This is a genomic window from Curtobacterium sp. UNCCL17 (assembly GCF_000686685.1).
Lineage (GTDB): Bacteria > Actinomycetota > Actinomycetes > Actinomycetales > Microbacteriaceae > Curtobacterium > Curtobacterium flaccumfaciens.
This window is the reverse complement of sequence record NZ_KK366000.1, coordinates 1-57671: the sequence shown is the minus strand read 5'-3', so window position 1 is coordinate 57671 and position 57671 is coordinate 1. Positions and strand designations below refer to the sequence as shown.

General features: G+C 69.8%; 48 protein-coding genes and 1 pseudogene (1 of these 49 running past the window's edge). 27 read left to right on the top strand and 22 right to left on the bottom strand.

Going from position 1 to position 57671, the window contains the following annotated elements:
- Positions 1-2839, top strand: partial view of a DEAD/DEAH box helicase gene (locus BR70_RS0105090; RefSeq protein ID WP_155896787.1) — the 3' portion only. It extends 602 nt beyond the left edge of the window; 2839 of the gene's 3441 nt are visible here — the last part of the coding sequence; the start codon falls outside the window, past its left edge; the stop codon is at positions 2837-2839.
- Positions 2840-2950: 111 nt separating this feature from the next.
- The gene (locus tag BR70_RS19670) at positions 2951-3742 is read left to right on the top strand and encodes an HNH endonuclease family protein (protein ID WP_035808196.1); all 792 of its coding nucleotides are present in this window, start codon (positions 2951-2953) and stop codon (positions 3740-3742) included.
- Positions 3743-3769: 27 nt separating this feature from the next.
- On the opposite strand, the gene BR70_RS0105080 is transcribed toward BR70_RS19670, so the two are convergent.
- Positions 3770-4504, bottom strand: coding sequence for a hypothetical protein (locus BR70_RS0105080; protein WP_027465179.1), 735 nt, complete (start codon positions 4502-4504; stop codon positions 3770-3772).
- A 141-nt stretch (positions 4505-4645) separates the two neighbouring features.
- On the opposite strand from BR70_RS0105080, the gene BR70_RS0105075 reads away from it, so the two are divergent.
- The 3 genes from BR70_RS0105075 (at position 4646) to BR70_RS19665 (ending at position 6795) form a co-directional block, all read left to right on the top strand.
- The gene (locus tag BR70_RS0105075; RefSeq protein WP_027465178.1) at positions 4646-5311 is read left to right on the top strand and encodes a GOLPH3/VPS74 family protein; all 666 of its coding nucleotides are present in this window, start codon (positions 4646-4648) and stop codon (positions 5309-5311) included.
- A 159-nt stretch (positions 5312-5470) separates the two neighbouring features.
- Positions 5471-6274, top strand: a complete 804-nt coding sequence (locus BR70_RS0105070) for an SDR family oxidoreductase (protein ID WP_027465177.1) — start codon at positions 5471-5473, stop codon at positions 6272-6274.
- A gap of 104 nt (positions 6275-6378) precedes the next feature.
- A complete protein-coding gene (locus tag BR70_RS19665; RefSeq protein ID WP_181431606.1) occupies positions 6379-6795 on the top strand; it encodes an SseB family protein in 417 nt (138 codons plus the stop codon).
- 108 nt (positions 6796-6903) lie between these two features.
- Here BR70_RS19665 and BR70_RS23125 read toward each other — a convergent pair whose 3' ends face one another.
- Together BR70_RS23125 and BR70_RS0105055 are read right to left on the bottom strand one after the other, a co-directional pair.
- Positions 6904-7092 (bottom strand): hypothetical protein, encoded by a 189-nt coding sequence (locus tag BR70_RS23125; RefSeq protein ID WP_155896784.1) that lies wholly within the window; start codon positions 7090-7092, stop codon positions 6904-6906.
- Between the two features lie 289 nt (positions 7093-7381).
- Complete coding sequence (locus BR70_RS0105055; protein WP_027465174.1) at positions 7382-10876, bottom strand: TM0106 family RecB-like putative nuclease; 3495 nt, start codon at positions 10874-10876, stop codon at positions 7382-7384.
- A 327-nt stretch (positions 10877-11203) separates the two neighbouring features.
- Here BR70_RS0105055 and BR70_RS0105050 point away from each other — a divergent pair, with 327 nt between their 5' ends.
- Positions 11204-13267: a nuclease-related domain-containing DEAD/DEAH box helicase gene (locus BR70_RS0105050; RefSeq protein WP_027465173.1), complete on the top strand. Its 2064-nt coding sequence runs from the start codon at positions 11204-11206 to the stop codon at positions 13265-13267.
- A gap of 18 nt (positions 13268-13285) precedes the next feature.
- On the opposite strand, the gene BR70_RS0105045 is transcribed toward BR70_RS0105050, so the two are convergent.
- Positions 13286-13513 (bottom strand): DUF1653 domain-containing protein, encoded by a 228-nt coding sequence (locus BR70_RS0105045; protein ID WP_027465172.1) that lies wholly within the window; start codon positions 13511-13513, stop codon positions 13286-13288.
- A 91-nt stretch (positions 13514-13604) separates the two neighbouring features.
- Between BR70_RS0105045 and BR70_RS0105040 the strand changes: the two genes are divergently transcribed.
- The 7 genes from BR70_RS0105040 (at position 13605) to vsr (ending at position 19515) form a co-directional block, all read left to right on the top strand.
- Positions 13605-14357 (top strand): hypothetical protein, encoded by a 753-nt coding sequence (locus BR70_RS0105040; protein ID WP_027465171.1) that lies wholly within the window; start codon positions 13605-13607, stop codon positions 14355-14357.
- A gap of 91 nt (positions 14358-14448) precedes the next feature.
- Positions 14449-14955 carry a thioredoxin family protein gene (locus BR70_RS19660; RefSeq protein WP_081827261.1) on the top strand — a complete coding sequence of 169 codons (507 nt, stop codon included), beginning with the start codon at positions 14449-14451 and terminating at the stop codon, positions 14953-14955.
- Complete coding sequence (locus BR70_RS0105030) at positions 14952-15431, top strand: DUF4395 domain-containing protein (RefSeq protein ID WP_027465170.1); 480 nt, start codon at positions 14952-14954, stop codon at positions 15429-15431. The genes BR70_RS19660 and BR70_RS0105030 overlap by 4 nt, the downstream gene beginning before the upstream one ends.
- A 178-nt stretch (positions 15432-15609) precedes the next feature.
- A complete protein-coding gene (locus BR70_RS19655; RefSeq protein ID WP_051596664.1) occupies positions 15610-16497 on the top strand; it encodes a MurR/RpiR family transcriptional regulator in 888 nt (295 codons plus the stop codon).
- 8 nt (positions 16498-16505) lie between these two features.
- Complete coding sequence (gene murQ / locus BR70_RS0105020; protein WP_027465169.1) at positions 16506-17429, top strand: N-acetylmuramic acid 6-phosphate etherase; 924 nt, start codon at positions 16506-16508, stop codon at positions 17427-17429.
- Positions 17430-17474: 45 nt separating this feature from the next.
- The gene (locus BR70_RS0105015; RefSeq protein WP_027465168.1) at positions 17475-18986 is read left to right on the top strand and encodes a PTS transporter subunit EIIC; all 1512 of its coding nucleotides are present in this window, start codon (positions 17475-17477) and stop codon (positions 18984-18986) included.
- 94 nt (positions 18987-19080) lie between these two features.
- On the top strand, positions 19081-19515 hold the full coding sequence (gene vsr / locus BR70_RS19650) for a DNA mismatch endonuclease Vsr (protein WP_231495649.1): 435 nt from the start codon (positions 19081-19083) through the stop codon (positions 19513-19515).
- A gap of 5 nt (positions 19516-19520) precedes the next feature.
- Here the strand turns inward: vsr and BR70_RS22775 are convergent, their stop codons facing one another.
- Positions 19521-19985: a very short patch repair endonuclease gene (locus tag BR70_RS22775; protein WP_269319951.1), complete on the bottom strand. Its 465-nt coding sequence runs from the start codon at positions 19983-19985 to the stop codon at positions 19521-19523.
- Between the two features lie 95 nt (positions 19986-20080).
- Between BR70_RS22775 and BR70_RS22770 the strand changes: the two genes are divergently transcribed.
- Both BR70_RS22770 and BR70_RS22765 read left to right on the top strand, forming a co-directional pair.
- Positions 20081-21337 (top strand): DNA cytosine methyltransferase, encoded by a 1257-nt coding sequence (locus tag BR70_RS22770; protein WP_081827258.1) that lies wholly within the window; start codon positions 20081-20083, stop codon positions 21335-21337.
- Between the two features lie 15 nt (positions 21338-21352).
- Positions 21353-22279 (top strand): NaeI family type II restriction endonuclease, encoded by a 927-nt coding sequence (locus BR70_RS22765; protein WP_081827257.1) that lies wholly within the window; start codon positions 21353-21355, stop codon positions 22277-22279.
- A 170-nt stretch (positions 22280-22449) separates the two neighbouring features.
- On the opposite strand, the gene BR70_RS19645 is transcribed toward BR70_RS22765, so the two are convergent.
- Positions 22450-23646 (bottom strand): McrC family protein, encoded by a 1197-nt coding sequence (locus BR70_RS19645; RefSeq protein WP_051596662.1) that lies wholly within the window; start codon positions 23644-23646, stop codon positions 22450-22452.
- The gene (locus BR70_RS22145; RefSeq protein WP_051596661.1) at positions 23627-25678 is read right to left on the bottom strand and encodes an McrB family protein; all 2052 of its coding nucleotides are present in this window, start codon (positions 25676-25678) and stop codon (positions 23627-23629) included. Before BR70_RS22145 ends, BR70_RS19645 begins: the two co-directional genes overlap by 20 nt.
- A 213-nt stretch (positions 25679-25891) precedes the next feature.
- On the opposite strand from BR70_RS22145, the gene BR70_RS19635 reads away from it, so the two are divergent.
- Both BR70_RS19635 and BR70_RS22760 read left to right on the top strand, forming a co-directional pair.
- Positions 25892-27091: a hypothetical protein gene (locus BR70_RS19635; RefSeq protein WP_035808191.1), complete on the top strand. Its 1200-nt coding sequence runs from the start codon at positions 25892-25894 to the stop codon at positions 27089-27091.
- The gene (locus BR70_RS22760; RefSeq protein WP_081827255.1) at positions 27088-27735 is read left to right on the top strand and encodes a nuclease-related domain-containing protein; all 648 of its coding nucleotides are present in this window, start codon (positions 27088-27090) and stop codon (positions 27733-27735) included. The genes BR70_RS19635 and BR70_RS22760 overlap by 4 nt, the downstream gene beginning before the upstream one ends.
- Before the next feature lie 6 nt (positions 27736-27741).
- Here the strand turns inward: BR70_RS22760 and BR70_RS0104985 are convergent, their stop codons facing one another.
- Complete coding sequence (locus BR70_RS0104985; RefSeq protein ID WP_155896781.1) at positions 27742-28146, bottom strand: hypothetical protein; 405 nt, start codon at positions 28144-28146, stop codon at positions 27742-27744.
- A gap of 237 nt (positions 28147-28383) precedes the next feature.
- On the opposite strand from BR70_RS0104985, the gene BR70_RS0104980 reads away from it, so the two are divergent.
- The gene (locus tag BR70_RS0104980) at positions 28384-28905 is read left to right on the top strand and encodes a hypothetical protein (RefSeq protein ID WP_027465166.1); all 522 of its coding nucleotides are present in this window, start codon (positions 28384-28386) and stop codon (positions 28903-28905) included.
- 81 nt (positions 28906-28986) lie between these two features.
- Here BR70_RS0104980 and BR70_RS0104975 read toward each other — a convergent pair whose 3' ends face one another.
- Positions 28987-29919, bottom strand: coding sequence for an NADP-dependent oxidoreductase (locus BR70_RS0104975; protein WP_027465165.1), 933 nt, complete (start codon positions 29917-29919; stop codon positions 28987-28989).
- A gap of 226 nt (positions 29920-30145) precedes the next feature.
- Between BR70_RS0104975 and BR70_RS22140 the strand changes: the two genes are divergently transcribed.
- The 6 genes from BR70_RS22140 to BR70_RS0104945 all read left to right on the top strand — a co-directional run bounded on the left by BR70_RS22140 (position 30146) and on the right by BR70_RS0104945 (position 36001).
- Entirely contained in the window at positions 30146-31642 is a 1497-nt protein-coding gene (locus BR70_RS22140) for a M23 family metallopeptidase (RefSeq protein WP_197019620.1), read from the top strand.
- 128 nt (positions 31643-31770) lie between these two features.
- Positions 31771-32343, top strand: coding sequence for a hypothetical protein (locus tag BR70_RS0104965; protein ID WP_027465164.1), 573 nt, complete (start codon positions 31771-31773; stop codon positions 32341-32343).
- Between the two features lie 163 nt (positions 32344-32506).
- Positions 32507-33346 (top strand): ABC transporter ATP-binding protein, encoded by an 840-nt coding sequence (locus tag BR70_RS0104960; RefSeq protein WP_027465163.1) that lies wholly within the window; start codon positions 32507-32509, stop codon positions 33344-33346.
- Positions 33343-34140, top strand: a complete 798-nt coding sequence (locus BR70_RS0104955) for an ABC transporter permease (RefSeq protein ID WP_027465162.1) — start codon at positions 33343-33345, stop codon at positions 34138-34140. Before BR70_RS0104960 ends, BR70_RS0104955 begins: the two co-directional genes overlap by 4 nt.
- A gap of 29 nt (positions 34141-34169) precedes the next feature.
- Entirely contained in the window at positions 34170-35372 is a 1203-nt protein-coding gene (locus tag BR70_RS19625; RefSeq protein WP_051596659.1) for a sensor histidine kinase, read from the top strand.
- Positions 35369-36001 (top strand): response regulator transcription factor, encoded by a 633-nt coding sequence (locus tag BR70_RS0104945; protein WP_027465161.1) that lies wholly within the window; start codon positions 35369-35371, stop codon positions 35999-36001. Before BR70_RS19625 ends, BR70_RS0104945 begins: the two co-directional genes overlap by 4 nt.
- 61 nt (positions 36002-36062) lie before the next feature.
- Here BR70_RS0104945 and BR70_RS0104940 read toward each other — a convergent pair whose 3' ends face one another.
- Genes BR70_RS0104940 through BR70_RS0104925 form a run of 4 tightly spaced genes read right to left on the bottom strand, consistent with a single transcriptional unit; the run spans position 36063 to position 39302 of the window.
- The gene (locus BR70_RS0104940) at positions 36063-37391 is read right to left on the bottom strand and encodes a hypothetical protein (protein WP_027465160.1); all 1329 of its coding nucleotides are present in this window, start codon (positions 37389-37391) and stop codon (positions 36063-36065) included.
- Complete coding sequence (locus BR70_RS23120) at positions 37388-37708, bottom strand: hypothetical protein (RefSeq protein ID WP_027465159.1); 321 nt, start codon at positions 37706-37708, stop codon at positions 37388-37390. Before BR70_RS23120 ends, BR70_RS0104940 begins: the two co-directional genes overlap by 4 nt.
- The gene (locus BR70_RS22135; protein WP_051596658.1) at positions 37705-38988 is read right to left on the bottom strand and encodes a hypothetical protein; all 1284 of its coding nucleotides are present in this window, start codon (positions 38986-38988) and stop codon (positions 37705-37707) included. Before BR70_RS22135 ends, BR70_RS23120 begins: the two co-directional genes overlap by 4 nt.
- Positions 38985-39302 carry a DUF6507 family protein gene (locus BR70_RS0104925; RefSeq protein ID WP_027465158.1) on the bottom strand — a complete coding sequence of 106 codons (318 nt, stop codon included), beginning with the start codon at positions 39300-39302 and terminating at the stop codon, positions 38985-38987. The genes BR70_RS22135 and BR70_RS0104925 overlap by 4 nt, the downstream gene beginning before the upstream one ends.
- 181 nt (positions 39303-39483) lie before the next feature.
- Here BR70_RS0104925 and BR70_RS19615 point away from each other — a divergent pair.
- Both BR70_RS19615 and BR70_RS0104915 read left to right on the top strand, forming a co-directional pair.
- Positions 39484-39816, top strand: a pseudogene (locus BR70_RS19615) (response regulator transcription factor); the annotation flags it as partial.
- Positions 39817-39838: 22 nt separating this feature from the next.
- Positions 39839-41443 carry a DHA2 family efflux MFS transporter permease subunit gene (locus BR70_RS0104915; RefSeq protein WP_051596656.1) on the top strand — a complete coding sequence of 535 codons (1605 nt, stop codon included), beginning with the start codon at positions 39839-39841 and terminating at the stop codon, positions 41441-41443.
- A gap of 199 nt (positions 41444-41642) precedes the next feature.
- Here the strand turns inward: BR70_RS0104915 and BR70_RS19610 are convergent, their stop codons facing one another.
- The 6 genes from BR70_RS19610 to BR70_RS0104885 are packed head-to-tail and all read right to left on the bottom strand — an operon-like array spanning position 41643 to position 49370.
- On the bottom strand, positions 41643-43766 hold the full coding sequence (locus tag BR70_RS19610) for a glycoside hydrolase family 36 protein (protein WP_051596655.1): 2124 nt from the start codon (positions 43764-43766) through the stop codon (positions 41643-41645).
- Positions 43763-44656, bottom strand: coding sequence for an ABC transporter ATP-binding protein (locus tag BR70_RS0104905; RefSeq protein WP_027465156.1), 894 nt, complete (start codon positions 44654-44656; stop codon positions 43763-43765). Before BR70_RS0104905 ends, BR70_RS19610 begins: the two co-directional genes overlap by 4 nt.
- Complete coding sequence (locus BR70_RS19605; protein ID WP_051596654.1) at positions 44653-45609, bottom strand: ABC transporter ATP-binding protein; 957 nt, start codon at positions 45607-45609, stop codon at positions 44653-44655. The genes BR70_RS0104905 and BR70_RS19605 overlap by 4 nt, the downstream gene beginning before the upstream one ends.
- Positions 45606-46646 carry an ABC transporter permease gene (locus BR70_RS19600; RefSeq protein ID WP_051596653.1) on the bottom strand — a complete coding sequence of 347 codons (1041 nt, stop codon included), beginning with the start codon at positions 46644-46646 and terminating at the stop codon, positions 45606-45608. Before BR70_RS19600 ends, BR70_RS19605 begins: the two co-directional genes overlap by 4 nt.
- Positions 46647-46660: 14 nt before the next feature.
- Entirely contained in the window at positions 46661-47650 is a 990-nt protein-coding gene (locus BR70_RS0104890) for an ABC transporter permease (protein WP_027465155.1), read from the bottom strand.
- 34 nt (positions 47651-47684) lie between these two features.
- On the bottom strand, positions 47685-49370 hold the full coding sequence (locus tag BR70_RS0104885; RefSeq protein ID WP_051596652.1) for an ABC transporter substrate-binding protein: 1686 nt from the start codon (positions 49368-49370) through the stop codon (positions 47685-47687).
- Positions 49371-49486: 116 nt separating this feature from the next.
- Here BR70_RS0104885 and BR70_RS0104880 point away from each other — a divergent pair, with 116 nt between their 5' ends.
- Entirely contained in the window at positions 49487-52021 is a 2535-nt protein-coding gene (locus tag BR70_RS0104880; RefSeq protein WP_027465153.1) for a beta-mannosidase, read from the top strand.
- Between the two features lie 73 nt (positions 52022-52094).
- Here the strand turns inward: BR70_RS0104880 and BR70_RS0104875 are convergent, their stop codons facing one another.
- The 3 genes from BR70_RS0104875 to BR70_RS0104865 form a co-directional block, all read right to left on the bottom strand.
- Positions 52095-54266 (bottom strand): alpha-galactosidase, encoded by a 2172-nt coding sequence (locus BR70_RS0104875; protein ID WP_231495647.1) that lies wholly within the window; start codon positions 54264-54266, stop codon positions 52095-52097.
- Positions 54263-56278: a beta-galactosidase gene (locus tag BR70_RS0104870; protein WP_027465151.1), complete on the bottom strand. Its 2016-nt coding sequence runs from the start codon at positions 56276-56278 to the stop codon at positions 54263-54265. Before BR70_RS0104870 ends, BR70_RS0104875 begins: the two co-directional genes overlap by 4 nt.
- Before the next feature lie 105 nt (positions 56279-56383).
- Positions 56384-57514, bottom strand: coding sequence for an ROK family transcriptional regulator (locus BR70_RS0104865; RefSeq protein ID WP_051596651.1), 1131 nt, complete (start codon positions 57512-57514; stop codon positions 56384-56386).
- Positions 57515-57671 lie beyond the last annotated feature (157 nt).

Genomic DNA, 57671 nt, shown 5'->3' with positions numbered 1-57671 from the left:
GCAGAACCGGCTCGGGGTCGGTGCCGAGCAGCACGGCTGGTTCCTGCAGCTCGCCGCCCTGCACCGCGCCGGGCAGCTGGCGGGGCTGCCGGGTGAGAGCGACTGGCTGCACCTCGACGACTTCCGGAGCCCCCTGCTCTGGCCGCTCCTGCAGCAGGCCGCGGCGCTCGACATCGCGTTCGTCACCGGCAAGCGCGAGGGCGGTGCGGTGCTCGGCACGCAGGCCCAGGTGCTGCTCGACGTCGCCCGGCACGACGACGCCGTGGTGATCGGCGCGAGTGCCGTGCTCGACGGCCGGCCCGTGGTACCCGGAGCAGCGCGGATGATCGGCGACCACGGCGTCTACGTGTTCCGCGAGAGCCCCGAGTTCACGGTCGCCGTCGCCCCGACCCCGGCGCCGGTGCCCGACGACCAGCGCCGCATGCTCGTCGAGGGCACCCGGATCACCGTGCCGACCGCCGAGGTCGACGAGTTCCTGGCCGAGTGGTCACCCCGGCTGCGCGGTGCCCTCGGACTCGTCAGCTCCGACGGCTCGGTGGAGCTGCCGGAGCGCACCCCGCCCGAGCTCGTGCTCACCGCGACGTTCGAGCCGGCCCGGGCGCCGCGCACCGACGACCGCGTGCACCTGCACTGGCGCTGGCACGTCGACGGGCGGAAGGACCCGGTGTCCCTGCACGGCCCGCTGCCCGACCTGTCCGGGCTCCGTGCCGCCGACGATCCGGCCGGCACCGACGTTCCTGCCAGTACCGATGACGCCTCCGTGGCGGACCCGGCCGCGGCGGTGCAGCCGACCACGTCGACGACGGCGGACGACGACGCGACGCAGGCCGGGCCTCCCGTCCGCCCTGCCGGACCCGGTGGCGGGCTGGACTGGTTCCAGGACGGCACCGTCGACGGGGCCGACGTCGCGGTGTTCGCGAACGAGTTCCTGCCCGAGCTGCCGTCGCTCGGCGTCCGCACGGTCGTGCAGGGCGAGCGCCTCGACTACGAGCGGTTGAGCGGGCGGCCGCACATCCGTGTCACGACGATGCCGTCGGACAAGCACGACTGGTTCGACCTCGGCATCATCGTCAGCGTCAACGGCAAGCAGATCCCCTTCACGCCGCTGCTCACCGCGCTGGCGGGTCGGCAGCGACGGCTCAAGCTCGTCGACAACTCGTACCTGTCGCTGGCCGACCCCGCGTTCGATCGGCTCAAGGAACTCATCGACGAGGCCCGCGACCTGGACGAGTGGGAGCCCGACCAGCCGATCGCCGTCACGCCCCTGTACGCCGGGCTGTGGTCGGAGTTCGACCTGCTGGCCGACGAGACCTCGCACGACGAGCGGTGGCAGGCGATCGCCTCGGGGCTGCTCGGGGCGACTCCCCCGGGTGACGTCCCCGTGCCGGACACCGTGCACGCCGACCTGCGGCCGTACCAGCACGCCGGGTACGCGTGGCTGTCGTTCCTGGTGACGCACGGCATCGGCGGGGTGCTCGCCGACGACATGGGGCTCGGCAAGACGCTGCAGGTGCTCGCGATGGTCGCTGCCCGTCGTGCCGCGGAGCCCGACGCGCCCCCGTTCCTGGTCGTCGCACCGACCTCGGTCGTCGGCAACTGGGCCTCCGAGGCCGCCAAGTTCGTGCCGTCGCTGCGGGTCGCGACGGTGACCTCGACGTCGCTGAAGGACCCGGGGCTCGTCGCCCGGACCGCCGCTGCGTCGGACATCGTCGTCACCTCGTACGCGCTGCTGCGGCTCGACGCCCGCGCCTGGACCGACCTGCCGTGGTCGGCGCTGGTGCTCGACGAGGCCCAGTTCGTGAAGAACCCGCAGTCCCAGACCCACCGTGTGGCCTCGGAGCTGCAGGCACCGGTGAAGTTCGCGATCACCGGCACGCCGCTCGAGAACGGCCTGACCGACCTGTGGGCACTGTTCCACATCGTCGCGCCCGGGCTGCTGTCCACCTGGACCCGGTTCGGCGACGACTACGTGAAGCCCCTCGCCTCGCCCGAGCTCCGCGGTGAGGCCCGGCAGGAACTCACCGGGCGGCTGCGCCGACGGATCCGGCCGCTCATGCTCCGCCGCACCAAGGAAGCCGTCGCGGCCGACCTGCCACCGAAGCAGGAACAGGTCGTCCGGGTCACGCTCGACCCCGCGCACCGGGAGCTGTACGAGCGCACCCTGAACCGGGAGCGCCTGAAGGTCCTCGACCTGATCGACGACCTGTCGAAGAACCGGATGATCGTGTTCCGGTCGCTGACGCTGCTGCGGATGCTCGCGCTGTCGCCGGCGCTGGTGTCGTCCGGGTCGGCGTCAGCGGACTCGGACGTCACGTCGGGATCGACCCCGATCCCCTCGGCCAAGCTCGACCTGCTGCTCGACGAACTCGAACAGCTCGCGGCAGAGGGCCGTCGCGCCCTGGTGTTCAGCCAGTTCACCTCGTTCCTGCGGATGGTGTCCGACGCCCTCGACGCCCGGGGCATCGGCTACGAGTACCTCGACGGCTCCACCCGCAAGCGCCCGGAGGTCATCGAGCGCTTCCGGCAGGGCACCGCCCCGGCGTTCCTCATCTCGTTGAAGGCCGGCGGGTTCGGGCTCACCCTGACCGAGGCGGACACCGTGTTCGTGCTCGACCCGTGGTGGAACCCCGCCGCCGAGTCCCAGGCCGTCGACCGCACGCACCGCATCGGGCAGACCCGGTCGGTCAGCGTCCAACGGTTCATCGCCGAGGACACCATCGAGGAGAAGGTCCTCGCCCTCGCCGCCCGCAAGGCCGAGCTGTTCGCCACGATGATCGACGACGACGCCCTGTTCGCCGACGACCTGACGGCCGACGACATCCGCTCCCTGCTGACCTGAGCCGCTGCGCACACCGCCGCACCACCGTTCCACCCCGCACCACCGTTCCGCCCGCACCACCGTTCCGCCCCGCACCACCGTTCCGCCCCGCACCACCTGGAGTCCCACCGCATGACGTCCCGCCGACGCCGCAGCCGCATCACCCTGACCTCCGTCCTCGTCGTCCTGGCCCTCGCCGTCGGCGGGTACGCGCTCGACGCGTCCGGCGTCCTCGGGCCGGACGCCGACGCGGCGGGCACGACCGGGGCGGGCGGTCCCACGGCCGGGGAGACGACCACCATCGGACCGCAGCAGGCGTCGTCGGGGGCGACCCCCGCCTCCAGTCCGACCGTCAGCCGCGGAACCGACGCCGACGCGGTCCGCGCACGCACCCAGCTCGCCGACCTGCCCGTCAAGGGCAAGGCAGCCGGCACCGGCTACGACCGCACCGGTGACTTCGGCAGCGCCTGGCTCGACGTCGACCACAACGGGTGCGACACCCGGAACGACGTCCTCGCCCGCGACCTCGCCGGCATCACCCGCGAGGGCCGCTGCAAGGTCCTCACGGGCACCCTCGTCTCGCCGTACACCGGTGCGACGGTGGACTTCGTGCGCGGCAACACGACGTCGACGCTCGTGCAGATCGACCACGTCGTCGCGCTCGAGAACGCTTGGCGCACCGGGGCCCAGCGGCTCACCGAAGCCGAACGGCAGGCGCTGGCGAACGACCCGGTGAACCTGTTCGCCGTCGACGGCCGGTCCAACTCGCAGAAGGGCTCCGGCGATGCGGCGACCTGGCTCCCCGCGAACAAGGCGTTCCGCTGCACCTACATCGAGCACCAGGTCACGGTGAAGGCGAAGTACCGCCTGTGGGTGGCTCCGGCGGAGCGGGACGCGATGGTGCGGGTGCTGGACGCCTGCTGACGTCGGGCGGTCCGGCGCCGCTGGGTTTCAGCGCGGCCGGCGCGGGCGGTCTCCCCGGGCGTGACGAAGCACGCGCCCCTCACGCACCAGCCAGGTGATCGACAGGACGAGCAGCACGAGCGCGAGCCGGGCGAGCCAGAGGAGCGCGGGGTTCGCGGCGTCGCGGAACGGCAGGCCGGCGAGGACCCCCATGGCCTCGAGGAACCTCCCGGCCCGCCCGAGGTACCCGTGGTCGGTGCTCGGGACGGCGACGGTGACCGCGACGGCGAACACCAGGACGGACAGGAACACCGCCCCGGCCGACGCCGCGGTCCTGCTCGATCCCTTCGCGCCGATCAGAGCGCCGACCATCGACACGATCGGCAGCACGACGAACATGTCGACCAGCCAGGCCAGCAGCAACGCGATCGCGGACAGGAAGCCGAACACCAGCGAGAGGAACCACGCGCTCGGGTCGCCCTCGCGGATCGCGAGCACGCCGCCGAAAGGCAAGCCGAGCACGATGAGGACCAGGTCGAGCACCAGCAAGTCGAGGAACGAGCGGCGCGACTCCCGCGACGTCCGCTCCTGCGCGGACCGACGGTTCCGGGTCGCGATGTCGTTCAGCGGGTTGTAGCGCACGCCCACGACGAGCCCGGCGACGGTCATCGCCGCCACCACTCCGGTGATGCCGCGGCCCCAGTCCGGGTCGTGGGACAGCGTCAGCGCAGCCGTCTCCGCGACCGCAGCGAGCACCGGCGCCAGGGCGATCGCGAGCAGCACGCCGTGTCGTCGCGTCCCGTCCCACATCAAACCGCGCATGCCCACGGGACAGCACCTTATCCAGGCATCGAGCGGTCCGGTTCCGCTGGGTGTCGGCTCGGAGGCCCGGCGCCCCTCCGCCCCGCGTGGCAGGCTGCGGGCATGGCTGAGCAACTCACGGTCCCAGAGGCGTTCGCGCTCCTGCAGGTCGAGCCCGACGGACGCCACGCGCTCGACGGTTCGACGCTCGACACGGGTCTCGCGGGGGCGGTCCTCGCCGACCTCGCGCTGCGCGGTGCCGTCTCGCTGCAGGACGGACTCGTCACCGTCGTGAACGGCGCCGCAACGGGCGACCCCGTGCTCGACGGCGTGGTCGGCTCCATCGCGGCGGCCGGTGCACCGCGCAAGGCGAAGTGGTGGGTGAGCCGACTCGGCAAGCGCCAGCTGCGCGACGACGTGTTCGCCGGACTCGTCGAGCGCGGCGTCATCAGCGTCGAGCAGGGCAAGGTGCTCGGCCTCTTCCCCACCACGAAGCACCCGGAGCGGGACGGAGCCCCGGAGGCGCTGCTGCGATCCGGCATCGCGGACGTGCCGGCCGGCCGGGCAGGACCCACGCCGTTCTCCGCCGCGGTCATCGGCCTGCTCGACGCGACGAACACCCTGCGCAAGCAGTTCGGCGCCGTCGACAAGGACCTGGTCAAGGAGATCACCTCGGGCACCTGGGCGAGCCCGGCGGTGAAGGCGGTACTCGAGGAGATCGAGGCCGCGACGATGGTCGTGATCATGGCGGCGACCATGGCAACGACGACCTCGATCGTCACGAGCTGAGGCAGGCAGCGCGATGGTGCGGGTGCTGGACACCTGCTGACCGCGTCGTTAAACGACAGGTGTAGTCTAGAAATCTCGATGCAGATGCATCGATCGGACTCGCTGCCCCACCGCGGACCACGAGCCCTTCACCGTCGAAGACCTCAGGAGGCCTCCCCCATGCCCGAAACCAGCACCGTCACCACCCGCTTCGCCGACCGCGTCGTCCTCATCACCGGCGGCGGCTCCGGCCTCGGCCGCGCGACCGCCGTCCGCCTGGCCGCCGAGGGCGCTGCGCTCTCCCTGGTCGACGTCTCCGAGCAGGGACTCGAGGCGACGAAGACCGCCGTGCTCGAGGCCACCCCGGACGCGCAGGTCCTGACGACCGTCGCCGATGTGTCTGACGAGGCCCAGGTCGACGCCTACGTCACCGCCACGACCGAGCGCTTCGGCCGCATCGACGGCTTCTTCAACAACGCCGGCATCGAGGGCAAGCAGAACCCCACCGAGTCCTTCACCGCCGCCGAGTTCGACCGCGTCGTGTCGATCAACCTGCGCGGCGTGTTCCTCGGGCTCGAGAAGGTGCTCAAGGTCATGCGTGAGCAGGGCTCCGGCATGGTCGTGAACACGGCGAGCGTCGGCGGCATCCGCGGCATCGGCAACCAGTCCGGGTACGCGGCAGCCAAGCACGGCGTCGTCGGCCTCACCCGCAACTCGGCCGTCGAGTACGGCCGCTACGGCATCCGCATCAACGCCATCGCCCCCGGAGCCATCTGGACGCCCATGGTCGAGAACTCGATGAAGCAGCTCGACGCGGAGAACCCGCGCAAGGCCGCCGAGGAGTTCATCCAGGTCAACCCGACGAAGCGCTACGGCGAGGCCCCCGAGATCGCCGCCGTCGTCGCCTTCCTGCTGTCCGACGACGCGTCCTACGTCAACGCGACGGTCGTCCCGATCGACGGCGGGCAGTCGGCCGCGTACTGAGTCCGGCACCTCCGACGCCCGGCCCACGTCCGCGTGCGCCGGGCATCGGCCTGGAGGCGCGGCTCGGCCCCGCCGTGTCCGCCGACCGTGACAGCATGGTTTGCGTGAGTACCGATGAGACGAACGGATCAGCCTTCGGCCGAGGCGTCGACAAGGCCCCGCCGACCGCTGCTGCCGAACTCCGACGGAGGATGGCGGCCTCGCCCGCGGGCTTCCTGCGCAGCGCGGCGTGGGTCCCCTGGAAGGCGGCGGGTACCCCGGAGGCCGGCAGCGTCGCCCACGTCATGATCCGGGACAAGCCGTTCGTGCCCGTCTTCACCGACCCGGACGAACTCGCCGCCGGCCTGCCCGACGCCGAGGGGCGTCCGGTGCCGATGTCCGAGCTCGTGTCCGCGCTCCCCGAGGAGTTCGGCATCGTGGTCGACCCCACGAGCGCGGCCGAGGCGAACTTCCTGCACGCTGATGTCCTCGCCGAGATGCGGGCGCAGATGCAGGGCGGCGTCCCGACCAGCGACGACTGACCCGCTCCGTCTCACCGTCCGCTCCGGGCGAGTGCGGAGCATTTCCGCTGGGTGACGGTTATGGTTCGCGATCCTCGGGATTCGTGAACCGAAACCGACAGGCGGGAGTCAGGAACCCGACGACGCCCCGATCACCGCGAGCGTCAGTGCGAGAGCAATCGCTACCGCTGCAGCCGTCCCGAGTGCGACGAGCCACCCGAGCGGCCGCTTCCGACGGACCTTCGCTGCGAGGACTCCGCCTCCCGTGCACACGACGATGAGGACGATCGCCTCGACCACTGCGGTCTGGACCCCCATCGATCGGTTGTTACGCGCGTCGAGGACTCCCAGTCGCACCCGTACTGCGACATCGTCCCGAGGACCCAGCCGAACAGCACCGCGAAGCCGCTGAGCATCGCGATGACCACGAACAGGGCGATGGTGACGACGAGGTCGACCGTCCACGCCGCGTTCGGCTTCGGTGCCTCGACCGGGTCCGGCACTGGTCTTCCGGCCGGCAGCGGTCCTTGCGCTCCTGCAGACATCGTCCCCCACTCCTCTGGCCCCCTCGGCCGCCTGCAGCCTAGAGGACTCGGCGTCGCCTCGGTCAGCGAGCCGGTTCGACGAGCTCGATGAAGCGGGACAACAGGGACAAGCCCGCGATCGACGGGGGCAGCCCCGTGGTCAGCGCCGGTGAGTGCACGAGGTACGCCGCCCACTTCGCCCGTGAGATCGCCACGTTCAACCGGTTCGGCATGAGCAGGAAGTCGAGGCCGCGTGGGATGTCCGCCGCACTCGACGCTGCCAGGGACACGATCGACACGACGGCCTCTCGGCCCTGGAACAGGTCGACCGTGCCGACCTGGGTGCCGGTGAAGCCCGCGCGGTCGAGCTCCTGCCGGATCAGTGCCCCCTGTGCGTTGTACGGCGCCACCACGATGACGTCCTCATCGGTCAGGGCGCGGGTGTCGGAACCGTCGGTCCAGGTGCGGCCGACGACGTCACCGACGAGGGCGACGACCCGGGCGGCCTCTTCAGCAGCGGACGTCGTGTTGCCCGCGTGCACGACCGGCATGGGGTGCACACCCGCGGCGATGCCGTCGAGGTGCCGGCCGGAGACCATCGAGGCGAGCTGCCCGTCGTAGGACAGGGCCGAGACGGATTCGGTCAGCGCGGGCTCCATGCGGCGGGTGCGGGCGAGGAAGTACCCGAACTCAGGCGGCAGGACGTGTTGTCCGTCAGCGAGCCAGCCGAGCGCGGACTCGTCGACGGGCTCCGGGTGCGAGCCCTGCGACACCTGGGGCAGCTGCTGGGGGTCCCCGAGCAGCAGGAGCCGGGTCGCGGCGACCGACGAGGCGATGGTCGGAGCGAGGGAGAACTGCCCGGCCTCGTCGACCACGAGCAGGTCGAGGGAACGGCGCTCGATCGTGGACTCGTTCGCGAACGTCCACGCCGTGCCACCGACGACACCGCCAGTGCCCGAAGCCTCGCACGCGGACAGGAACGCGGCGACCGCGGCACCGTTCTTCACGGGGGTCCAGGCTGCGGCGTCGAGCTCGTCCTCGGTCGCGCCGGACTTCGGCACCTTCACGACCCGGTCCGCGGGGACTCCGGCGTTCACGACCGAGGTCAGGAAGTTCTCCGACGTCGCGTGGGACTGCCCGACGACGCCGACGCGCCAGCCGTACTCGCGGACGAGTCGGGCGACGACGTTCGAGCCGACGTAGGTCTTGCCCGTGCCGGGAGGGCCCTGGATCGCCAGGTACGACCGGTCGAGGTGGAGCAGGGTCGAGACGACGGCCGACACCGTGTCGTCGCCCTGCACCGGCACGATCGGGCCACGAGGGGGCACTCGGCGCAGCAGGTCGAGCGCGGGGTCGGGCAGCATCTCGGGCAGCTCGTCGAGTACGGCCTGACCCCACCACGCGATCGCCTCGGGCTGGGGCTTCGCGCGGGGCGGCGCCGACGGGGCGAGGGCCACGGGGAACTCGTGGTGCGGCTCGCCGCCGACGGGCAGGCCCTCTTTCACGAGGACCTCGACGGCATCGCCGTTGTCCCGGACGTCCACGATCACGGCGCGCGACGAAGCGCCCTTCGACCCGGGGCCCGGGGAGGCGACCGATGGCGGAAGTGGGTCGTCGTAGACCAGGTGGGGCGTGCCTCCAGGCCGGAGCCGCGAACCGGGCGCGAGCGTCCCTGACAACCGGAGTTCCCGCGACTGCGACCGGGCACGCGGCAGCGTGTCCCAGTCGCGCTCGACGGACGCCCGCTCCACGACCAGGACGTCACGCGTGTCGGCCCAGTCGTCGACCGGGTTCCGCAGGCGGTCGAAGTGGTCCTGCCAGAAGGTCTTGGCCTCGCGGCGGTGGTAGTCGATCGCGGCCGCGGCGAGCGCCAACGCGGTTTGGTCAGGGGTGCGGTCGAGGGCGTCGACGTCCTCGAGTTGCGCAGTCAGCGCGACGGACACCGGATTGGGCTCGCGCTCGACGGGGATCGGTGGGACCTCGAGCTCGAGCGACGGGTCGGCCGCGTCGGGGTCGTCGGTGCGCAGCGAGCGGAGCCAGTCGCGCAGGCGCAGGGTCGAGCGGCAGTCGTAGGCGTTGTAGTCGGCGACCTGGTCGAGCATCCGCTGTCCCTCGGCGGCGTCGCCGTTCCGGAGCTCCTCGATCGCATCGACGTAGGCGGTGATGCTGTCCGCGGCGTTCGTGACGTCGCTCTCGCGCAGGTCCGCTCCCATGTACAGCGGTTCGAGCTTCTTGATGGAGTAGCTGTGGCTGCCGACGACCAGGGCCTTGCGGACGATCGGGTACAGGTCGACCAGGACCCCGGCTCGCAGCAGGTCGTCGACGGCGTCCTCGCCCACACCGTGCCGGGCGGCGAGTGACAGCAGGTGCGTCCGCTCGTAGGCCGCGTAGTGGTAGATGTGCATGCCCGGGTACTGCTGCCGCCGGGCCTCGATGAACGCGAGGAACTGCTCCAGCGCAACTCGTTCGTCGCGGATGGTGTGCGCCCAGAACGCGGCGAACTCGGCGCGGTCGTCGACCAGGCCGAACAGGTAGTCGAGGCCCCAGTGCACGCCGTCCTCGGTGTGCAGCGGGTCGCCCTCGAAGTCGAAGAACACGTCGCCCGGGTCCGGTGCCGGGATCGCGTCGAGCGCGCGGGCGTCGAGTACCTCGAAGCGCGGCTTGACGGGCTGGTCCGGCCCGTCGGCGCCCTTCCGTCGGGCGTCTTCCGACTCGATCTGGAGGCTCGCCTGACGCACCAGCCGATCCTGCGTCGCGCGCGACAAGCCCGGCACTGCCCGGGTGCGGACCGCCAGGTCGTCGATCGTCCGCACCTCGTGCTTGATCAGCTTCGCCCGTTGGTCGAGGCGCATGCCGGCGACGAGGACGAGGTCGCGGTGCTCGGCGACCTGGGTCGAGCAGACGTCGCATCGGCCACAGCTCGAGTAGCGCGGGTCGCCCCACCGCAGCGGTTCGTCTGCCGCGATGCGCTCGGCGATGACCCGCTGCAGTTCGGCGCGCTGCGTGCGGTACACCGGCGCGATGTCGGCGAGGTCGTGCGTGGTCGTCGTCCGGTCGCCGAGCACCAGGTGCACCTGCTGTCCGGTCGCGATGCCGTGCGCCTGCATCTGCTCGGCGTACGCGGCGAGCTGCAGCAGGGCGCTGATCTTGGCGTGGCGGGCGAGCTTGGTGTCGTAGACCTCGTACTCGCCGCGGTCGTTGCGGATGATGAAGTCCGCGAAGCCGATGAACCCCGGGGCGTCGGCCGTCGGTGGTGCGTGGAACGTCGGCTGGTACAGGACATCAGCACCGTCGGCGAAGGCCTGTCGTGCTTCGGCTGCGGCGCGTGCGTAGTCCGGCGGGGCGGGGCGGTCGAACTCGACGACGTCGCGGGTCTGCTTGAGGATGTCGAGGAAGTCGAGTTCGTGCTGATCCCCCAGCCGTGCGGTGCGTTCGAGCATGTCGTCGTGCACGTCCGGCAGGGCGTCCCCGCGACCGAGCTTGGCGTCGAGGCGGCGAAGGAACGCCCACTCGCAGGCCGACCACGTGCTCAGGTCACTCGGGCTGAGCAGCACGTGCCCGTCGACGCCGATCTGCATGCGCTCCCCCTTGCTCTCCGGTGCGCTGAAAGCCTAGGGGCGAGCGCCGACGTTCACGCTTCACCCTTGCTCGGCAGCCGATCATCTGACATGTTGGTGTGCATCTTCGGTCCGGAGGTCGCTCAACGGAGGCAGCATGATCATCGAGCACGCCGTCGTCCCGAAACGGTCCGCGCCGCGGTGCATGACGCACTCTCGTATCGAATCGCGTCGCCCGAATGGGTGCCTGTTGCGAGCACGCCTCACCCGCAAGACTGGCTCGTGGCTGATCAGGGACGGGGACCCGGCTGGCCATCGAGCTGTTCGCCCCGTGGAGGGACTGTCAGCATGAGCGTCGCTGGCGCATCGGCCGGAGCACGAGCACGGCACTTGTTGGCGGAAGCGGCTGCCGATCCGGCCGGCGCGCTCGCACTCCGAGCAGAGGCTGCTCGCTTTGCGGTGGCGGAACGCACGGAGGCACAGACCCTGCAGCTCCTCTCGGACTTGACCGCCGACGGTTTCCACTTCCTGACTGATCGACGTTGGCCCGGTTCGAAGAACGCTCAGGTCGACCTCATCCTGGTCGGTCGTGCCGGCGTCTTCATCGTCGACACCAAGGCCTGGCGGGAGTTCTCGATCGAGAACGGTCGGCCACACCGCGGCGATGAAGACGTGGCTGACACCTTCGACTCACTCGGCTCGCTTCTCGACGGGGCTCAGGAGGCGTTTGCCGAGGTCGGCCTTCCTCCGAGCGAGGTGCACTGCATCGCGGCGATGACCCTCCAGCCGACAATCACCGCGCAGGTCGGCGTCATCGAGGTCATCGGTGTCGATCGACTGGTGGACAACATCCGCCGGCGCGGCGCGCGGCTCACGCCGGCCGACGCAGAACGAGTCGCTGCCGTCGCACGCGATTACTTCGCGCTCCTTCCGAGCCCGGACCCCACTCCCTCGGCGCTCCTCATCGAAGAACGACCGGAACAAGCTCCACTCTTCGACCTCGCGACGTTCCACCAAGGCCTCCTTCACCTGGACGATGCACCCATCGAGACGTGGATGTCGTACCTCGATCCGGCCCAAGCACGGATCGCCCGGCGGAGCTTCAACGGACCTGCGCGGATCCGCGGCGCGGCAGGGACGGGCAAGACAGTCGTCGGCTTACACCGCACCGCCCACCTTGCGCGCCGGAGCCGGAAGAGGGTCCTGGTCACGACCTACGTCAGAACGTTCCCGGCCGTGCTCGAATCTCTCCTGCAGCGGCTCGAACCGGCACACGCAGCGAAGGTCGAGTTCGCGGGAGTCCACGCATTCGCGCACGGGATCCTGACCGAGCGCAAAGTCCCGTTCCGGGTCGATCAGGGCCTCGTCAACAGCGCTTGGTGGCGCGCCTGGCGAGATCTTCCAGAGTCCCATCCCCTCCGAAGTTCCAAGTTCTCCGTCGACTACTGGCGCGACGAGGTCGACCACGTGATCAAGGGTCGCGGACTGCTCGACTTCGACCAGTACGCAACCGTCGCCAGGGTCGGCCGCAAGTACCGGCTGCCGGTCGAGCTCAGGCAGCACGTCTGGGAGCTCGCGGAGGCGTACGACCGAAACCTGCGAAGCCTTCGGGTCATGGACTGGGCCGACCTCATCCGAACAGCACGAGATGAGCTTCTCGAGCGGCCGCTCGACCGGTACGACGCTGTCCTGATCGATGAAGCGCAGGACCTCACATCCCTCTCCGTCGGCATGCTGCACGCCCTTGTCGGTGATCGTCAGGACGGCCTCACCCTCATCGGCGACGGGCAACAGTCCATCTACCCCGGCGGCTACACGCTCAGCGAGGTCGGGATCTCGTTGGCGGGCCGCGGCGTCGTCCTCGACGTCAATCACCGGAACACACGAGAGATTGCGGAGTTCGCGCGCCGCTTGGTCGCCGACGACATCGTCACCGACATCGAGGGTACAGACGCTCCCGGGGACACCGTGGCGGCGATCACCCGGTCGGGGCCGAAGCCGGTGCTCCGCCGGTCGTCGGACCACCATGAGCTCGACCGGCTCCTGCTCGAGGCGCTCCGTGCAGCGATCGATCGTGGTCGGGCGCGCACCGGCGACATCGGCATCCTGACACCGAGCAACGCCAGCGCCGATCGGCTCCTCAAGATGCTTCGCCGCGACAAACTCGCCGCGATTTCCGTCGAGTCCTACCGCGGGCAGACCTCAGGTGCGATCAAGGTCGGCACGATCAAACGCGCGAAGGGCTTGGAGTTCAAGCACGTGTTCCTCACCGACATCCCCTCGGCGCTGCTGGTCGACCCTCCCGAGGACGCTCCGGACAGCGCGCTCGAACGACGGCGCCTCGATCTCCGGGAGCTCTACGTCGGGATGACCAGGGCACGTGATGAGTTGTGGGTCGGCGTCAGCAACTGAACGCCTTCTCGGCGACGATCACTCGTGTGATGACGGGCGGTGCACGAACCGGGGCCCGTCGTACCCGTCGCGGGTGACGTGCGCGGTGAAGTCGGCGAGCGAGCGCACCCAGTGCCCGCGTTCGCCGTACAGCGCCTGGTACACGACCACGGGCTCCTCGGTTTCCACGTCACGAGCGACGAGCAGCACCTCGTAGTCGTTGCCCTTGAAGTGTCGGTAGCGGCCCGCGGTCACGTCGTCAGTCACCCGACCGAGGGTACGGCCCGAGCGGTGGGACCATGACCGCGCATTCTGCTTGACTGAAGAGCACGGGGAACGAGCACCACGGGGGAACCACATGACAACTCTGAGCACTCGCGAGCGGGACCGTCGCGCACAGCGCGTCTTCTTCGTCGTCATGGCGGTCGTCATGGCGGTCGCGGACGTCTGGCTGCACTTCCACGCCGGCGTCATCCGCCCCTCGGCCTTCTGGGTCCCCACGGTCGTCGGACTCGTGTACGGCGCCGTGGTGTGGCCGCTCGGCCTGCGTCAGGAGTCGAGGTGGTGGCCGAACCTGGTCGCGGCGGGGTTCCTGGGTAGCTTCCTCGTCCTCATCGCGACGAAGACGTTCTCGCCGTACGCATGGTTCCTGGCGGTGGTGATCGGGACGTTGCTGTTCCAGGCCGCCCTCCCGCCGAAACGACCCGCGGCGCGGGTCGCCGCCAGGCTCCCCCTGACCGACGTGCGACCGTGGACCGGCTCGGGAGTCACGGCCACGGCCGTCGAGCACCCCTTCGGCAAGAGTCGGACGAAGCCAGCCGTCGCCCTCACCACGCAGGACGGGGCCACCGCGTTCCTGGTGATGGAGCTCGCCTCGTTCTTCGACGGTGAAGCGGCGATCGCAGAATCGGCGAACGGCGAACAGCTGACCTTCCTCACCAGGAAGGGCGTCGCGGCGAAGTCGTCCATCCTCGACGACGCGACGACGGGGATGGCCGACGGCACGCTGTTCCTGCACTCGGCGAACGACGAGTCGCGGCCTTCCGCCGTCTTCCGCGACGACGACGCCGCCGCGTTCGAGCAGTGGGTCCGCACGCTCCCCGAGGACTGAGTCCCCGCCGAGCCCGGCGCGACGCGCACAGCTCGGCGTCACATCCGGTCACGTTCGACAGCAGTTCGTCGACTGCGCGTACCGTCGCCGTGTGACCTTCGGAACCGCAGTGGCCGTGCTCGTGGGGGTCCTCGCGCTCGCGACGGTCCTCGGTCTCCTGCTCCGCCACCGGACCGGTCGAGCCCGGTCGGCGGGCAGCGCCGCGTCGACGAGGCAGGACGCAGACGGCCTCGCGCTCGACACCGATTACGGCACCGCCGCCACGTTCGTCCAGTTCTCCACGCCGACTTGTGCGCGGTGCCCGGCCACCCGGCGCCAGCTCGCCTCCGTCGCCGATCAACACGAGGGCGTCCGACGCATCGAGATCGACCTCGCCGAGCACCCCGAACTCGCTCGACGCTTCGACGTGATGCAGACGCCGACGGTCCTGCTGCTCGACGCCGACCGCTCGGTCCACACCCGCTTCGGAGGCCCACCCCGCCCACCTGAGCTCACCGCAGCCCTCGACGCCGTCCTGACCGCAGGCAGCACGGACACCACACGCAGCACAGGCACCCCAGGCACCTCAGGCACCACCGGCACCCAGGAGTCCCGATGACCACCACCACCGACATCGACCGCGGCATCGACCCGCGCTCCCCACGCTTCGGCGCCGCCATCACCACGGTGCTGCTCGCCGCGACGATCGTCCTCACGCTGATCCCCGAGACGTGGGTCGCCGGCATCGTGCTGCTCGCGGTCATCGTCGTACTGTTCGCCGTCGGAGGCATCGCCGGCATCCGCCGACACCCCTACGGCGCACTCTTCCGCCGGGTCGTCCGCCCACGCCTCGCCCCGCCCGCCGAACTCGAGGCCCCGGAACCCCCGACCTTCGCCCAGCAGGTCGGCCTGTTCGTGACCGCGGTCGCCCTGCTCCTCGCACTGCTCGGCGTGCCGTACGCCGCCCCGATCGGAGCCGCGGTCGCCCTGGTCGCCGCGTTCCTCAACGCCGTCTTCGACGTCTGCATCGGCTGCCTGCTCTACGTGTGGCTGGTGCGCGCAGGGGTCTTCCGTCCGCGACGCGGCGTCGCCTGACGGCGTCCGGCCTGGAGGCCCGCCGCCGCGCGCACAACCAAAGCGCAACTGCGCCACGCACCTCCGCGGCGCGGACGCACTTTGATTGGGCGAAGCCGAATCGCATCACCCGCACCACTTAACACGCAATTTACTTTCAGCACTGGCGCTCGCTCACGAAAGACGCTTTCATGGCGGGATGACGATCTCCGAGCGGTCTGAACGCGCCGACGCCTTCGCCCTCGTCCGCACCCAGTCGGCGACCATGCCGTCGAGCATGCGCGCCATCGCCGACGCCGTCCTCGACGACCCGGCAGCCGCGGCCTCCACCAACGCCACCGACCTCGCCGGCCGAGCAGGGGTCTCCCCCGCCACCGTCTCCCGCTTCGCCCAGCACCTGGGCTTCGCGAACTTCGCCGCCCTGCAGCGCAGCATGACCCGGGCCGTCGAACGCGGGATCCACGAGCGTGAATCCACCGAGATCCACGCCGGTGTCGCGGTCGACGACGACGTCACCACCGTGATCGCGAAGGTCACCGAGGACGTCCGCGCGGTGATGGCCGATACCCGCGCCGCACTCGACCCACACGCGCTCGAAGCAGCGGCAGCCGCCGTGAGCGACGCCCGCCGCGTCGTCCTGTACGGCGTGGGAGCGAGCGGCATCGTCGCCCGAGACCTGCACCTCAAGCTCGAACGCATCGGGATCGTGAGCTCCATCGCCGACGACCCGCACAACGCCCTGACGCTGGCGAGCGTCATCGGTGAGCACGACGTCCTGGTGCTCGTCAGCCACTCGGGCTCCACCGTCGAGACCCTCGAGGTCGCCCACGCCGCCCGAGCCCAACACGCCACGATCATCGCGATCACCGGCCACGCCTCCGCCCCGCTCGCCACCACCGCCGACCACGTCCTGCTCGGTGTCGCCGGTGCCGAGAGTGCCCTGCGCCCCGCAGCCATGGGCAGCCGGATGAGCCAGCTCGCCATCGTCGACACCCTGTTCATCGTCGTCGCGCAGCGCACCGACGAGCGCTCCCAGCCGCTCCTCGCCCGCAGCCGCGACGCCGTCCGCACCCACCACCGGAACTGAGCACCACCATGAACCAGACGCACGAAACCCACGACGCCCTCCGCGACGAACTCGCCGCCCTCACCACCGAGGCGACCGACCACTCGCTGGACGACATCGACACGATCTCCACGCTGGAAGCTGCCCAGCGCATGAACGCCGGAGACCGCAGCGTGCCTGCGGCACTGGAGCCGTGCCTCCCGGCCATCGCCCTGGCGGCAGACTCGATCGCCGCAGCCTTCGCGCGTGGTGGCCGACTCGTCTACATCGGCGCCGGAACGCCGGGCCGGCTCGGCGTCCTCGACGCCAGCGAGTGCCCGCCCACCTTCGGTACCGACCCGAGCCAGGTGGTCGGCGTGATCGCCGGCGGCGACCCCGCCCTGACCACCGCGGTGGAGGGCGCCGAGGACGACGAAGCAGCCGCCGTCCGCGACCTCGACGCGCTCGGCCTGACGGCCGACGACGTGGTCGTCGGGATCAGCGCGTCCGGCAGGACGCCCTACGTGATCGCAGCCATCCTGGAGGCCCGGCGCCGCTCCGCCCTGTCGGTCTCCGTCGCGTGCAACCCCGACTCGGCCGCGGGGCGGGAGGCCGACATCGCCATCGACGTCGTCGTCGGCCCCGAGTTCATCGCCGGCTCGACCCGCCTGAAGGCGGGCACCGCGCAGAAGCTCGTGCTCAACATGCTCACCACGCTCGCGATGGTGCGCAGCCACAAGACGTACGGCAACCGCATGGTCGACGTGCGCGCGACGAACGCGAAGCTCGTCGCCCGGGCGTTCTCGCTCGTCCAGGACGTCACCGGCGCGCCCCCCGCCGAGGTCCAGGCGGCACTCGACGCCTCGGACGGCGAGGTGAAGACCGCCATCGCCGTGATCCTGACCGGCGCCTCGGCTGCCGATGCCCGCGAGCGCCTCGATGCTGCTGCTGGCTCGTTGCGCGCCGTGCTGTAGACCCCGTTCCCCCTTTTCCGTTTCCTTTCCCCCGAGGAGCACGCCATGCCCGATGCACAGCAACTCGCCCAGCAGATCCTCGACGCCGTCGGCGGTTCCGCGAACATCGCCGACGTCGAGAACTGCATGACCCGCCTGCGGGTCGAGGTCGTGTCCGACTCCGCAGTCGCGCTCGAGGACCTCAAGGCCACCGACGGCGTCATGGCCGCCATCGCGGCCGGCGCGAACCTGCAGATCGTGCTCGGCCCGGGTCTCGTCGACCGCGTGGCCGACGGCCTGGAGGCCCTGCGCGCGGCCGCCCCGCCGGCTGAGGCTGGTGGATCTGGTGCGTCGCCCGAGGAGCTCGCTGCTCGCGGTGCGTCCATCAAGGCGACCGCGCGGTCCCGTTCCGACGGCCGCACCATGCGCGCGATCCGGAAGATCTCTGCGATCTTCATCCCGCTCATCCCCGCGCTGATCGCCTGCGGGCTCATCGCCGGAATCAACGGCATCCTGACGAACCTGGGGTGGGTGCCCGGGGTGACGCCGTTCCTCGGCGTGCTCTCGTCCGGGTTCCTGTCGCTGCTCGCCGTGTTCGTCGGCATGAACGCCGCGAAGGAGTTCGGCGGCACGCCCATCCTCGGTGGTGCGGTCGGCGGCATCATCGTCGCGGCCGGCGTCGCGAACGTCACGGTGTTCGGCGAGACGCTGGCTCCCGGGCAGGGCGGTGTGCTCGGTGCGTTGGCCGGTGGCATCCTCGCCGCCTACGTCGAGCGGTTCATGCGCCGGGTCACGCCGGACGTCATCGCGCTCATCGTGGTGCCGACCGTCACCGTCCTCGTGGCCGGGTCTGTGACGCTCGGGATCCTGATGTCCGTCGCCGGTGTCGTCTCGGTCGCGATCGGTACTGCTGCGACGTGGCTGCTCGCGAACGGCGGAGCCTTCGCCGGCTTCGTGCTCGGAGGCCTCTTCCTGCCGCTCGTCATGACCGGCATGCACCAGGGGCTCATCCCGATCCACACCACCCTGATCGACCAGACCGGGTGGACCGTGCTGCTGCCCGTGCTGGCGATGGGCGGTGCCGGGCAGATCGGTGCGTGCATCGCGCTGTGGGTGCGATTCCGTTCGAATGCCTCGCTGGTGCGGACCATCCGTGGTGCGCTGCCGGCCGGGTTCCTCGGTGTCGGGGAGCCCCTGATCTACGGCGTGACGCTCCCCCTGGGTCGGCCGTTCATCACCGCGTGCATCGGTGGAGCTTTCGGTGGCGGTGTCGTCGGGCTGTTCGACCAGCTCGGGCACTCCGTCGGGGCGATCGCCATCGGCGCCTCGGACCTGTCGCTGATCCCGCTGCTGAACGGGTCGTCCGGGTACGGGTGGGCGCTGCTCGGGTACGGGTCGGGGCTCGTGGTGGCGTACGTCGTGGGGTTCGTTGCGACGTTGTTTTTCGGGGTGTCGGCGTCGGTGCGGGCTGATCTGGAGGCGCAGTCGGCAACTTCGTCGCGGGCCCCTGTAGCTCCGGATGCTCCGCTCGACGTGCCGGTCTCGCCTGTCGGAGCGACCGCGGCCGACTTGCGCTGATCGCCCGTTCCTCCACATCGCGATCCACCGCCGATCGGTTCACAGACCATCGCTCCGATCCTCGCACGAATGGTCGTCAGGCGAGGATCGGAGCGTGGAGACCTGGGAAGCAGACGATGCCCGTCGGCGGCACATGGCTCGCTTCAGTCGGCGAGACACGGCGCCCGAACTCGCCCTGCGTCGTGAGCTGCACCGCCGAGGGCGACGGTTCTTCGTCGACCGGCGCGTGAGCAGTCAGTGCCGCGTTCGGCCCGACCTCGTGTTTCCACGTGCACGGATCGCGGTCTTCGTCGACGGGTGCTTCTGGCACTTCTGCGAGGAGCACACCCACTTGCCGAAGGCGAACGCCGACCTCTGGCACCGAAAGTTGCTGGCGAACCGACAGCGCGATGCTCGCAACGATGGAATTCTGCGGGCGGAAGGCTGGCGGGTGGTGAGAGCGTGGGAGCACGACGACTGGTCCGAGACAGCCGACCGGGTCGAACGTGAGCTGGAGATGTGGCAGTTAATCGCGGCACGAGCAACCTGATCGCGTCAGCCGATGACCACGAGACGTCCGACTGTCGGAGGTCTGTCCCTATGCTCGAGGACGTGCTTCACTTCGGCTACCGCCTCGGTCACGGACACGTGTTCCCAGATGCGAACAACCACCCATCCAGCCGCAACGAGCGCGGTGTTGACCTCACCATCCCGTTCTCGATTGCGCCGAAGCTTCGCGCCCCAGTAGCTCGTGTTGGTCTTGGGCTGGCTACCGTGCAGCGGACAAACATGCCAGAAGCACCCATCCACGAAGACCGCCACCCGAGGCCGCGTGAAGACGACGTCAGCGCGCACGCGCCGACTCGGAACATCGAGCCTGTAGTCCTTCCGGAAGCGGAGACCAGCCCTGTGCAGCCGCGATCTCAGAAGGAGCTCCGGCGCCGTGTCGGTGCGTCGGATCGCACTCATGTTCCGGGATCTGCCCGCCGACGGTCTTGTCTGCCCCTCGGCGCCAGTCACCGACACGGCGCCGCTTCCCAATCTTCGGCCCGTCCTCTTGAGATCATCGATCAGGACGATACTCGCCGACCATCACCATCGAAGGAGACCCGAGCTTGAGCACACTCCGTGCTGTTGAGATCTGTGCAGGCGCGGGCGGACAGGCCATCGGTCTTCATCGCGCGGGCTTCGCTCACGAGCTAGCAATCGAACTCGACGCCAACGCAGCAGCGACACTCCGGATGAACACAGACTGGCCTGTCGCAGAAGGAGACGTTGCAGATCCCTCCGTTTGGGATCCGTCGGCGTACCAAGGTATCGACTTGCTCGCTGGCGGCGTGCCCTGCCCTCCGTTCTCCATCGCCGGAAAACAACTCGGTTCGGCCGACGAACGAGACCTGTTTGCTTGGGCGGTCGAGCAAGTCGGGGTGGTCAAGCCTCGCGCTTTGCTGCTTGAGAATGTCCGAGGTCTTGCCTCCTCGCGATTTGCAGCCTATCGGCAGCGCGTCCTGGACAGACTCGCAGAATTTGGATACGTCGCTGATTGGCGCCTGCTTCATGCCGCCGATTTCGGCGTTGCGCAGCTCCGACCACGCTTCGTCCTCGTAGCGATGGCGCCGGAAGATGCCGCGTACTTCGAGTGGCCGACGCCGGCAACTGAACGCGTGACGGTGGGCGCGGCGCTCCGGGACTTGATGGCCGCAAATGGTTGGCCCTATGCCGACGAGTGGGCCGCGATGGCTGACGGAGTTGGCCCGACTCTTGTGGGCGGCAGCAAGAAGCACGGGGGCGCGGATCTAGGTCCAACCCGCGCAAAGCGAGCATGGGCCGATCTCTACGTCGATGGCAAGGGCGTCGCGGACGACGCGCCAGGACCAGACGCCCCCCATCCCACCGAGAAGATGCCCCGACTGACCGTAGAAATGGTAGCAAAACTCCAGGGTTGGCAGGATTCGTTTGGCTGGACCTTCAGTGGGCGCAAAACGTCGCAGTATCGTCAGATCGGAAACGCGTTCCCCCCGCCGGTCGCCGAAGCCCTCGGCCTGGCTATAGCCAGAGCCCTCCGACATGAAGGGTCCGCACATCCGGTGCCCTCACTTGTTTCAACAGTCCACGACCCCGTCTATCGCATTCTGAGCGAGACCACCGAATTCGTGACCGCCGACGACCTCCTGCACCTGCTTGAAGGACAACGAAACCCTGGATCGAAGCTAGAACAGCGGCTCAAAGTCCTTGAAAACGATTTCCACCTGGACTCGAGAACCGTCAAGGGCATCCTGTCCTACCGGCTCGGAGAGTTCCGTGGATTCGTGGGACAGGACGACCACCAACGCCACGCATTCCTCACGAGCAACCGCTCCAAGGTCAGCTAGTTGGCGGCCGGACGAATGGCCGAGAACCACGCTGTCGACACGGCCCTCGAATCCGTGCTCGACTCCCTACGGATGGCAGATCCGAACGGAAGCCGGGTGGCACAGGTTCTTCGCGATACATTCGACCAGCTCTATGACGGTCAGCGCACTGGTCGGTATCGATGGGATCAACTCTTCAAGACAGAAAAAACGCACTTTGGCACGCTCTTCGAAATCAATCTTCGAAGAGTACTGAGCGACGTCATCTCAGACGGAGTAAAACTCGACTATCGGATAGCCGACCACGAGATCGACTGCAAATACTCGTTTCAGATCGGCGGCTGGATGCTGCCCCCCGAATGTATCGACGAGCTGTTGCTCGTGTGCACGGCAAGCGATACTCAATCCGAATGGGCACTCGGGGTTGTTCGCGCACGACCCGAACTTCTTCGCCCCGGCAAGAATAGAGACCTCAAAACCGGGCTCAGTCTCGAGGGCCGCCAGTCCATTCGATGGATTCAGTGGGGTGCTCCGCTTCCTCCAAATGTACTGCTCGACCTTGATCAGGAAACAATCGAAGCCATCTTCTGTCACTCCTCCGGCCAGAAGCGAATCAACACCCTCTTCCGCCGGGTCACCGACCGGCGGATTGGCCGGAATACAGTAGCCACAGTCGCGCAGCAAGATGACTACATGAAACGCGTCCGTTACAATGGGGGCGCGCGGAGCAGCCTGCGAAACGAGGGATTCATCATCCTTGGAGGAGACTTTTCCAGTCACCAACAAATCGCTAGGGAACTCGGCGTTGATGTACCGGGACCCGGCGAGTTTGTGAGCGTTCGAGTTATCTCAACGGACGGGAAATATCCCTTAGCGGCTACGATCGATGGGTCGTACTGGCGAAGAGCGGCGCCGTCAGACTCCGTTGAGACTGCCCCGCTGCTGACGCATCTCAAAAAGTAGTTTTGGAGTCGCGCTTTGATCCGAAACCCGAAGAAGCTGGGGCTTTGCGTCGATCATGCTGGGCGGACCTCGAGACTCTGTCCAACGGAGGCTCGGGGCATTTTCCAAGCTCGGTGCTGGTATTAGCTTGGCAGCACCGCGAGATTATCAGCCTCTCAGCGCTACTGAGGTTATCGCGTCGGCAAAGGCGCCGCAGGGGCCACATAACGAGCGAGACCGCATACCTGTTGCAGGAGCTCATCGAACGGTCCGCCCAAGTGCGCGGCCGTCGTGTTCACGACCGGACCGGCAATCATTCGAACAGATTTGCCCAGCGAATTGCCGCCTGCGAAAACCAGCCACCCCTCTCGCAACCCAAACCGACGACAATACGCCGCCATCTGATACAAGTCAGCGTTCGGGTACTGCCCGTGCTTTTCCACCTTGTACTTCACATCGATGCACGCCCGTACCTCCCCGTCGACGAGCCACACGAGGTCCGGCGCGATCTTCACCGTGCCGTCGACGTCGAGTGTCGATTGGTACTGCGACACCAGCACTCCCCCGTACGGCCGGAACGCCTCCCGCAGCGCAGCGGTCACGAAGTCCTCGAACACCGACCACATATCGACGAGAAAGCCTGACGCGACGACCGACCCCGCACGCTGCTCGACCGACGACCCCGACAGCACGAGCGATGCCAACGCCAATGCCGACGAATACCGCGCGTTCCGGCGATCCTGGCGAACCACCGGCACCGGCGCTCCGACCGGGATCGCCGATACCCCGTCGAGCACCCGCACGAGCCTTCGCAGTGCCCCGAGCACGTCCGCCGGCACTCCGGGTAGCCGCAGCAACCTCGTCGCAGCGGTCAGCAGCACCTGGTTCTCGGCGATGTCCTCGACGTAGTCGTCGAACGACACCTCGACCGGCAGCGGCTGCCCACCCCGCCGCGTCAGCTGATCCCCGATCCGCCACCGACCACGCACGAGCGGCAGCGCATCCTCGCGCGTGACGTACCCGCGAAGCGGTCCTCCGGCCAACGCCCGCGAGGCCTGCCGCACGAACGCGTGCGCCAACGCCGGCACGAGGTCCTCGTCCTCCTCGAACCCGAAGTCGTCCTCGGTCCAGATCGCACTCTCGGCACGGGCGTACCCCAGCATCGCGAACAGCCGCCGCACCGGCGTCTTCGGCTTCAACCACACCGTGTGTCCGGCGATCCGCACGACGCCGACCTTCCGGACACCACTCACGCGGTACTCGTCAGCACCGAGCGTGGGAGCAACGGTCGCGATGTTCGCCGACGCGAGCCCGACGGCGACCGCCCGCGGCAATCGGTGCACCACCGGCTGGTCCGCTTCCCGCAGCTCAATCGTCGACGGAAGCACCTTCGGCCCCGTCCGCAGAGTCGCGCGTCGCCTGGCGACGCAGCGTTGCCAGGCCGTACCGCGCCTCCAGGTCGACGCCTTCGCCGTAGTGGTGCTCCGCCAGGAGCGGCAGGATCTCGTACCGCCACACGTCCTGCAGACCGGTCCCGGCGAGATCGCGCATCAGGAACGACGGGCCCACCTTGGCATCGTGGTCCTGGATCTGCGCGTTGAGATGCGTCAGCAGCTCGGCACGGTCGTCCTGGAGGCCCTTGGTCGCCGCCCAGCGCGACAGCACGTTCTCCACGGGGGCGCGTTCAGGGTGCAGCTCGACGAATGCGAAGCGGCGCCGCATCGCGGCGTCCAGCATCGCGATCGAGCGATCGGCGGTGTTCATCGTGCCGATGACGAAGATGTTGCTCGGCAGGGTGAACGGCTCATCGCTGTAGAGCAGCGAGATCTCGCTGTCGCGGTACTCGAGCAGGAAGTACAGCTCGCCGAAGACCTTCGCGATGTTGCCGCGGTTGATCTCGTCGATGACCAGGAAGTAGTTCGCCTCGGGGTTGGCCGCAGCCGCGTCAGCGAGGCGGCGGAGCGGGCCCTTCCGGAGGCTGAACGCGAGGTTGCCGCTGTCGTCGTTCGCGACGGGGCGGAAGCCCTCGAAGAAGTCCTCGTACGAGTACGTCGGGTGGAACTGCACGATGGTGGTCTCGCCGTCGGTGCCGTCCGTCACGTGCTTCGAGAGCGCTTGAGCCAGGAAGGTCTTGCCGGTGCCTGGAGGGCCGTAGAGGATCACCTGCTTGCGGCGCTCGATGAGGTCGAGCGTGTTCTGCAGCCACGGAAGCGGCATGTGGACCGAATCGACCAACGACGCATTCGCAGCCGGAAAACCATCGCGCGCCGGGGTCGGCTCGGGATCCGGACCAGGCAACGGTTCAGGGCGGCTTGTGACCTGCCAACGGGACGCAAGTGGCTCGGCGTAGTACAGAGCGGGCCCCTTGGCCTTCTGTTGCAGCGCGATCGTGATCTGTTGGAACGCCGCGTCGGGGTCGTCGTCCATCTGGCCCTCGACCTCGCCCGCGAAGGCGATACGGATGGCCTCACGGTTGTCCGCCGAAACGACCTCGCCGAAAACACCCGGGTGCACGAGGAACAGCAGCTCGTTCCGCTGGATCGGAAGAGCCGTGCCTTCGATCCCGGTGACCACGTCCCGCCAGGCCCACGGGTCCTCAAGGGCTCGAGCGCGAGCCTCATCACTGAGACCGATCCAAGCTGACGCTGCGCGGACGACGACGGAGAGAGCCGAGAAGGTATGGCTTCCCGAGAGGGCCTGGCCAGGGTTGAACGACCACGACCGGAATGCCTCGTCGACCTCGTTCGGAATCGTGACGGGATGTTCCATGAGATCCAGTAGGAACTGAACGCGCTCGCGTTTCTTCCGCTCGCCCGGCGTCTGCAACGGCAGGACTTGCCAGCAGATCAGCTCGGCCATGAGGAGCTTTGCGTCATCGCTCGCGTCTGCGAACTGCGCGCCGATCTTCGTCAGGAAGTCGTCACCGGCGATGTCAGGTCGACTGAGGAACACGCGGTCGAGCTCGACCGCAGTCTCTTCACGCCACACACCGCGGCCGGGTGCGAACACGGAATCGAGCTGACGAAGGCCTCGGTCGACGAAGAGCGCGCTCGAGGTTCGGATGACTTCTGCTCGCCAATCGGGAGGCACGATCTCCGTCGCGAGGCGCAGCGCGACATCCTCCCGCTGCGCCCTCTGGAAGGCACGTTCGCGCTCGTTGAGGATCCGTGTGAAGTCGTCGAGTTCGAGCGCGGCTGCGGCACGGCCGTCGTCGGTCAGGTGCCACTCGCCTCGGTTCTGCTTCGTCAGGTAGCCGGCGTGGACGAGCGCCGTCGTTCCCCAGAGGAAGTCGGACTCACCGTGCGGTCGACGCTTCGAGTTGAGCTCGAGCTCCTCCCCCTCGAGCGGAACTGCCGCCAGCACGTTCTGCCAGACTTCGAGACGCCGCCCCTCGCGGTCGTGATCGAGCTCGACCTGCATGACGACCGAGTGTCCCGAGGCTGGCAGCGGATCTGAGTAAGCGGCCGACGTATTCCGCACGACCGTGCGCGAACCCGCACCCCTCGTTCTGGGCTGCTGTCTGCGTTGCAACCGGCCCATACGATTCGGGGAAGGTAGAGCAGGCAGGCTCACAGGGGTACCTCAACATGAGTCCCCTGCGTCCGCGGCTGGTGAGCGAGCGAAAGCAGGACCATGACTGACAACTCCACTGCGGAAGTCACCCTCGAAGCGGAAGTACCCGCGGACGAGGCAGCAGTCGACATCGCGCGGGCTGTCAGCGGTCGCCGCGCGATCGCGCGCAAGTACGTGAAGTGGGTGCGGAGCCGCAATCCCGAGGCCACGCCTGCAGAAGTGATCCAGCTGCTCGAACGGCACTACACGACGTCGATCACGACTGCCGGTGCAGCGATCTCAGTCGGGTCGATCGCTGCGGACATCGCGATCGCGATGATCCCCGGTGTCGGTCCCGCTGCCGCCGGCGCGAAGAGCATCGGTGCCCAGGCTGCGAAGCGGACCGGTAAGGAGGCCGCGAAGCTCGCCGCGAAGAACCTCGCGAAGAGTGCCGCAAAGACGGGCGCCCAGGGTGCGGTCACGAAGCTCCTACCTGCTGGCGACCAGCAGTTGCAGTTCGAGATCACCGCGGTCTTCGGGCTCGCAGTTGCCGACATCCACGGCATGGACCTCGACAAGGACCAGGCGCAGGCTCTCGTGTACGGGCTCACGAATGAACGCGTCGCGCAGCAGCAGATCGCCACCATGGCGAGCGACGTGGCGGAGATCTCGTCGGACAGCGTGGTCTCCACCGGCCAACGGATCGCGTCGGGACGAGAGGACTGGTCCCACTGGGCGAGCACGCTTTCCGATGCGCTCCCCGGCGGTGCTGCGCAGAGCCTGATCCGAACGATCCAAACGGGCGAACTCGATCCGGTCCGCGAGAACCTGACCGGCAAGCAGCGAACCACGATCGAGTACGGCGTCGGAGCCGTCACCGGAGGCGTCGCGCGGTTCGTGTTCGGACGGGACGTCGTCAAGTCCTCGAGGACGGCGTTCCCGGAGGCACCGGAGTCCTTTCCTGATCACCTCACTGTGACGCTGAAGACAGATGCCACGGATGGCGAGAGTGAAAGTAGGGCCTTCGCAGCGCTGGAAGACGCGGCGAAGTCCACCGGTACCTGGGTCAGCGACGCCGCCGGAGCTGTCGGCGGCGGTGTGGCCAATGCGGCGGGAAGCATCTCCAAGGCGTTCCGCACTGTCGACCTCGACGGCGACGGAGTCCCTGACGAACCGCAGGCGCTGACTTCGGTGAAGAACATCGGCGGTTCCGTCGTCGGGGCTGCCGATGCCGTCGGCGGTCGCGTCGCCGGACTGTTCAAGAAGAAGAACAAGGAGTGAGCGGCTCGCCGACCACGGGTGCAGGAGCGTCAGCGCGGCGCGAGCACGAGCGACGCAAGGCGAGGGACGAAGCAGCCTTGAGAGAGCGGTGGGGTCGTCTCGGGAACGTCGCGGTCGCCCTCAGCGATGAGCGTCAGACCACCACGGCCTGGAGGTCCGGAGCGGTTGGGGAGGAGACCGTGGGAGCCCGTCTCGATCGTTTGGCGACCGAATCGACGCGCGTCCTCCACGATCGCCGGGTGCCCAGATCGCGCGCGAACATCGACCACCTCGTTGTCACCCCATCTGGGGTGTGGGTGATCGACTCGAAGCGGTACCGAGGCAGGCGTCCGTCGCTGCAAGTGGAAGGTGGGCTGTTCCGGCCACGCGTCGAGCACTTGACTGTCGGCGGGCGGAAGAAATCCACCTTGGTCGCAGGTGTTCAGCGACAGTTGGAGCTCGTCCGTGCCACGGTCAGCGCACCCGTGTTCGGTGCCCTCTGTTTCGTTGACGCAGATTGGCCGCTCTTCGGCGGGAGCTTCACTGTGGATGGCATCCACGTGCTGTGGCCGCGAAAGCTCGAAGCGCTCCTCCGCAAGTCAGCCGGTTCGACTCCTGTCGAAGCGACGGCTCAATTGCTCGAGCGACGATTCACGCCGGCCTGACCTTTCTCAGCTGCTGCTCTGAAGCGCAGCGCAAACGCGATCAGGCGTCGCGGGGTCCTTGAACGTGACGGAGTACCTCCGCCCGTCCCGCATCACGATCTGCACAGTGTCGGTTCCACCCACCGCGTACAGCCGGCCACGAGAGCCTCGAGCCGAGCCCTTGATGCCCCATCCGCCGTAGTCTGCGTACGCATCGACCTGGACGACCGCAACATCGACGATGTCGCAACGGAGCAGTCGTGACCTCCAGAACGGCGCGACGCCGACCGTCACCAATTGCGGCGACCACCGCACGAACGCCGCGGCGCGCGAAGCGAGCACCATCGCCGAGATCAGGGACACGAGCACCACGGCGAGCACGATCAGCGATGTGCTGTCGAACCCCTTCGCGGCGGCCCCGGCGAGCGCCATCACGCCGATCGGCGCGAGGATCAGCAGCGTCCCGACGGCGACTCCAGGGTCCGCTGGGCTCCGGTACACGACCTCGCATCGATGAGTCGTCCGAGAAGCCATGAAGGGCACCGTCCTCACTACTGATCCAGCACCGGCGGCGAGGGGCAAGATACCTCTCGACTGACCTGTCGGTGGTACTCAACGGTAATACTTCGGTACGCTCCTCTTCACCGCCAGATCACAAGGGGGATCTCCATGAGCAACGAAGCTCTCGCCGCATGGTTCGGCGTCGCCGTCACACTCGCCATCTCGGTCTACAGTCTCGTCCTCGCGCGGCGCGCCGATCGGACGGCTCGCGCCGATCGCGACGAGCGCGAAGCAGCTCGCGTCAGCGCATGGGTGTCGTTCGTGTTCTCCAACCAGGACCCTGAGGACCGTACGCATTGGAACAACGTGCTCGTCGTCCGGAACGCTTCGGACGCCGCGATCCACAACGTCCGGGCGAAGGCGGTCATGAACGGATCCGAAGAGGTCGAGTTCAGCGCGAAGGTCTGCCCGCCCGGCGAGTCGTACTCGGAGTGGATCCACCCGAAGGACCGGCCCCACAAGGCGCGGGCTTGGGCGCTCCTCTCGAGCTGCTCCGAACTCGTCCGCAGCGATCACGGTATGCGGCCGTTCACCGTCGCCGAGAAGTGGACCCTCGTTTCGATGTCCTTCACGGACGCGCTCGGCAAGCGTTGGGAGTACGAAGCCGGACGCGGCGTGCGTCCCGTGTGAGCGCGCTCTTCGCGGTCGCTGCCGGAGTTGAAGGGGGCGGACTCGCTCGGGGCCCGACGTCCGGAGCGTCCTGACCCGCACCTACCAGGTCAGGACGAACCGCCCCCGCGTCCCCCCGGCTTCCAACCGCTCATGCGCCTCCACAGCCCGAGCAGCCGGCAGCACCTCGGCGACCCGCGGCGTCAACGTCCCACTCTCCACCGCATGCCGCAGCTGCTCGAGCTTGTCGAACGACCGGTACTCCGAGAACACCAACACCTGCACGAACTCGGTCCCCCGAGCCCCGTTGCCCTGCCACCCCCGCACGTCGAAGAAGACCCCCCCGTCGCGAACGGCGTCGACGACCTCGTCGCGCTGCACGGCAGCATCGGCGAGCGCATCGACCCCGTCCGGCACGAGTTCCCGGACAGCGGAGGCGAAGGAGGCGCCTCGCGGCACCACGTGGTCCGGCCCGAGCGACCGGACGAGTGCTTCGTCCGCCGGAGCAGCATCCGCGATCACGGTCAGCCCGGCGGCCTTCGCCAGCTGCACCACGTAGTTCCCGAGCAGCCCAGCGGCCCCGGTCACGGCGAGCGTCTGCCCCGGCGCGAGCGAGGCGTGCGACAGGATCTGCAACGCCGTCAGCCCGTTCATGGGCACGGTCGCCGCAGCCTCGATCGACGTCCCGCGAGGGATCCGCGCGAACGACCCCACCGGCGCGACGAGCTCCTGCACGTAGGCGCCACCGTGGGCGCTGAGCGGCAGCGCCATCGCCATGACCTCGTCGCCGACCTGCCATCCGGTGACGTCGGGCCCGACCTCGTCGATGACGCCGGCGGCGTCCATCCCCGGCACGTACGGCGGTGAGGCCTGCGAGCTGTCCCGCTGCCCGGCGCGCACCCCCGTGTCAGTCGGGTTCACGGCGAACGCCTGCACCCGGATCCGCACGGATCCCGCACCGGCGTGCGGCTCCGGCACCTCGTGGACGGCGAGGGCCTCGGGCCCTCCGAACTGTTCGACTCCGACGACCTGCATCCTCCCGGTCTACGCGCACGTTGCTTGACGCAACCTGACGCGACCACCCCACGGCCTGGAGGCCCGGCACCAGCCCGCCCCGCGCCTCCAGCCCGTCAGGGAGTGCGGTCCGCGGCGAGACGGACGCGCCGAAGACCGCATGGCCCGATCGGGGGGTGGAAATGGTGTTCTACTCCCTGACAGAGTTCCAACGGCCGCCACCGTCGGCGGTCGTGAGGGGAAACACATGAAGAAGATTCTCGCCTTGTCGGCGACGGTTGCCCTGGCAGCCGGATTGAGCCTGATCGCTGTGGTACCAGCACAGGCAGCAACGGGGGATGTCATCGTGCCGGCGTCCGGAACGGTGACGGGGTACGTGGGGGCCCATTGCGATGGCACGCCGCACTCGGGCATCGACATCGCCGCTTCGGGTGGTTCGTCGATCGTCGCGGGCGCGGCCGGTACGGTCCGCACGGTCATCAACAGCTCGGCTACGACCGGCTACGGAACCTACGTGGTGATCGACCACGGCGCGGGCTACCAGACGCTCTACGGACACATGATCAACGGCAGCCCGCTCGTCTCGGTCGGGGAGACCGTCACGAAGGGCGAGCGGATCGGTTCGGTGGGGACCACTGGCAACTCGACCGGCAACCACCTGCACTTCGAGGTGAAGCGTGACGGAACGAGTCAGACCGGACTGAACGACTACTTCACCTGCGGCCGCTCCGTCAGCCAGGGCACACCGATCCCGTGGTCGTTCCCGAACTTCCCGGGCACGATCGTCCAGTCGCACGTCGCTGTCCGAGCGAATACCGGCACGCTGTGGACGTGGACCGGCGAGGCGGGCAGTGAAGGCTTCGCCGCGAACTCCGGGCGAGCCGTGCAGGAGGGCACGTCGCCCGCCATCGCCTCGACCGGCGCGGATTCCGCTGCCGCGTTCGCGGCGCCGGACGGCTCGCTGATCACGTGGCGAGGCAAGGCCGGGCAGACGGGGACCGCGGGTTCGGCGAACGTCGGCATGAAGCTCGGCACGAGCCCGGCGATCGCTTCACTCGGTGGGGGCCAGTACGCGGTCGCGTTCCAGGCCAACACCGGCGAGCTCTGGACCTGGACGGGGACGCCCGGGTCGGCCGGGACGGCGATGTCCACCGGCTACGGCATGAAGGCCGGCACGAACCCGTCGATCACGACGGTCGGCAGCGGCGTCTCCGTGGCGTTCCAGGCGAACAGCGGCAAGCTGCTGACCTGGTACGGCACCGCAGCCCAGAAGGGCACCGCAGCCGACACCGGTCTCGGCATGAAGGACGGCACGAGCCCCTCGGTCACGCGTGTCAACGGCTCGACCATCGCCGTGGCCGCGCAGGCGAACACCGGCAAGCTCTGGGTGTGGAGCGGGACGCCGCGCACTGCGGGTCTCGCGAAGGAGACCGCGCTGGGCATGAAGGCGGGTACGAACCCGTCCATCACCCTCGTCGGTTCCCAGCTCGCCGTTGCGGCGCAGGCGAACACCGGCGACCTGTGGACCTGGCGCGGTGCGCCCGGTGACGCCGGCTTCGCACACACCGCGGGTGTCGGCATGAAGGTCGGCACCAGCCCGGCCGTCGACACCGTCGGCGATGACGTCGCCGTCGCCGTGCAGGCCAACACCGGCTCACTGTGGACGTGGGTCGGAACCGCGGGCACCGACGGCTTCGCCCACACGGGCGATGTCGGGATGACCGCGAGCCCGAGCATCGGCTGATCCCTCTGCCCGACCGTGCCCGCCGATCACCACGATCGGCGGGCACGGTCATGTCGCACCACCCCGCCCCGCGCCTCCAGCCCGTCACGGGGTGTGGTCCACGGCACGTGGTGCGCCATGCTGGCACCGTGCGTTTCGACGAACTCCTCACCCGGTCCGACGGTCCCGTGATCGCCGAGGAGCTCGCCGCCCTCCGCCGACCGGCCCGGTACGTCCTCGAGGGCATCCACCAGGAGCCCAGGCAGAAGTCCTGGCAGTTCCGCGTCGACATCGACGAGCCCGCGCAGACCTGGACCTTGGTCCGACAGCGTGCCAAGCCCGTCTCCTACCGCGACGGCGTGCTGCACGACCCCGACGACGGTCCGGACGAGATCTCGTTCGCCCGGAGCATGGTCTCCGATCCCGTCGTCCGGATGGCCGTGCCCGACCTGATGCTCCGATGGGGTCGCGGCCCCGAGAGCTTCCACCCGATCCTGGTCCAGCACATCGGCGAGCACTCGATCCTGGTGACCTTCGAGCACGGCGAGAACCCGGCGTTCCGCTCGACGCTGGTGATCGACGAGCACGACGGCATCGCTCGCCGTTCGTACGAGCACGGCGAGGCCACGATCATCACGAGCGTGCGGACCGCCGAACCGGACGAGGTCCTGCCCCGCGCCCGCTTCGTGCAACCGACGGACTGGATCCGCCCGCAGTACTGAAGTCGTGACGGTTCCGGTTCACAATCCCCGACGATCGCGAACCAGAACCGTCACGGCCGGAAACCGAACCACCTCCCCCGCCGGCACCATCCCCCGATCGGACGATGCCGACACCACCGCCCCGGCCGATCCCCCACGGCGCCCCGGCGGCGAAGCTGGACCCATGCCCGAGTCCCCCGCCATCGAGGTCCAGCACCTCGGCAAGCAGTACGCCACCGGCAAACGTGCCGTGGAAGACGTCTCCTTCACGATCGACCGGGGCGAGACCTTCGCGCTCCTCGGCCCCAACGGTGCCGGCAAGTCCACGACGGTCGAGATCCTCGAGGGGTACCGCTCCCGCACCGCCGGAGAGGTCCGCGTCCTCGGTCACGACCCGGCACGGACGAGCCGCAGCCACAACGCACGCATCGGCATCGTCCTGCAGACCAGTGCGGAGTCCCCGAACGTCACCGTCGCCGAGCAGCTGAACCACTTCGCGACGCTGTACCCGAAGCACCGCAGCGTCGAGGAGCTCCTCACCGCGACGGGGCTCGAGACGCAGCGCAACGCCCGCATCAGCCGCTTGTCGGGTGGCCAGCGCCGCCGCGTCGACGTCGCCCTCGGCATCATCGGCCGCCCGGAGGTCCTGTTCCTCGACGAACCGACCACGGGCTTCGACCCCGAGGCCCGTCGGCACTTCTGGGATCTCCTGCGCCGGGTGCAGCACGAGGGCACGACGATCCTGCTCACCACGCACTACCTCGACGAAGCCGCCCAGCTCGCCGACCGGGCGGCGGTCATCGCCGACGGGAAGCTCCTCGACCTCGCACCCATCGACGAGATCGGCGGCGCCGAGGCCCGCATGCCCCGGGTCCGCTGGCGTGACGACGACGGCGGACACCACGACGAGCGCACGACCGACCCGACGGCGCTGATCCGCAGCAGCACCTCGCCCATGCACGACCTCGAAGTCATCCGTCCGTCCCTCGAGGACGCCTACCTCGACATGGTGGGACAGAAGTGAAGACAGCGACCAGCCGCATCTCGTACGAGATCCGCACCTACTTCCGCGCTCCCGACGCGGTCTTCTTCACGTTCCTGTTCCCGATCATCATGCTGGCGCTGTTCTCGGTGGCGTTCTCCGGCGCCGCCGACATCCAGGCCGGTCCCGACGTCAGCGTCGACTACGCCACCTACTACCTGCCCGGCCTGGTCGCGACGGGCATCCTGCTCTCCGGCACGCAGTCGCTCGGCGTCGACATCGCCACCGAGCGCAGCGACGGCACGTTGAAGCGCCTCGGCGGCACACCGCTGCCCGTCCTGTCGTACTTCGTCGGCAAGATCGGCATGGTCCTCGTCACCACGCTCGTGCAGACGGCCCTGCTGCTGGCGATCGCGAGCCTGGTGTTCGGCGTCGACCTGCCGACCGACGCGAGCAACTGGGGTGTCTTCGCCGGGGTGATGGTCCTCGGCATCGCCACCAGCTGCGTCCTCGGCATCGCGGTCTCGGCGGTCCCCCGCGAGGGCCGGCGCGCCACCGCCACCATCGTCCCGATCGTCCTGGTGCTGCAGTTCATCTCCGGCGTCTACCTGCCCTTCACGCAGCTCCCCACCTGGTTGCAGGACGTCGCGTCCGTCTTCCCCCTGCGCTGGATGGCGTCCGGCATGCGCTCCGTCTTCCTGCCCGGTGCGTTCGAGTCGGGTGAGCCGGGAGGCGCGTGGCACCTCGGCCTCGGAGCCCTCGTGTTGGCAGCGTGGCTGGTCCTGGGCACGGTGGCCTGCCTGCTGACGTTCCGTTGGAACCGCAAGGACGCCTGATGGCGCCCCGCTGGTGGGATGCTGGGCACATGAGCGGCGAGACGTGGATGCGCAACCGGTGGTTGCACGTCTTCTTCGCGGGCACGATGCTCCTCACCGCCGTGATCACCGTGTTCGGGTGGTCGCCGTGGGGTGCCCGCTGGCCGGCGTTCACCGCGGTCGTCGTGCTCGTCGTCGCCTACGCCGTGTTCGGGCACCGCGGCTACGACAGCCCCCGTGCCGCCGCGGCCTTCCTCCCGCTGGTCCTCGTCGCCGCCCTGGTGCTGCCCGCCGTCGTGCCGAGCACCGCGTTCGTGCAGTGCATCGCGTTCCCGCTCGTCTGGGTGCAGTCCGAACGAGTCCGCACCGCCGTCCTGCTCTCGGTCGCGGTCGGCGTCGCGAGCGGCATCGGCCTGCAGGTCTCCGGCGGGCCGGCCGCCCTCGTCAGCACCGTGCTCATCGAGGGCATCAGCGTGATCGGTGCCTGCGCGATGGGCGTGTGGATCTCGAGCGTCGCCGGCCTGTCCGAGGAGCGCCGCCAGCTCCTCGACGAACTCCGCGCCACCCAGCAGTCCCTCGCCGATGCCCACCGCAGCGCGGGCGTCGCGAGCGAACGGGAGCGCCTGGCCCGCGAGATCCACGACACCGTCGCGCAGAACCTCGCCGGCATCGTCATGCTCACCGAACGTGCCCGCAAGGACCTGGCGAACGACCGCGGTACCGCGCTCGACGAACGGCTGGCGGTCCTCGAAGAGTCGGCACGAGCGGCACTCGAGGACTCCCGCGCCCTCATCGCCGCCGGGGTCGCCGGTGCCACGAGCGGCAGCCTGGCTGGGGCCCTGCACCGCCTGGCCGAGCGGTACACCCGCGAGACCGGCACGCCCGTCGCCGTGGACGCGACCGACGGCCCGCTCGACCGCGACGCCCAGGTCGTGCTGCTCCGGGTCGTCCAGGAATCTCTTGCGAACATCCGTGCCCACGCCGATGCCGGCTCCGTCCGCATCGTGTTGCAGCACGCGTCCGAACGCGTCGGCGTCCGCGTGACCGACGACGGCATCGGCTTCGACACGGGCGTCTCGACGGCCGGGCACGGTCTCCGGGGCCTCCACGAACGGTTGTCGCTCTCCGGCGGTGCCTGCACGATCACGAGCAGCCCTGGCGGCGGCACCGTCGTCGACGCGAGCCTGCCCACCGGAGCCGAGCCGGGCCTCCCGGCCGTCGACCGTGACCCCGTGGCGGAGGTGACCCGGTGATCCGCGTCGTGGTCGCCGATGACCACCCGATCGTCCGGTCGGGCATCGTGGCCCTGCTGCAGGACGCCGACGACGTCGAGGTCGTCGGCCAGGCCAGCGACGGCCGCGCCGCGGTGACGGTGGCACTGGCAGAACGGCCCGACGTCGTGCTCATGGACCTCCGGATGCCCGTGCTCGACGGCGATGCGGCGACGGCGCAGATCCTCGCCGCCGACCCCGGCGTCCGCGTCCTGATCCTGACCACGTACGAGTCCGACGACCAGATCCTCGCGGCCATCGAAGCAGGCGCCACCGGCTACCTGCTCAAGGCCGCCCCGGAGTCCGAGATCCTCGCCGGCGTCCGGGCGACCGCACGGGGCGAGACCGCGCTCGCGCCCTCCGCGGCCGCAGCGCTCGTCCGCCGAGCGACAGGCTCGCTCCCCGCCGCGGCCGGCCCGTCGCTGACCCCGCGCGAACTCGACGTCCTGCGCCTCGTCGCCCAGGGCAACAGCAACCCGGCGATCGGCCGCGCGCTGTTCCTCAGCGAGGCCACGGTGAAGACGCACCTCGGCCACGTCTTCGAGAAGCTCGGCGTGAACGACCGCACCCGTGCGGTGACCCGGGCGATGGAGCTCGGTCTGCTCCGCTGACACCTCGTCGATCTATTCGCTCTTGACGAAGCTGAGTTCGAACGGCGAGGATCCGCCCGGACTACTGAGCCTTCGACCCGTCCGGCGCGCGGAAGACCGCCAGCACGGATCGGAGGACGGACCCGGACGGCATCGGCTCCAGCCGCACCCGTCCGTCGTCCAGCACGTCGCGGCGGAACCATCCAGCAGCACCGGCAGCGATGACGTCCAGCCCGTACGGCGTCCGGTCTCCCCACAGACGGAGGCGGATCCAGACGGGCTCACGCCACAGGCGATCTGCCACGAACCCGGAGATCGGGGCGGCACCGTCGGGCATCCCGACTGATGCGATCCGTGCGTCGACGACCTCCGCCGGCAGGACGAGTTCGTCGTCGCTGGCGATCGCCCAGGCCGGCGAGACCCGGGCCCAGGCGAGCAGGTGCCCGACGGCGCGGCCCGCGGGCACCACGTCGTACTGCGCGATGGTGTCGTCGCGCAGCCGGTCGTCGACCAGGTCGGCGACGTTGCCTCGTGCGCGCACCAGCGCGGTGTCGCCGCCGAGCCACATGCTCCACTCGACCGAGCGACCAGCGTGGTCCGCCGCGGCTCCGTACCGGTAGCCGGGTCGTTCGAGCAGGTTCGCGATCCGCTGCCCGTCGCCGACGAGCGCACCGAGCGCGCCGGTGAGACCTGCCTCGGCGAGTTCGACTCCCTCGGGCGACCGGCGCTTCCCGCGCGAGATGATGCCCCGGCCCCGTAGCGACCACAGGTGCTGGAGCGCTTCGTCGCTGAGCATCCAGCGGCCCACCGGGCGGGGCTGGGCGAGGACGACACCGTCGAGGGCTTCGAGTGTCGCGCCGATCCGGCCCGATGCGCCCGGATCGATCCGTGGCGACGCCGACGGGTTGTCGTCGGGGACGTCGGAGTGGTCGATGCGTCCGGTCGAGGGGTCGTCGTCCGCCCCGGTGTCGGCGATCGATGCCGCTGCCAGCACACTCCGGAAGAACGGGACGAAGTCGATGAACTCCTCGACCGCACAGCTGCCGGTGACGTGCACCTGGTGTCGACCGATCACGGCGATCCACTGGCGCACCAGCACCGTGGTGTGCTCCGCTTCGTAGCCCCACTCGACGGTCCGGGACGGCACGCCGAGCACGTCGTCGAGGTCGTTCGGTTCGACCGCGAACACCTGTGCGCGAGGCTGCAGCGCGAGGATCGACGCGATCGCGTTCGACGACACCACGTGGAGGGGCGCATCGGCGAGCGCCGTGGTCAGCACGATGTTGGGGCGGAACCTCGCACCGGGGACCTCGGGCGCGGCGAGGACGACGACGTTGTCGGACGACTCGATCCGTTCCCAGTTCGACGGCGATGGCAGGCTCAGCGGCCCGACTTCGGTCGGGGCGCTCACCGTTCACGCTCCACGCGGTACCAGCGGGGCTGAAGCCGTCGCGGCACGCCGGACAGCAGGCTCCACAGGCCGAGCGCACCGGTCACGGCTGCGGCGACCGCGAACACGAAGGAGAACCCGAAGACCGGCGTCCGGATGAAGCTCGCCGCGAGTCCCATCGACAGCACCGCGAGTCCCAACCAGAACCACCCGAAGACGACGTTCTGGTGGAGCCGACCGATCCACGAACGCCAGACGCCGACGTAGGCCAGCGCTCCGAGGCCGCCGAAGAGGAGCCCGATGGCGAACAGCACGACGACGAACCCGAGCGGGGTCATCCGAACACCTTCTTCCACGTGTCTCGCACCCATCGCTGGGCTTCGGACCCATCGTAGAAGTTCTCCTTGCCCCAGGTGCCGAGTGCTTCGCCTGCTTCGCCGCCCGCCCAACCTCCGGCAGCACCGCCGACGACCCCGCCGACGGCTCCACCGAGTGCGCCCACACCGATCGTCCCGATGACCGGCAGGACGACCGTGCCCCCGCCCGCTCCCACTGCCGCACCGGCAGCGGCACCGACCGATGCGCCGACGGACGCTCCGATGGTTCCGAGGATGACCGAGGACCCGCCGACGATGACGACGTTCTCGAGGCTGCTCTCGATGCGCTGTGAGGTCGACCACTCCGGGTGTTCTTCCTCGTCCTCGACCCACTGCTCCTGGCCAGCGGAGTAGAGGGTGAGCGCGGCGCCACCGATGCCGAGCGCTTTCCCGAGGTGCTTCGCCCAGGTCGGGAGCGCTCCGCGCGACACCTCGGGATCGGTGACGACCGTGCTGTGACTCGACGTCGGTCCGGTGAGCCGAAGTTCGGGCGGCGTCGGAGGATGCGGCGACAGCACACCGCTCGGCGTCTTCCAGTACTTGACGCCGTTCTCCATCTCGTCCCACATGGGGATCGTCAGCTGCACGTTGATCGACGATTCCGGCACGATGTGGATGCGTCGCCACCGCTCGAGCGCGCCCTCCGCGACCGACGATCCGACACCGACACCGGTGCCGACGACACCGGATCCGCCGACGACTTCGACGAAGGACTGCACGGCGGTCTTGCTGTACTTCTCGAGCCGACCGAGTGCGTCGGCGCAGTCCTGGTCGGCCTGCTGCGCGTTCGCGTTGAAGGTCGCGATGAGCTCTCGGACGTGACTCGACGACGTCGCGGGATCAGGGCCGGGGGTCGGGGACGGTGTGGGTTCCGCGCTGTTCGAATCGGGCTGCTGCGCCGCTTGCCGCTCCGCCTCGTTGGCATCGGCGATGTCCGTGAGGATCGAGGCCCGTCGGGTCTGCAGCCCGGACACGGTCGACGCGTAGGTCTGCAACGCCGTCGCCGCGAAGTCCGCGTTCTGCTTGATCATCTCGGCGATGAGTGCAGGGTTGTTCATCGCGTCGAGCACGATGTCACGTTCGGGCGTCTGGTAGACGTCGGCGGCGGCGAGTCCCTTCCACTCGGTCGACACCGCTTCGACCCGCGCGACGACGTGTGATCCGAAGGCACCGAGCGCGGTGGCCGCCGATTCGAGTGCAGCAGGGTCGGGCAGTTCCTGCAGGTCGCTCGTGGAGATCACTGCGGGATACCGTTCTCGTAGGTCGCCGCCATCTGCTCGTCGCCGGCCTCGTAGGCGCCGATCGCTTGCCGCGTGGCACTGATCGCCCGCTCGATGTGCTGCTGGGCGGCGAGCAGGTCGATCTCGAACGGGTTCGACTGGATCGATGCGAGCTTCGCCGCGGTCGAGGGCCCGTGTCCGCCGAGCGCCGCGAGGGCGTCGCTCAAGGCCGACACGAGGTCCGTCTCGAGGGTCGGGAACTCCTGGGTCTGCCCTTCCGCGTTGTCGATGGCGCCGCGCGCGGGTCCCGGGTCGATTCGCCAACCATCAGTCACGTTCTGCTCCCCCTGTCGTGATGCCCGTCCACGATAACGAGTCCGGCGCGCGCGGGCGAGTTTCTGTCGCTCACCGCTGGTCGTCCCCGGGATCATCCAGAGGACACAGTCCGCGTTCACGTGACTCCCCGTCTTGCAAGGCCGATGTCCTCCATTGCACGGTCGATCGGAAGGCGGCATCGTCCTGATCCTGACCACGTACGAGTCCGACGACCAGGTCCTCGCCGCCATGGAGGCCGGCGCCACCGGCTACCTGCTCAAGGCCGCCCCCGAGTCCGAGATCCTCGCCGGCGTCCGGGCCACCGCACGGGGCAACAGCAACCCGGCGATCGGCCGCGCGCTGTTCCTCAGTGAGGCCACGGTGAAGACGCACCTCGGCCACGTCTTCGAGAAGCTCGGCGTGAACGACCGCACCCGCGCGGTGACCCGGGCGATGGAGCTCCAGCTCCTGCCGCGAGTCCCCGGTCCGCCCGTCACCGGAAGCGGGTGTACCGTCAGGTCGTCAGCATGCTGATCATCTGAGAGAAACCACCGGAATGAGCGCTCCCGCCGCAGCACCACCCACCACGCCGGACCGTCGTCGTTGGCTCGGCCTGGTCGTGATCAGCCTCGCCGTGGCGCTCATCATCGTCGACTCCACGATCGTCAACGTCGCGATCCCGAGCATCGTCGCCGACCTCGACATCGGCTCGACCCTGGTGCAGTGGGTGCAGGAGAGCTACACGCTCGTGTTCGCCGCCCTGCTGCTCGTCTTCGGGTCCGTGGCCGACCGGTTCGGCCGCCGACGCCTGCTCACCACCGGCGTCATCGTGTTCGCGGTGGCCTCGGTGCTCGCCGCGCTCTCGCCGACCGGTGAGCTCCTCGTCGTGTCCCGCGTGCTGCAGGGCATCGGCGGCGCGATGGTCCTCCCCACCACGCTCTCGATCCTCAACGCGACGTTCACCGGCCGGGAGCGTGGCATCGCCTTCGCCGTGTGGGGCTCGACGATCGGCGGTATGGTCGCGGTCGGCCCCCTGCTCGGCGGCTGGCTGACGACGGACTTCTCGTGGCGGTGGGCCTTCGGCATCAACGTCCCGATCGTCGCGGTCATCCTCGTCGGGCTCGCCGTCGCCGTACGGGAGTCGCGAGAAGCCCGGCACACCGGCCGCATCGACCTCGTCGGAGCGCTGCTGTCCGTGATCGCGAGTGCCGCCCTGGTGTTCGGGCTCATCGAGGGCCGCACCTACGGCTGGTGGACCCCGTCGTCGACGTCGCTCACCATCGGCTCGTGGTCGTGGGACGGCCCGATCTCCCCGATCCCCGTCGCGTTCGTCGTGGCCGTCCTCGCCGGAGTCGCCTTGGTGGTCCGTTCCCTGCGCCGGCAGCGGGCCGGACGCTCGACCCTGATCGCACTCGACCTGTTCCGCATCGGCTCGTTCCGGAACGGTTCCGTCGCAGCGCTCATCGTGTCGCTCGGCGAGTTCGGCATCATCCTGTCGCTGCCGCTCTGGCTGCAGAACGTGCTCGGGTACTCCGCCCTGCAGACCGGCTTCGTGCTGCTCGCACTGGCGATCGGGTCGTTCGTCGCGAGTGGGTTCGCCGCCACGGTCGGGCAACGCGTCGGAGCACTGCCGATCGTCCGGATGGGCATCGGCGCCGAGATCGTCGGGGTCGCCGCGATCGGGTTCGTCGTGACGTCGTCGACGCCGTGGTGGGCGATCGTGCCGTGCCTGTTCGTCTACGGGTTCGGCGTCGGGCTCGCGACGGCCCAGCTCACCGGTGTCGTACTGCAGGACGTCCCGGTCGAACGCAGCGGTGAGGCGTCCGGGGCCCAGAGCACCGCGCGCCAGATCGGCTCGGCGCTCGGCATCGCCGTCCTCGGCACCGTCCTGTTCACCTCGACCGGCAGCATCCTGGAGCACCGTCTGCAGGACGCGGGCACCCCGGCCGCCACCGCGACGAAGATCGCCGACGCCGTGGTGCAGTCCTCCGGCGGAGCCATCTCCGGCCTCGACGGGGCCACCCGTGCCGACGCCGCCGACGCGTTCTCCGACGGCACCCGCGCCGCCGCGTTCTCCGCCGCCGGCTTCCTGGTCATCGGCCTCGGCGCCACCCTGCGTCTCCGGGCTCCGCGACGCCCCGACGACGAGGACCAGGCGTGACCGGAGACCCCGTCCTGCAGCGCTCCTGACGGTTCTGGTTCACGATCCCCGAGGATCCGGAACCGTCACCGCGCGGACACGAACCCGCGTGCCCCGCGCCGTGGACGCGACCACCGACGAAACGGGAGGCACGGTGCCTGCCCGCACCGTGCCTCCCGTCCGCTCCGGCGCGCGCCCTGCCATCGCGACGCGCGCCCGCTCAGGCCCCCGCGTCCGCCTCCTGCGACCGGACGCGGAGTACCCGCGCTGTGGGGGTCGATCCGCCGTTCGTGACCTCGAGCGAGCCCGAAGTGGCGTCCCACGCCACGGACCACGACCCGAGTGCCGTCGGGAACAGCGGCTCGACGACCACCGTCTGCCCGGCGAACGCCGGCAGCGGCAACGACACCGACGCCGACGCACCGGGTAGCGACCACACCGACAGGTACAGGTCGCCCGAGGCGGTGTGCAGGCCGAGTGCGACCCACGGGTCTTCCCAGGCGGGCAGCCCGAGGGGCCAGACCGGCACGGACGCCTCGACGGCGTCGAGGACCTGCCGGTGCGCAGTGATGGCGTCACCGACCACCGCCCGCTGCGACGACGTCATCTCGTTGAGGTACCCGGACAGGTACATCCGCCCGAGCACCCCGTTGACGAGCGACAGCGTGAACAGCTCCGGGTCCATCGTCGGCGCCGGGTACGCCCAGTTCCCCGCCTGCTCGGGCAGCATCGCGGCGGGAGCGGCGGCGGCGATCGTGGCCGACAACACCGGGTCCTGCTGGTCCGACGTCGACTGCATGTGCAGGCGGGACAGCATGGCCCAGTCGGCGCGCATCGCTCCCGAGGCGCAGTTCTCGATGAGCAGTGCCGGGTACCGCTCCTGCACCGCGTCGAGCCAGTCGAGCAGCGCCCGCTGGTGGTCGAGAATCCCGGCGAACGGCCCCGTCATGGTGTTGTTGTCCATCTTGAAGAACGTCACCCCGAGCTCCCCGACGAGCCGGTCGACCACCGCGTCGAGGTGCGCGCGGGCCTCCGGCGAGCGCAGGTCGAGCAGGTGCCGCCCGTGCTCCGCGACCCGGACTCCGTGGTGCTCGACGAACGCGGACGGCGGCAGGGTCGAAGCCAGCGGCGAGTGGATGCCGATGACCTCGGGTTCGAGCCAGAGGCCGGCCTGCATGCCGCGCGCACGGATGTGGTCGATGACGGCCCCGAGCCCCGTCGGGAACCGCGATGCCGCTTCCTCCCACGCTCCGACGGTGTCCCACCAGTGCCCCTCGGCGTACCAGCCGGCGTCGATGCAGAACAGGTCCGCTCCGGCGTCGGCGGCCGCGTCGATGAGCGGCAGGAGCTTCTCGGTGGTCGGGTCGCCCATGAGCGTGTTCATGTAGTCGTTGAACACCAGGGGCAGGGCACGGTCGGCCTCCCGCACGTGCCGGAACGCCCGACGCTGCCGGGTGAGCACCCCGAAGGCGTCGTCGATCGACGCGGCGATGCCGACGGACACCGGCACCGAGGTGAACGGCTGCTCGGGCGTGACGACGGTGGTCCAGTGGTGTTCCTGGTCGGTGGGGCCGCTCACCAGCAGGTACGCGTGCCGCCGGGTCTCCCCGAGCTCGTACAGCCACGGCCCGTTGTGCTCGACCTGCCAGACGAGCGCGTACGGAAGCGACACAGCGTCCTCCGCCCGCAGCACCCCGATCGGCAGCGCTTCACCGGTCGACCACGAGCCGCGGTTCTGCAGGACGGCGCGGCTGCGGGGCGGGTGGTGCTGGGCCTCCCGGTCGATCGCCGCGAGCCCGATCGACCGCAGCGGATCGGTCCGCCAACGGCTCTCCGCTGCCCAGTCGTTGTGGGCGTGCACGAGGGCGAGCTCGTCGACGGTGGCGCCCGAGTCGGTCAGGAACGCCCCGGTCGCGAACGACGAGACGAAGTCGACGACGTGCTCACCGTGCTCGGCGGACACCTCGGTCCACGTCTGGAACGCGGGCACGCCGGCGCGCGCCCGGAACACCGACTCGGCCTGGAGGCCCGTGGCCGCGTCCGCCTGCACGATCCGGAACCACAGGTCGGTCCCGTCGTCGTGCACGTAGTGCGACACGGGGCGCAGTCGCGCCCCGATGGTGGAGTCCACGTGCCGGAACCCGCCCGGGAACCGCCCGTGCGCGATCGTCGTCAGCTCGACGAGCGGCTGCGGGTCGTCCGGCCCGTCGGCGAGCGCTCTGCCGGCCGACGCTCCGCCGGTCGGCACGAACGACACGAGCGCCGCGGGCTGGTCCGCACCGACCCGGAACCGTGCCGCGAACCCGTCGGTGACCCAGTCGACGAACGTCGGCCCGTTGCTCATCGCGCCCCGACCGGTGCGGCCTCGCTCGACACCCAGTCCCCGATCGTGTGGTCGTAGCAGGTGGTGTTGTCGATCTTCGTCCGGTCGAGCGGCGGCCCCGCGGTGATCCGGCGCTCGGTGCGCTCCGGGTCGGGGGCGGCCTCGGCGAGCAGCCGGGTGTAGTCGTGGTGCGGGTCGAGGATGACCGCGTCCGACGGACCCCGCTCGACGACCCGGCCGCGGTAGAGGACGAGGATCTCGTCGGAGAAGTGCCGCGCGGTCGCCAGGTCGTGCGTGATGTAGAGCACGGCGAGTTCGTCCTCGCGCTGCAGCCGGCCGAGCAGGTTGAGCACGCTCAGGCGGATCGAGACGTCGAGCATCGACACGGGTTCGTCGGCGATGAGCACCTGGGCGCCGGGGGCGAGTGCGCGGGCGATGGCGACGCGCTGCCGCTGCCCGCCGGAGAGCTCGTGCGGTCGCCGCGACGCAAAGTCCTCGTCGAGGTTCACCCGGCCGAGCAGTTCTCGTACCTTGTCGGCGGTCTCGTCGGCGCCGCGGGCCCGGTGGTGCAGCTGCAGCGGCCGGGCGATGTGGTGCTCGATCGAGTGGAACGGGTTGAGCGAGGCGAACGGGTCCTGGAACACCATCTGCACGTGCCGCCGGTACATGCTGCCCTCGACGGGGGTGCCGTCCTCGAGCCGCACGTCGATCGAGCCGCGCGTCCTGGTCTCGAGCTTGGCGAGCATCCGCGCGATGGTGGACTTGCCCGAGCCGGACTCCCCCACCAGCGCGACGGTCCGGCCGGGCAGCAGGTCGAACGACACGTCGTCGACGGCCCGCAGCGTGGTGCGCTTCAGGCCCTTGCGGGTGTGGAAGTCCTTGCCGAGGTGGCTGACGGTCACACTGGTCATCGGTCCGTCTCCTGTGCTGCCTGGACCACGACGGCCCGGGTGTCGGTCTCGGGTTCGGCGCCGTCCTCGACCCCGGTGCGGATGAACGCGCCGCGGGCTCCGGACAGGCTCGGGAACGACTGCAGCAGCTTCCGCGTGTACGGGTGCTGCGGGTCGTGCTGGATCACGCTGGCGCGGTCGCACTCGACGACCTCGCCGCGGAGCATGATCGCGATCCGGTCGCTGATCTCGAGCAGCAGCGGCAGGTCGTGGGTGATGAACACGACGGCGAACCCGAGCTCGTCGCGCAGTCGGACGATCTCGCGCAGGATCTCCCGCTGCACCACGACGTCGAGTGCGGTGGTCGGTTCGTCCATGATCATGATCTGCGGTTCGAGCAGCATCGCCATCGCGATCATCACGCGCTGCCGCATGCCGCCGGACAGTTCGTGCGGGTACGCGGTGATGCGGGACGGGTCGACGCCGACGCGGCGCAGGGCGTCCTCGGCGATGGCCCGACGTTCCTTGCGGGGCAGGCCCTTCCGGTGTTCGACCAGGGCGTCGTCGAGCTGGGCGCGGATCGTGGTGACCGGGTTGAGCGCGTTCATCGCCCCCTGGAACACCATCGACAGTTTCGACCACCGCACGGCCCGGAGCTGCTCGTGCGGCAGGCCGAGCAGGTCGACGTCGGTGCCGTCGCGGTCGTGGAACGTGATGCTGCCCGACGTGACCTTCGCCGGCGGCCGGTGCAGCCGGGTGATGGCGTACGCCAGGGTCGTCTTGCCGCAGCCCGACTCCCCCGCGAGCCCGAGGATCTCGCCGGGCGCCAGGGTGAGCGAGACGTCCTTGACGGCGTGCACGGGGTGCTCGGTCTCGTAGACCACGTCGAGGTGGTCGATGGTCAGCACGGCCGGCCGGCGGCCGTCGCCCGTGGCGTCGGAGGTGACCGGTCGTGCGGTGTCGGTGGCGCTCATCGGGCGACCCCCTTCGTGTCGTGACCGGCGGTGGCGACGCGGGCCGGGCCTCCCGAGCGGGCCGCACGCTTCGCACGACGGTCGCGCCGTCGCTGCGCACGCACGTTCGCGAGTCGCGGGTTGATGACCTCGTCGATCGAGAAGTTCACCAGGGACAGGCCCATGCCGAGCAGGGCGATGAGCAGGCCCGGCGGCACGAACCACCACCAGGCGCCGTTCGCCAGCGCGAAACCGTTCTGGGCGTAGAAGAGCATGGTGCCGAGCGTCGAGGAGTTCGACGCCCCGAGCCCGAGGAACGACAGCCCCGCCTCCCCGAGGATCGCGGCGATCACCGCGAACACGAACTGCGACGCGAGCACCGGCAGCAGGTTCGGCAGGATCTCGACGGCGATGACCCGCCAAGGCCGTTCGCCGGCGACCCGGGCGGCGGACACGTAGTCGCGGTTGCGGATCGACATCGTCTGCGCCCGCAGCACCCGGGCGGACCCCGCCCACGACGTGATCGCCAGGACGACCGCGATGGTCCACAGCCCGCGGGCCTCACGCGGCACCAGGCCGGAGATGACGATGACGAGCGGCAGGCCGGGGATGACGAGGAACACGTTCGAGAACAGCGAGAACGCCTCGTCCATGATCCCGCCCAGGTAGGCGCCGAGGATGCCGAAGAACGCGGACAGCACCGTGGCGAGGACGCCGACGATGAGCCCGATCTGCAGGCTGCCCCGGGTGGCGAAGGCGAGCTGCGCCAGGACGTCCTGACCGGTCTGGGTGGTGCCGAGGACGTTCGAGCCGCTCGGTCCCTGCAGCCCGGAGTCGCGGATGGTGGTGGGGTCGCCGACGAGCAGCGGCCCGATCACCCCGAACAGCGTGACGCCGGCGACGAGCGCGATGCCCGTGACGAGCCACGGGGTGAGGGTCGGGAGGAACCGACGGATGCCGCCCTTCGACGCGCGCCGGGTGGCGATCGACGTGGTGCTGTCGGCTTCCTCGGTCAGCGCGCCGATGGTGGGCTCGGTCTCCTGCTGGATGTTGGTCATGGTCGTCTCCTCCCCTAGCTTCGGGCCCGCGTGCGCGGGTCGATCAGTCCGTACAGCAGGTCGACGACGAGGTTCGCGCCGAGGACCGCCAGGGTGATGAACAGGAAGATGCCCTGCATGAGCGCGTAGTCGTTGTTCGTCACGGCGGACAGCAGCTTCGACCCGATGCCCGGGTACGAGAACACCTGCTCGGTGACGACGGACCCGGACACGATGAACCCGAGGGAGATCGCGAACCCGGCGACGGACGGCAGCACGGCGTTCCGGGCGGCGTAGTTCCGCAGGATCTTGCCGTCGGACAGGCCCTTCGCCTGCGCGGTGGTGATGTAGTCCTCGGACAGCGTCGACACCATCATGTTGCGCATGCCGAGCAGCCAGCCGCCGAGCGATGCGAGCACGATCGTCACCGCCGGCAGCACCCCGTACTGCACCGCCGAGACGATGAAGTCCCAGTTGAACCCGGGCGTCAGGATGACGTCGTAGCCGCCCTGCGCCGGGAACAGGTGGAGCCCGGTGGCGAAGAAGTACACCAGGATCAGCGCGAGCCAGAAGTACGGCACCGCGGCGAGCAGGGTGGTGGCCGGCACGAACGAGTCGAGCCAGGTGCCGGGCCGCCACCCGACGAAGGCCCCGAGGCCGACGCCGATGATCGCGGCCACGATGGTGGCGATCCCGACCAGGGCGATGGTCCACGGCAGCGAACTGCCGATCACCTCGGTGACGGGTGCCGGGAAGTAACTGACGGACACGCCGAGGTCACCGCGGAACACGTTGACCAGGTAGTGGCCGTACTGGGAGATGAGCGGCTCCGAGGAATCGCCACCGAGGAGCAGCTCGTACGCCTCCCGGGTCGCCGGGGTCACCTGGCCGCCGCGCTGCTGGAGCTTGGCGAGCAGGATGTCCACCGGGTTGCCGGGCAGGAGCCTGGGGATGATGAAGTTCAGCGTCAGGGCCGCCCACAGTGCGACGACGTAGAAACCGATCTTGCGCAGGAAGTAGATCATCGTCGAGTGCCCCTCGGTCGCGATCCCATCGGTGTCAGCCCTTCGCCGGCTTGAGCGCCTTGAAGATCTCGGCGTTGTCCGGGCTCGCCCAGACCGCCGGGAACGCGTACAGGTCGTCCTTCGTCGGCCAGCCGGTGAACTTCGCCGCGTGGAACTCGCTCGTCGTGCCGCCGGTCATCACGGGGATGTAGGGCAGGTCCTCGACGATGTGCTCCTGGATCGTGTCGAGCTCGGGCTGGGTCGCCGCGGTGTCCTCGGGGTTGATCGTGGCGAGCTTCGCGATGGCCTTGTCCACGTCGGGGTTGCTGTACCGCGAGATGTTCATCGGGGCCGCTTCACCGACCTTCGCGGTGTTGGCCGTCGTGAAGTAGTTGTTGTACAGGTAGTACGGGTTCGCCGTCGGGCCCTGGCCGAGCGAGTCGATCGCGAGCTCGAAGTTGCCCTTGGTCTTCTTGTCGGTCCACTCGTTCCACGACGACTGCTGCGCCTTGAGCTCGATACCCGCGGCCTTGAGCTGCTGCGTCATCGTGTCGATCGCGGTGATGTAGTCGGTCCACCCGGTGACGACCTCGACCGTCAGGGACAGCTTCTTGCCGTCCTTGGCGTAGATGCCGTCGGAGCCCTTCTCCCACCCGGCGTCCTCAAGGGTCGAGGCGGCCGCGTCGGTGTCGGCGGTCTCCGGCATCACGGCCGGCTCGATGTCCTTCGAGATGGTGTCCTTCTGCGTCGTGGTGAGCGCGAAGGTCGGCGAGATCTCGCTCGCGGTGTTCTCGAACGCCAGCGAGTTGAGCTGCTTGCGGTTGATGGCGTCGGCGATCGCGTGGCGGACGGCCGGGTCGGTCTGCGGGCCGGCGCAGCCCAGGTCGGTGTTCGCGCAGGTCAGCAGCGCCATCTGGTTCTGGCCGACGGTGATGCCGTCGTAGCCGTTGTAGTTGGCGGGGATGTCGTCCATGTTCGGCACCGGGCCGGTCTGCCAGTCGATCGACCCCTGCTTCAGTGCGTCGGCGCCGGCGGTGTTGCCGGAGAGCGACAGGTAGCGGATGGTCTTCACGGCCGGGGCGCCGTCCCAGTACTTCTTGTTCGCCTCGAGGGTGAACGCCTGCGCCTTGAAGGTGCCGAGCGTGTACGGGCCGGTGCCGACGGGCTCGCGCACGACGTCGGTGGTCGGGTCGATGTCCTTCCACAGGTGCTCGGGCACGATCCAGGTCTTGCCGAGCAGGTTCGGGCCGAGCACGAACGACGGCTTGTCGAACGAGACGACGACCTTGTCGTCACCCTCGGCCTTCGCGGTGCCGTCGTAGCCGATTGAGTTCAGGGCCTTCTGCTTCTTGAGCATGTCGAGCGTGAACACGACGTCCTTCGAGGTGAAGGGTTCGCCGTCGCTCCAGGTGGCCCCGTCGCGCAGCGTGATGGTGAGCTGCGTGCCGTCGTCGTTCCACTCGTAGGACTTGCCGAGCAGCGGCTTCGGGTCCTTCGTGTTGACGTTGGTGATGAAGAAGAGCGACTCGTAGATCGTGCCGACGCCGCCGATGTTGGACGGCGACCACGGGTTGAAGTTGATCTGGTAGTCGCCGGACTGGCCGGTGTACGCCACCAGGGTCGAGGCAGCGGCGTCGTTCGTGCTGGCGGTGCCGCTGGAGCTGCAGCCGCTGAGCGCGAGGCCGGCTGCGAGGAGAACGGCGCCGCCGATGGCGAGCCGTGAACGGGTTGGGTTGAACATCGTTGTCCTCTCGGTCTGCGTCGTCGCAGGGTCCACGTTGTGAGCGTGATTGTTACACGCGTAAACTAAGGCGGTCAAGGGGTCGGGTCACGGCCCCGTAACGATGAGGAGACGCAATGGAGCGGACCACCCTGGACGGCACGTGGACCCTCGAGGCGGTGACCGGGCCCGAGCAGTCGGCGGAGCACCGCGAACCGGTCGACGCGCAGGTCCCTGGCTGCGTGCACACCGACCTGCTGCGGGCCGGCCGGATCCCCGACCCGTTCGACGGCGACGGTGAGGCCGCTACCCAGTGGATCGGCGACACCGTCTGGCGCTACCGCCGCACGTTCGAGTGGACCGCGCCGGACGAGACCCGCCACGACCTCGTCGCCGAGGGCCTCGACACCCTCGCCACGATCGAGCTCAACGGCATCGTCGTCGCGACCACCGCCAACCAGCACCGCTCGTACCGGTTCCCCGTCGGGCACCTGCTCCGACCGGGCACGAACGAGCTCGTCGTCACGTTCGACGCGCCCGTCCCCGCAGCCGAGCGTCTGTCCGCACTGCACGGCGGCGAGCTGCCCCACGTCAACCACCACCCCTACAACGCGCTCCGCAAGAACGCGTCGAACTTCGGGTGGGACTGGGGCGTCGACGTCGCCACGAGCGGCGTCTGGAAGTCGGTCGGCATCGAGTCCTGGAGCGGCGTCCGCATCGCGGCCGTCCGCCCGCTCGTCGACCTCGACGGCACCACCGGGGTGCTGACGGCCCACGTCGACGTCGAGCACGCCGGTTCCACCGGCTCCTTCTCGCAGGCGATCGGCAGCGCGCCCGTCGCGTCCGCGGACGGTTCCGCGGGCAGCGGCCTGGAGGCCCGGATCACCCTGGCCCCGCACACCGCGTCCGCAGGGCACCCGGGTTCCGACACCGCCGGCCGGGTGGTCGGCGCGCGCCCCGTCGTCGACGGCGCGGCGACCGTCCGCCTCGAGGTCCCCGACGTCGCCGTCTGGTGGCCCCGCGGCGAGGGCGACCAGCCGCTGTACGACGTCCGGGTCGAGGTCGGTGACGACGTGTGGACCGGCCGCGTGGGCTTCCGCACGGTCACGCTCGACACCGCTGCCGATGCCGGCGGCGCGCCGTTCCTGCTCCGCGTCAACGGCCGTCCGGTCATGGTGCGCGGGGCGAACTGGATCCCCGACCACGCCTACCTGACCGAGATGACGCCCGAGCGGTACGCGGACCGGATCCAGGACGCGATCGACGCGAACATGAACCTGCTCCGCATCTGGGGCGGCGGGATCTACGAGTCCGACGACCTGTACGACCGGTGCGACGAGCTCGGCGTCCTGGTGTGGCAGGACTTCCTGTTCGCCTGTGCCGCCTACGCCGAGGAGCCCTGGCTCGCCGACGAGGTCGAGCCCGAGGTCCGCGAGGCCGTCACCCGCCTCAGCCCGCACCCCTCGCTCGTGGTGTGGAACGGCAACAACGAGAACCTCGTCGCCTACGCCGAGTGGGGCTGGCGGCCGTCGCTCGTCGGCCGGACCTGGGGCAACGGCTACTACCGTTCCCTGCTGCCGTCGGTCGTCGCCGAGCTGGACCCGACCCGGCCGTACACGCCGGGCAGCCCGTTCTCGTTCGACGAGTACCTGACGCCGAACGACCAGCGGAACGGCAGCGTGCACATCTGGGACGTCTGGAACCGGCTCGACTACCGCGCCTACGCCGACTGGGAGCCGCGGTTCGTCGCCGAGTTCGGGTTCCAGGGCCCGCCGGCGTGGTCGACCCTGACCGCGGTGGTGCACGACGAGCCCCTCGACCCGGACGGCCACGAGATGCTCGTGCACCAGAAGGCCGACCAGGGCAACCGGAAGCTCGCCGACGGCATGCGCGGGCACCTGCCCGAGCCGAAGACCATCGAGGACTGGCACTTCGCCGCGCAGCTCAACCAGGCGCACGCGATCCGCTTCGGCATGGAGTGGTTCCGCTCCCGCACGCCCGACAACACCGGCATGGTCGTCTGGCAGCTCAACGACGACTGGCCCGTGGTGTCCTGGGCCCTCGTCGACCACGCCGGCATCCGGAAGCCCGTCTGGTACGCCGTCCGGCAGGCCTACCAGCCCGTGCTGCTCACCGTGCAGCCGTCGTCCGGTGGCCAGGGCGGTCTCGACGTCGTCCTCGTCAACGCGTCAGGGGCGTCGGTCGCCGAGGAGGTCGCGGTCTCCCGCGTCGCCTTCGACGGCACCGTGCTCGAGTCGTCGTCGTTCACGCTCGCGGCCGATCCTGCCGATGCCGCCCGGGTGCAGCTGCCGTCGTCGCTCGCGGTACCGGGCGACCCCGGTTCCGAGGTCCTCGTCGTCACGGGAGCCGGCACCCGCACGGTGCACGACTTCGCCGAGGTCGTCGACCAGGCGCTCGAGCCCTCACCCCTGTCGACGGTCGTGTCGGCGACGGACGACGGCGCGACGGTCACCGTGACGGCGACGGCGTACGCGCGCGACGTCTCGCTGTTCCCCGACCGCGTGGATGCGGCCGCCCGCGTCGACGACGGGTTGGTGTCCCTGCTCCCCGGCGAGTCGGTGACCTTCACGGTGACGGGAGCGCCGGGCATCGCTGCACAGGAGCTCGACCACCGGCTCGTCCTCCGCCACGCGGGTTCGCTCCTGCCCTGACCGGGGCGTCGCGCTGACGGTTCCGGTTCACGATCCCCCGGGTTCGCGAACCGGAACCGTCGGTCGAACGTGCTCAGTCGAGGGCGCGGAGCTCCAGCACGATCGCGGTCGCGGGGGCGAGCAGCGGGAGCCGTGCGCCGACGTCCTCGAACACGGCGCCGGTCAGTTCCAGGTGCCCGCGCACGAGCCACTCCGGCGGCACCATGTCGAGCCCGTGCGGCACGGCGAGCCCGGCCACCGGGGCGAGCCGGTAGCGCCGCGACCGGTCGAGTCCGCGCACCCGGAGCGGCACCGGCAACGACCTCGGCCCGGTCTCCGTCCGCGCCACCCGCACCAGCGCCCGCGAACGGTCGGTGGCCACGACCGACGTCGCCACCGTTCCCGGGTCCCCGAGGTCCAGGTGCCGCAGCCGCCCGGAGTGCAGCAGCCCGCGCTCCCGTCGGTACAGCGCCGTCCAGGCCCGGAGGCGGTCGAGCTCCTCGGGCGACAGCTTCGTGATGTCGGTCTCGATGCCGGCCGACCCGAACAGCGACACCGCCATCCGGAAGTCCAGGTCGAGGTGCCGGCCGGTGGTGTGCGAGATCTCCGGCCCGACGTGCGAGCCGATCAGCTCGAGCGGGAGCAGCGCCTCGGTCCAGCGCTGGATCGGCAGTCGCTCGAAGGCGTCGTTCGAGTCCGACGGCCACACCCGGTCGGTCCGCTCGAGCACGCCGAGGTCGATCCGGGCACCGCCGCTCGCGCACGCCTCGATCTCGAGCCACGGGTGCCGCGCACGCAGCTCGTCCATCAGCGCGTACACGCCGCGGGTGTGCGCGTCGATGCCGGCGCGACCCGCGTGCACCGCGTGCACGATGTCCCGGTTCTGGTCCCACTTCACGAAGTCGACGTGGTGCGCACCGATCACGCGGGACATGCTCTCGAGCACGTGGTGCCGGGCCAGTGGGTTCGCCATGTCGAGCACGTACTGGTTCCGCCACGTGCGGACGTCGTCCTCGGGGCGCTGCAGCATCCACTCGGGGTGGGCCTCCGCCAGCTCGGACACCGGGCTGACCATCTCGGGCTCGAACCACAGGCCGAACTCCATGCCGAGCGCACGCACCCGGTCGACGAGCGGTGCCAGCCCGTCCGGCCACACCGTCGGGTCGACGCGCCAGTCCCCGAGCGAGGTCGAGTCCGACCGCCGGCCGAGGAACCACCCGTCGTCGAGCACGAACCGCTCGACGCCGATGTCCGCCGCCGTCTCCGCCAGTGCCACCAAGGGATCGAGCTCCTGCCGGTAGTAGACGGCCTCCCACGTGTTCAGCACCACGGGCCGGGGTCGTCGCGGGTGCCCCGGACGGCTGCGCAACGAGTCGTGCAGGCGGTCGGACAGCCCGTCGATCCCGGTGTCGCTCCACACGAACACGGCGTCGGGGGCGGTGAACGACTCCCCCTCGCCGAGCACGACCTCGCCGGCGCGCAGCAGTTCCCCGGCACCGAGCAGCGGTCGCGCCTCGGCGAGCTGGTCGTACCGGTACACGGAGTCGGCGCTCCAGGCCAGGTGCACCGCCCACAGCTCGCCCTCGGCATCCGAGAACCCGGGCGTCCCGAGCACGAGCAACGTCGGCGAGTCGTGTCCGGTCCGCCCGCGACGGCTCTCGCGCGCGTGGCTCCCGGCGGTCGCTGCCCGGCGCTGCGGGGTGCGCTCACGGGTCCACCGTCCGCCCAGGTCGAGCACCTCGGTGATCCGCTCCCCCACCGGCAGCGTCGCCTCGAGCGCCTGCACGTGCACGGGTTCGGCGTGCGTGTTCGTCACCGTGTGCCGCACCCGCAGCACCCCGGCGGTGTCGAGCGCGAACTCGCTCCGGAGCGCCACCGAGTCCGACTCGGCGGTCACGACGATCCGCTGTTCGTCCGCGACGGAGACGACAGCCGTGGCGACGTCACGCCACCGCGGCACGAGCGGCAGTCCGTCCACGTGGCCCGCGATCCCTGGTCGCCCCTCCCACCCGTCGCGCTCGGTCGGCAGCACCGTGAGGGGCCACCGCGCGTCGAGCGCACTCGGTCCGAGCGGCCGGCCGAGTGCGAGCAGCAGGTCGGCCGTGTCGTCCGGCGCGACGGGCCCGACGTCCCGACCCCAGTGCAGCACCTCGGGCAGCCCGTCCGCCGCGGAGGCCAGCACCAGCGACACCCCGGCTGATCGCAGCACCTGCACCCGTCGATCGCCTGCACCGACGGCTGTCGACTCGCGCTCCACGACGGTCACGAGACCCGCTCCTCGCGCAGCACGCGGACGCGTCCGGCCGGCACGACGGTGTCCGGCCCGTGGCCGGACCCGTCGAGCAGGTCCGTCCCGGACGCGACGACCGTGACGTCGCCAGCACGGTGGTTGACGAGGAACAGGAAGGCGGAACCGTCGTCGCCGACGCGACGCACCGCCTCCAGGCCGGGAGGCCCGGTGACCGTCCGCAGGATCCCCCGCTCCGCGATCACCCCGTCCACGAGCCGTTGGATGCTGTCGTCCGCGAGCATCGCGGACACGTACCAGGCGCCGCCGCCGACGGCGCGGCGCGTGACGGCGGGCCGGCCCGCGAGCGGGCCGTCGGTGTACCGGAGCACGGACTCGGCGTCCTCGAGCACGACCGCTTCGGCCCAGTCGGTGACGACCTCGCCGTCGTCGAGGGTCCAGCGTTCGTCGCGCTGCAGCGGGGTGAACTCCTCGCTCCAGGCGCCGAGCACCTGGCGGAACGCTCCCGGGTAGCCCCCGGTGCGGATGCGCGCGGTCTCGTCGGCGACGCCGGACAGGTACGTGACGACCAGGGTGGCGCCGCGGTCCACCACGGCGGACAACCGCGCGGCGGTCGCGTCGTCGACGATGAGCATCGTCGGCACGACGACCACGTCGTAGCCGTCCAGGTCGGCGTCCGCGGGGACCACGTCCGTCAGCACCTGCCGGTCGTGGAACGCGCGGTGCCAGGCGCGGAGCTCCCGACCGTAGCGCAGGCCCCGGTGCGGCTTGAGCCCCGACTGCACGGCCCACCCGGAAGCCTCGTCCACGACGATCGCGACCCGGGCCGGCTCGACTCGGGTGCCCTGCACGGGTGCGAGGTCCTGCAGCGCCCGGCCGAGGGCGAGCACCTCGCGCCAGATGCGTGTGCGGGTGCCGGCGTGCGGGAGCATCGCCGAGTGGAACTGCTCCGCGCCCGCGGTCGAGGCCCGCCACTGGAAGAACAGCGCTCCGTCGGACCCGTGCGCGACGTGCGCCACGGCGTTCCGGACGAGCTCCGCGGGTTCCTTGGCGCGGTTGCGCTGCTGCCAGCTCGGGCCGCCCGTCGAGTGCTCCATCAGCAGCCAGGGACGGCGGTCCGCCGACATCCCGCGCATCCGGTCACCGGCCAGCGCGAGGTCCTGCTCGCGGCGGGCGTCGTCGACGAGCGTGTAGTGGTCGTTCGCGACGATCGCCACGTGCTTGGCCCACCCGGCGTAGTCGACGACCTGCGACCCGGCACCCACCATGAAGTTCGTCGTGACCGGCACGTCCGAGTGCTGCTCGATGACGGCTTTCTCAGCGTCGTACTGGCGGAGCAGCGCGTCGGACGAGTACCGCTCGAAGTCCAGCGCGAGCCCGGGGTTCGGCGCTCCGCCCACACCGCGCGGCGGCGAGACCTCGTCGAACGAGGTGTAGGTGTGCCCCCAGAAGGCCGTGCCCCACGCGTCGTTCGCGGCCTCGACGTCGCCGTACTCCGCGACGAGCCAGTGCCGGAAGTCCGCTGCCGACTCCTCGCAGTAGCACCGGCCGTTGCCGCCGCCGAGCTCGTTGCTCACGTGCCAGAGCCGCACCGCCGGGTGCCGGCCGTACCGCTCGGCCAGCGCGCCGACCATGCGGAGCGCGTGTTCCCGGAACAGCTCGGAGGCCGGGCACCACCCGAGTCGCCCGCCCGGTCGTTCCCGCCGCTCCGTGGCGTCCACGGGGAGGATCTCCGGGTGTGCGGTCAGCAGCCAGTTCGGTGGTGCAGCGGTCGGCGTCGCGAGGTCCACCGCGATGCCGTGCTCGTGCAGCAGCGCGAGCACGTCGTCGAGCCACTCCCACGTGAAGTCCCCCGGCGACCGCTCGAGCAGTGCCCACGAGAACACCCCGACGGTGACCAGGTTCACCCCGGCCTCACGCATCAGTCGGACGTCCTCGAGCCAGGTCTCCCGGGGCCACTGCTCGGGGCTGTAGTCGCCGCCGAACGACAGGCCGTCGGTCGGCCACGGGACGGTGGGGGCAGCGGTCACGGCATCTCCTTCGATGGTGTGGACCGCTCAAGCCTCCCGTCTGCGTCCGCGTTTGTCAACGTGCGTAACTAACGCGGCGACACCTCTACCGGTTCCCTCGGCCGATCACTCCCCCAGCAGCCGACGGATGGCGAGGACCGCCCCGGCGCGTGCCCACTCCGAGAACTCGAACGGCTGTACCTCCACCGTGACCGGCTCGGTGTACGGCGCCAGGGCGGCCCGCATCGACTCGTCGACGGTCGCCCGCGCCAGGTCGTACACGGGCAGCCCGTCGCCCGTCAGCACGATCGCTGCGGGGTCGGCGATGTGCACCGCGGTGGCGAGCAGGACCCCGAGAGCACGGCCGGCATCCTCGAACGCAGCGAGGGCTGCCTCGTCGCCGTCCCGGGCGAGCTCGACCACCTGGTCGTAGGTCTTCCCCTCGTGGCCGGCGTTCCGCACGATGACCGGGCTGGGCAGGTAGCTCGAGGCACACCCGGCGTGACCGAGGCCGCAGTCCGGGCCTCCCCCGAGGACCGGCAGGTGCCCGATGCGCCCCAGTCGCCCGTGCTCCCCGGTGGAGACCTGACCGTTCGCGATGAGCCCGAGGCCCAGGCCCTCACCGACCGTCACGAGCACCATGGACCCGCGGCCGGCACCCGCACCGAACCAGTGCTCCTTCGCCGTGAGCGCGTGGACGTCGTTCGCGGTGAACGTGGCGATCCCCGTCCGCTCCTCGAGCATCCGGGCGAACGGCACCTCGTGCCACCCGAGGAACACCGACGCCGCGACGACGGACTCCCCCGCGCGGACCATGACGTCGCCGGGCAGGGAGACGCCGATCGCGCAGATGGCCGGGTGCGCAGCACGGAGTCGGCCGAGCACCGCCGTGATCTGCTCCGCGAGCGACTCGGCGGCGGTGTCGTCGATGCCTTCTTCGTGCAGGGCGAGGACCCGCCCACCCAGGTCCGTGACCGCGGCGTACAGGCGGTCCTTCGTGAGCTTGATGCCGAGGAACTCCCACTGCCCGCTGCTCACCTGCAGGAGCTCCGACGGCCGGCCGGTGGCGCCGCGCACATCAGTGCCGACCTCGACCACCAGCCGCTGTGACACGAGGATGCGCATCGCCCGCGTGAGGCTCGCCCGTGAGAGCCCGAGTGACCGAGCGATCTCGGCACGGGAGAGCACCCCGTGGATGAGGATCTCCCGCAGCGCCAGTCGGGAGCCGTCGGGCAGGGCCGGCCAGGCTTCGGTCATCGTTCCTCCGTCGTCGGCTGATCCTACGGCCTGACCGGGCCCCGTCGACAAGGACCCAGAACGGGCCGTGAACGCAGAAAACCCCTGACCATGAATGGTCAGGGGTTCCCTGGTTCTTCTACGTTAAGTCCGGCGGCGTCCTACTCTCCCACAAGGT

What these genes read in the sequence shown, in the direction of transcription:
- BR70_RS19670 (WP_035808196.1), top strand. Translation starts at nt 2,951, where the DNA reads ATGACGTCCCGCCGACGCCGCAGCCGCATCACCCTGACCTCCGTCCTC.
- BR70_RS0105075 (WP_027465178.1), top strand. Translation starts at nt 4,646, where the DNA reads ATGGCTGAGCAACTCACGGTCCCAGAGGCGTTCGCGCTCCTGCAGGTC.
- BR70_RS0105070 (WP_027465177.1), top strand. Translation starts at nt 5,471, where the DNA reads ATGCCCGAAACCAGCACCGTCACCACCCGCTTCGCCGACCGCGTCGTC.
- BR70_RS23125 (WP_155896784.1), bottom strand. Translation starts at nt 7,092, where the DNA reads ATGGGGGTCCAGACCGCAGTGGTCGAGGCGATCGTCCTCATCGTCGTG.
- BR70_RS0105055 (WP_027465174.1), bottom strand. Translation starts at nt 10,876, where the DNA reads ATGCAGATCGGCGTCGACGGGCACGTGCTGCTCAGCCCGAGTGACCTG.
- BR70_RS0105050 (WP_027465173.1), top strand. Translation starts at nt 11,204, where the DNA reads ATGAGCGTCGCTGGCGCATCGGCCGGAGCACGAGCACGGCACTTGTTG.
- BR70_RS0105040 (WP_027465171.1), top strand. Translation starts at nt 13,605, where the DNA reads ATGACAACTCTGAGCACTCGCGAGCGGGACCGTCGCGCACAGCGCGTC.
- BR70_RS0105030 (WP_027465170.1), top strand. Translation starts at nt 14,952, where the DNA reads ATGACCACCACCACCGACATCGACCGCGGCATCGACCCGCGCTCCCCA.
- BR70_RS19655 (WP_051596664.1), top strand. Translation starts at nt 15,610, where the DNA reads ATGACGATCTCCGAGCGGTCTGAACGCGCCGACGCCTTCGCCCTCGTC.
- murQ (WP_027465169.1), top strand. Translation starts at nt 16,506, where the DNA reads ATGAACCAGACGCACGAAACCCACGACGCCCTCCGCGACGAACTCGCC.
- BR70_RS0105015 (WP_027465168.1), top strand. Translation starts at nt 17,475, where the DNA reads ATGCCCGATGCACAGCAACTCGCCCAGCAGATCCTCGACGCCGTCGGC.
- BR70_RS22765 (WP_081827257.1), top strand. Translation starts at nt 21,353, where the DNA reads ATGGCCGAGAACCACGCTGTCGACACGGCCCTCGAATCCGTGCTCGAC.
- BR70_RS22145 (WP_051596661.1), bottom strand. Translation starts at nt 25,678, where the DNA reads ATGCAGGTCGAGCTCGATCACGACCGCGAGGGGCGGCGTCTCGAAGTC.
- BR70_RS19635 (WP_035808191.1), top strand. Translation starts at nt 25,892, where the DNA reads ATGACTGACAACTCCACTGCGGAAGTCACCCTCGAAGCGGAAGTACCC.
- BR70_RS0104985 (WP_155896781.1), bottom strand. Translation starts at nt 28,146, where the DNA reads ATGGCGCTCGCCGGGGCCGCCGCGAAGGGGTTCGACAGCACATCGCTG.
- BR70_RS0104980 (WP_027465166.1), top strand. Translation starts at nt 28,384, where the DNA reads ATGAGCAACGAAGCTCTCGCCGCATGGTTCGGCGTCGCCGTCACACTC.
- BR70_RS0104975 (WP_027465165.1), bottom strand. Translation starts at nt 29,919, where the DNA reads ATGCAGGTCGTCGGAGTCGAACAGTTCGGAGGGCCCGAGGCCCTCGCC.
- BR70_RS22140 (WP_197019620.1), top strand. Translation starts at nt 30,146, where the DNA reads ATGAAGAAGATTCTCGCCTTGTCGGCGACGGTTGCCCTGGCAGCCGGA.
- BR70_RS0104960 (WP_027465163.1), top strand. Translation starts at nt 32,507, where the DNA reads ATGCCCGAGTCCCCCGCCATCGAGGTCCAGCACCTCGGCAAGCAGTAC.
- BR70_RS19625 (WP_051596659.1), top strand. Translation starts at nt 34,170, where the DNA reads ATGAGCGGCGAGACGTGGATGCGCAACCGGTGGTTGCACGTCTTCTTC.
- BR70_RS23120 (WP_027465159.1), bottom strand. Translation starts at nt 37,708, where the DNA reads ATGACCCCGCTCGGGTTCGTCGTCGTGCTGTTCGCCATCGGGCTCCTC.
- BR70_RS0104915 (WP_051596656.1), top strand. Translation starts at nt 39,839, where the DNA reads ATGAGCGCTCCCGCCGCAGCACCACCCACCACGCCGGACCGTCGTCGT.
- BR70_RS19610 (WP_051596655.1), bottom strand. Translation starts at nt 43,766, where the DNA reads ATGAGCAACGGGCCGACGTTCGTCGACTGGGTCACCGACGGGTTCGCG.
- BR70_RS0104905 (WP_027465156.1), bottom strand. Translation starts at nt 44,656, where the DNA reads ATGACCAGTGTGACCGTCAGCCACCTCGGCAAGGACTTCCACACCCGC.
- BR70_RS19605 (WP_051596654.1), bottom strand. Translation starts at nt 45,609, where the DNA reads ATGAGCGCCACCGACACCGCACGACCGGTCACCTCCGACGCCACGGGC.
- BR70_RS19600 (WP_051596653.1), bottom strand. Translation starts at nt 46,646, where the DNA reads ATGACCAACATCCAGCAGGAGACCGAGCCCACCATCGGCGCGCTGACC.
- BR70_RS0104890 (WP_027465155.1), bottom strand. Translation starts at nt 47,650, where the DNA reads ATGATCTACTTCCTGCGCAAGATCGGTTTCTACGTCGTCGCACTGTGG.
- BR70_RS0104885 (WP_051596652.1), bottom strand. Translation starts at nt 49,370, where the DNA reads ATGTTCAACCCAACCCGTTCACGGCTCGCCATCGGCGGCGCCGTTCTC.
- BR70_RS0104880 (WP_027465153.1), top strand. Translation starts at nt 49,487, where the DNA reads ATGGAGCGGACCACCCTGGACGGCACGTGGACCCTCGAGGCGGTGACC.
- BR70_RS0104865 (WP_051596651.1), bottom strand. Translation starts at nt 57,514, where the DNA reads ATGACCGAAGCCTGGCCGGCCCTGCCCGACGGCTCCCGACTGGCGCTG.